The following is a 57,671-nucleotide window of genomic DNA, read 5'->3' as shown; positions in this document are numbered from 1 at the left end:
CGCAAGCCAGCTTGCCATTCCACTGACCAAGAAAGTTGTGTGCATGTTCGCTCGCACTGCCTGGGGTGAAGTTGTAACCCACCGTTTTGAATGCCCAATAACGAGTGATGACACGCGGGGCCGACCTCTACGCAGAGTGGAACATCATAAGCATTTCATGCTGATGCCGCGGGTCGGGCTATACAAACCTGAACACAGTACCGAGAGTGGCGATACACAGTGGGAGCTCCCGGGTTCAAGATCTGCAGGTGCAAAGCTTTCAAATTCCATGGCGTTATTTCCGCACCATCCGTCTCCCCCGTGACACTGCGTACGCCGGTCTCTGTTTGCCAGGCAGTGATAAGCACCGCCTGCAGACTGCTGCCGTACAGACGGGCAACCGATATTTTTGCTGCGCAAGGCGGGATACAAAGCGCTACTGAAGGCACGCGGCATCCCCCAGTAAAATAGCGATGCCCATAGTAATGGCTGATGCGGTTTTCACTCAAATTGTTCTTTTTATGTGTGCTCGCCAAGCTGGCATTGGTCCCGTTCGCATCAAGACATGTTGTGCCAATTCCGGCTAACGCTAGCATTCCAGGCTACGTAGGATAGATCTATCGGACTTCGACTTCTGAGTTCATTTCAGAAGGAAACAATGGATATAGGACAAAGGCACTGTCAACGGGACTGCGCGCTGACTTTAAAATGGCCAGTCATCGTGATCCCGTCATTGAAGCCAATAAAACCGATAAATCTTAGTAGTGCTCCTGATTTGGAGTCGCTGCACGCGGAGAATGCGATGAAAGTTGAAAACAGAAGTATTCTGGACAGCTTGGGAACCAGCCTCCCAGCAGAGGAAGCCGATACGCTCCGCCCGAGCCTAGGTACATTGCGTCTTATTTTTCTGATCATCGCTGCAGCGGCACCGATGGCGGCGGTACTGGGTGTCGTTCCCATCGCCTTTGCTTTTGGTAATGGACTGGGGGTACCACTCACTTTCGCGGGAGTCGCCGTCATTCTGGGCTTTTTTACGGTCGGCTATAACGCGATGAGCAAGGAGGTGGTGAATGTTGGTGCATTCTACGCTTATGTAGCCCGTGGCTTCGGTAGTGTATTGGGGCTTGGCTCAGCCTTCCTGGCGATACTCTCCTACACGGTTTTCGTGTGTGGGGTCGTTGGTTATGTGGCTTTCTTTACACAGGTTGCGTTAAGCGATCTATTCGGTATCAACGTGCACTGGATAGTGCCGGCAATAGTTGCTGTGGTACTCGCGGCGATCCTTGGCTATCGGCAGATCGATTTCAGCTCGCGCATGCTCGCCATTCTGCTGGTGATCGAATTCGCCGTGCTGATTGCACTGAACATTAGCATTATCTGGAGCAAAGGGGCAGACGCATTTCCCGTCAGTGTTTTCAGTTTGAGCGCGGTTTTCAGCGGGGCACCGGGCATCGCCATCATGTTGGCGTTTACCTGTTTCATCGGCGTGGAATCTGCAGCACTGTATTCCGAAGAGACCCATTCACCTTCGCGCAGTATCGGGCTGGCAACCTTCGGGGCTGTTTTTCTCACGGCGTTGTTCTATTTCGTGACCACGTGGATCACCATTGGTGCCGTGGGCAGCGATGTCCAGAATGTCGCGACGAGTCAGTTGGCAACGCTCTACTTCAATCTCGGGGACCAATACCTCAATAAGCTTGCCACCCATACCATGGAACTGTTTCTTTCGACGAGCATGTTCGCAACCTTGCTTGCGATTCATAATGTGGCCAGTCGCTATATCTTTGCCCTTGGCCGACAGGGCTGTCTCCCAGCATTTTTAGGGCGAGTACATCCGACGCATGCCTCACCTCACAATGCGAGTGCGCTTATTACCCTGATCACTGTTACCGTTGTCGCCATCACCTTTGAATTTGGCCTTGATCCTCTACTAGGCTTGGGGGCAGTCGGAATCGGATTCGGTACGGTTGGTATCATCGCGCTTCAGGCGCTTACCAGCCTTGCCATCATCGCTTACTTCCTTCGCAAGGGCCGCACTCATTGGTGGCGCACTCTAACCGCACCCATCGTAAGCTTCATCGGTCTTGCATTGGCAGTGTCGCTTGCCGTAAGAAATTTCGATCTCCTTACCGGAAGTAAGAGCCCAGTAGTAATTCTTCTGCCCTACCTGCTTGTCCTGGCGTTTATCATTGGTGGCTTGTATGCCATTCGCCTTAAGAAGTCTCATCCGGACGTATACTCCGCAATCGCTCAGAACGTTAACTCGGAGGGCTAACATCTATCCAGTTTGCTGACTGGGCTCGTACCAGTCAGCCAATCTTGGTCCTGGTCGACACCTCGCAAAAGGTAGTCGACCGAATCGAAGTGCACGCGAGCATTTCCGGCGCCAGCGGATACATGATTAATCCCTTGATCAGTCCCGGCACATCTAAAATTTGTGTAACTAATCATCCACGAATTACAGAAGCGCGGCCTCTACAGAACCCAGCCGCAAAGTGGTACCTTCAGGCCCAGGCTGTCGGAGGATGGCGGCAGTCATTTACCCGATTCGGCTTATGGAGACTCGCTCCGCCTCGGTAACAACCTATAGCCCGAAGGCGACTGCTTATGAGTTATCAAAATGTGCCGAGCGATCGACAATAACATCATGGACCATGGGTAGCCCCATCGCTTCCGTATAAAACTATACAGCGAGCGCGCAAGAAAAGCCCGGAACGTTGGTCAGGCCAGACGCGGAACTGGGAGCCGATAGGAGCGGTGATGCTGAATCCGGATCGGGAGCAGCAGGACGAGAAAAGAGCGGCATAGTTGAACGGTTGACGCGACAATTACCTTGAAAAACGCCGGTCATAGGGTCAATGGAGTGTTCCGCTTAAGCCTAGCTTTTAAGTGTTGTCACGTCCCAGTGGCTCAGTTTTTAAAGTGTGATTTGAGTGGAGGCTGTTTTGTAATTAGATAATAGACTGATTGCAAATCCCGTTTTCATCTTTGTTTATTCTCGGTCGCAAGTTAATGAAGTATGGCTTGTGAAAGAATCGCGGGTCTTACATCCGCATCTATAAAAGCTCAAAGAGCTATGAAGGAGCGAAAATGACACGCATTACGCCAAAGCGTTTGACCGCCACTCACTGGGGCAATTACTTCGTTCATAGTGATGAAAACGGCGCGATCATCGTTGACCCAGTTCCCAATGATTCTGAACCCTCTCCAATCGGCCAGTCTCTGGCCTCTACCCAGGATTCAAACTGCCGTATCTCGCAACCTATGGTACGTAAGGGGTATTACGAAAATCGAAGAGCCAGCGACACTCAGCAACGGGGGAAAGAACCGTTTATTGCTGTGAGTTGGGATGAGGCGCTAAGCCTGGTAGCTGAAGCTATACAAGCTGCAAAGGACGCGAAGGGTAATAATTCCATCTATGGTGGATCCTACGGTTGGGCAAGCGCCGGCCGATTCCATCATGCGCAGAGCCAGGTCCACCGTTTTCTCCGATGCTGTGGCGGTTACACAGATTCTGTTGACAGCTATTCGTACGCGGCAGCTGAGGTTCTCATACCTCATATTCTTGGCTTGAACGCTTTCCAAGCAGGCATGGAGGTCTCCACTACTGAGGAAGTAGCTGCACACTGCAAACGCATTGTGTATTTCGGCGGTGCTGCGTCCCGTAATATGCAGGTGAATCCAGGAGGTACCGGCCAACATGACGCACGCTCACACTTCAATGCTATTGCCGAAGCAGGCATTGACGTCGTAAACGTTAGCCCTATCAGAGACGACGTTGCCGGCAACCTGAACTCTCGCTGGATTCAGTGCCGTCCTAACAGTGACGTAGCCATCATGCTCGGCCTGACACACACACTGATCCAAGAAGGCCTGGTCGATCAGGCGTTCGTGGACAAATACTGCGTGGGCTTCGACATTTTCTCTAACTATGTGATGGGTGTAGGTGACGGTCAGCCCAAGGACGCAGAGTGGGCCCAAGGCAAGTCAGAAATTGACGCGGAAGAGATACGCAAATTGGCACGCCTGATGGCGGCAGAGCGCTGCATGATCGGTCTTTCATTTTCCGTCCAGCGGGCCGAGCACGGCGAGCAAACTTATTGGGCTGGGATCGCGCTAGCGTCAGCGCTCGGATACATCGGCCTACTTGGCGGCGGTGTTGTCATGGGAGCGGGCGTGAGCAAAATGAGCACCATGCAGCGCCGTATTATTCCTTTCTCTGTAGGGTCGCTTCCACAGGGGAAAAATGCTGTGTCGGATTACATCCCCGTGGCACGTGTAACTGACATGCTTGAGAATCCGGGCGGTGCATTTACGTATAACGGGTTGAATCTCACCTACCCGGATATTGATTTGGTTTACTGGGTTGGAGGTAATCCGTTCCACCATCACCAAGATATCAACCGTCTCCGCAAAGCTTGGACCTACCCCAAAACCATCGTCACCCATGAAATCAATTGGACCACTACGGCTCGCTTGGCTGACATCGTTCTCCCATCTACGTCACATCTGGAAAGAGAAGACTTCGCTGGCGGTAGCATGGACAACTGGCTCACACCGATGCGCCAGTCGCTTAAGCCTTACCTTGATGCTCGTAATGACTACGATATTTTCTCAGGCATCGCGGAAAAATTAGGCATCAAAGAACAGTTCACAGAAGGTCGCGACGCAGCTCAATGGGTCAAACATTTGTACGGCGTCACTCAGCAGAATGCCAAAGCTGTCGGCATCACATTGCCTAGCTTCGAAGAGTTCAATGACGGCCCACCGATAGATCTGCGCCCGATGTTCTCGGATAGCAAACAGACTCTTGAGCGCTTTCGCGATGACCCGGTAGGCAATCCACTGAATACGCCGTCAGGGAAAATTGAGATATTCTCAGAAACTATTGCGGGCTTCGGTTACGAGGACTGCGTTGGGCATCCGGCGTGGTACGAAAAAGTCGAATATCTCGGAAGCCCTTTAGCAAAAACGTTCCCTTACCATCTGTTATCAAACCAACCTGCTACGCGACTCCACAGTCAGTTTGACCATGGCATCACGAGCCAACTTTCGAAAATCCAAGACCGTGAACCAATTCGCTTAAATCCGGAAGACGCGAAAGAAATTGGAGTCGTAGATGGCGATATCGTGCGCGTCTTCAATAATCGTGGATCCTTCCTCGCAGGCGTGATCTTGTCCGACGCGTTAAGACGAAACGTTTTGCAGATCGCTACGGGGGCTTGGTACGACATGCTGGATGTCCACGATCCTATGAGTCTTGAAATTCACGGTAATCCTAATGCCGTTACCAATGACGTAGGGACGTCATCGTTAGCTCAAGGGCCATCAGCAAACAGCTGCCTTGTGGACATAGAAAAATACACAGGGGAGCTGCCTCCGCTGACTGTGTTTACGCCCCCTGAGATCCAATACAAATAATTGGCGAAAGCTCAGGGTTGTAAGCAAAGGGTGATGAGTGCAGGTGTGGTGAGCCTGCACTCAGCTCCCACCAAAACTAAGAATATGTGCGACTTCGGTCTAGAGCGTTATCGGTGGGTACGGTGAAGGGCATCGAGTGATGGTGATGCTTTCGGGTTCCTATCAGTTTGCTGAGTTGCTTGTCCTTCATTCCCGAAGGGCTCATGCGGAGGGCGTTTAGACCGGAGCCTGAAGCTTGGCTGATCTTAAAAATATGCTCACACATTCCTCTCTTATTCCCACGGTCGACCTCCTTCGGAGGCCGTTGATCACCAGCGTTTCTACAACAGGTCTGCTTGCTGACCAGTTTGCACGAGAGCTGCGGGACCTTCGAATTTCGGTAACGGACCGGTGTAATTTTAGATGTGTTTACTGCATGCCCAAAAAAGCCTTCGGTAGGGATCACGCATTTCTAAAACAAAGCTCTCTCCTATCTTTTGAGGAAATTGAGCGAGTGGCTCGGGTGTTCGTGAGGCTCGGCGTGGAGAAAATTCGACTTACTGGAGGGGAGCCTTTGCTCAGGAAAAACCTTGAGTATTTGATTGAGCGTTTAGCCTCCTTAACCACTCCCAAAGGTGAGCAACTCGACATTACCCTCACCACCAATGGTTCCCTTCTCGCGCCGAAAGCGCGGGCTTTAAAAGACGCAGGATTATCAAGAGTCACCGTAAGCCTCGACGCCCTAAATGATTCACTTTTTAAGAAGATGAACGACGTCGGCTTTTCTGTGACGGATGTCTTGAAAGGGATTGATGCAGCTCACGCAGTTGGGCTGTCACCAATAAAAATCAACATGGTGGTAAAGCGCGGGACCAATGATAAGGAAATCCTACCGATGGCTACGCATTTCAAAGGATCAGGGATAGTGCTGCGCTTCATCGAATACATGGATGTGGGTACATCGAATCAATGGAAGATGGATGAAGTGATGCCCTCAGACGATGTCGTCCAGGTCATCAGCGCTCAGTTCCCACTACGCCAACTCGATTCGGAACGCAGCGGTGATACCTCCCAACGTTGGGGCTATCTCGATGGCAGCGGTGAGATTGGAGTCATCTCCAGCGTGACTCATGCATTTTGTGGCGAGTGTAACCGCGCTCGTTTATCAGCCGAGGGTCGACTCTACTCCTGCCTGTTTTCTGGGCACGGCCACGACCTTCGAACGCTGATTAGGAACGGGTGGAGTGATGACAGCATCTACACGACAGTCGCGAGTATCTGGGAAGGGCGTACCGATCGGTATTCAGAGCTAAGAGGCAACGTTGATCAAATTGCAGGCGGCGCCGGTGTGGCGAAAGTAGAAATGTCATACATCGGCGGATGAGATAACAGGATTCGCGGCTTATCTGCGCTGGACTGCAATGGGGTCAATACCAGTAGAAAACACCTTGGAGGGATTTCTCTGTTAGCCCTAACAAGATGCAAATCGCAAAGGGACGACGCGATCTACCTTCAATTCGCATTAGGTGGAGTTCGGTCCATGAATGAGATTGTCCAGACCATTCGAAAGCCTTACGAAGGCCCAAAAAAAGACTCCGCCCTGGGTAACCGTCCGGCCAACACACCTTCCTGACATCGTCGCTTGAGGCGATAGGTGTCCACCTAAATTAAGTGGACACCATTTCTAGCCTTTTTAAGCGGACGCCCATGCCACAAGAACGCCGTTCCTATTCCAAGTGCTTCAAGGCCCAGGTCATTGCCGAGTGCGCCCAGCCTGATACCTCAATTGCCAATGTCGCTTTGACCCACAACCTCAATGCAAACCTTGTCCATAAATGGATTCGGCTGCATGCACAGAAAAACCTGGCACTGCAAACTGCCTTTATTCCGGTCAAGGCATTGTCTTCGACAGTGGCACCTCAAGTTCTTCCGGCCACGATTCGAATCGAAGTGCCTCATTCAAAAGGCCTAGTCGTTGTGAGTTGGCCGGCAGAAAATGCTGCGGCGTGTTCTGCTTTCCTGCGAGACCTGCTGCGATGATCCGCATCGACTCCATCTGGCTCGCCACCGAGCCCATGGACATGCGCGCCGGCACTGAAACCGCGCTGGCGCGGGTCGTGGCCGTGTTCGGTGCGGCGAAGCCGCACTGTGCTTATCTGTTCGCCAACCGCCGTGCCAATCGCATGAAAGTGTTGGTGTATGACGGTGTAGGGATTTGGCTTGCCGCCCGGCGCTTGAATCAAGGGCGGTTCTTTTGGCCGGGCGAAATATCAATCCAGTGAGCTACCTTCGACTGCTCAGGCTGAATGGTGCTCGCCGTGATCTGATAAATGCAGGTGATCGGACGGTGCAAGTAAAAGATGTTGTAGCTAGTTGGGGATTCTGGCACTTGAGTCGTTTCAGTTCTGAATATAAAAATAGATTCAATGAGTTGCCGTCGGAAACGCTAAGTCGTGTAAGGTGGGAAGAAAAAGCTGTGTAGCAGTTGTCGCGAAACAGTTCTTGTTGTTTCTATGTTCCAAGTTGGCAAGGTTTTGAGTTGTACCGGGACTGGCATAGGGATGGCCAGCGTTACGGTAAATTGCTGCCCCGTAATCCTGTGTTTGAGCCAAATTTCCATGCGGGTTCTAAGGCTTTGGATGCTTCTCGGGAAGGCTCTTGATAGTTCTCTGTGTGTGAGTAATTACCTTAATTGTGGGGTGGATTGGGAAAGCTTAATGATTGGAATGTTGACATTGGATAGTAATCGGGCTGATCAACAAAAATAAAGCGTCATTGTGCAAGTCGTTGCTTTTCACAAATCACCTGTCTAGGTGGGTTGTTCAGGTCGGGCTGTTATTCGGTAGGTGATCTCGGTTGATTATGTCTCAATGCAATTGCCAGGCGCCATCGAGATGTTTTCAAGTGGCCAAATAGTGTTCTTTCATAGCAGGAAAGGAGGCGCAAAAAGTTCGAGCGCAACTATTTCTGTTGCAACATATTCATCACCATAGAACTCTTGGTTGTGTAAGTTTCGTCTATGAAGCTTTTGGAGCCCGGATCTTTAAGAGTTCGGCGATTGCGAATTGGACTACGAGAGGGCGCCTTCGGGAAGAAGGCGCTCATCTTTGCGAACGGTTCGGCAACACACTTGGGGTTCTGACTGGCTATCATGGCGACCAATTTATATTCAATATTATGTAGCTGCTCCTTGGGGATTATGGGTGTCATTCTCTGATTTTTGTTCACGAGAGGTCATTGGCCTGTTCGAGTGATTACCCTTTGAGTAATAGGTGTTCGACAGACACAATGACAGTGTTTGGTTTATGTGGGTGTATGTGGGTGGTGCCGAGACGCTGGTACAAGTCCTGTCGCCTGAATTTGCAGGCTCGTTGTCCAAAGGCTCAGAAGCTTTGCGAGACGCGCACGGCGAAGGTGTAACCTTCAGGTCGGTTTCGCGCATCGAACTCCTTGTATATGTGCGCCGATATAGGTGGAAGTCCTGGCTTGAAATAGGCCACTGCGGGACCAATGGCAAGAGCTCTCGATCGGTTTCCGATTGTTAGATTGGGAGCGTTATCGTCGCTGACTTGACGGTAATAAAAGCCTCCCAATCCGACGGTCCATGGGCCGATATGCTGTCCTGCGGCGAACTCGTGTCGATACTCGATACCGTTCTTGTAGTCGGTGGCTTTATTGCGGGTGCTGAAATCGACTTGAAAGCTTGATGAAACCTCGAAGCCGCTATCGGTGATGTAGGTGGCATTGAAGGCGGGCGAGTAGGTCCAGTGGTTAAGGCCGGGTGAGACCAAACGATTCTTATCGTAATCGCCGGTTGGGGCTGTGATGGCCAGGGATGTGTTTACGAACAAGTTGGGCGATAAGTTCCATTGAAGTATTAATGGAATGAAGACCGCATCAGACATTCGAAACGGATCGGCTTCGAGCTTCATTGGGCCGGCCGGAGTCTGCACGTTGAGTTCAGCGTCCATCTTGAACAATGGAAGCACGACACCGAATCCGTAGTTGGCACCCAACAGGGTGTGCTCGGTCATCCGCAAATAAGAGGCGGAGATGCTGAGTATGTCGAGAGAGAAATCGTTGTCAGAACGGTTGCCATGGCTGTCCTTTAGAGTCCTGGCGGAATAGTAACCGGTTCGTACTCCTACGGTTCCATTTGCGGTGGGCGGAGGGGTCATGCCTGCCCCGAAATCATAAACACCGAAGGTAGTGGTTGGGCTTCCATTCTCGGTTGCCTCTGCCGACGTCCATGCGCCCAGTAGGCTGACTGTGAGTGCCACGAAGTGTTTTGTGCAGTTATTAGTCTTGTTGTTCATGGGATGTCCTCATGCGGGTCGGCGAAGTGAGGGCATCATGTTGTGCGGCTATGTTTTTTTATATCCAATTTCAGCACAGATTAACGTCTTAACGTTTGAGAGGGGCGTTCGCCGAACATAGTATGATAATCGACGGAGAAGCGGCCAATATGCCAGAAGCCCCAACGCTCCGCGACCGTCTGTATTACCTGTGTCGTGCCGCTTTCTCGAAGCTCACGACGCACTGAATTGAGGCGTAGTGCTCGAAGATAAGCGACGGCGTTGGTGCCTAACGCCTCCTGAAAGCAATACTGCAATTTCCGTCGGCTTGCACCAATGCTGTTGCAAAGATCAAGGATTGAGAAGGGTTCGTCCAGGTGGCTCATTGCGTACTCACAGGCTCTGTCAACCGTGCGTTTACGCGCTGTCGGTTTGAGTGAAAGTGTTTCGTCGCTGGTGACCAAGTCGATCAGGTGCATGATCACTGTATCGCTGATGTCGCTGCGAATCGTCTTCTGCTGAAGTTCATTGCCGCTTGGTGATGCCCTTGCCAGTTCAGTAACCAACCATTTTAGCTCGTGCCACGCGAGCGAATCGCCGATCGGGTAACACTTGGGGAAATCGGTAATACGAAAGCTGCTACCTTGACGCTCAAGTGTATGTTGTAGCGATCCCTGATCGATGGCGACCAAGAGGATGTCGACGATCTCCGGGACCTTGAGTTCAGGCATATTATCGCTATGCGCCACCATCACGCAGGGCTCGGTGATCTGGTGTCCGGAGCAGTACACGTCATCGTGGTTCTTCAGCGTGACGCAGAAGGCAATCGTACCTTCAGCCCCCGCGCCTTTCTTCGTCATGGCCTGATTAGAGCGGTCGCGGATCATCTGAATCTTGTCCGAACGAAACTCGTCGAGTTCACCTTCGAAGCGGCCATGACTCAATTGATCGTAACTAAGGCGCCAGCCACTCAGGTGACGAGCGTGCTCGTCGGGGTCGTGGGTCTGTATGCGGCTCAGGTAAGGTGGCTGTGCACTCGGCGGTTGGGCCAGGAAATTGTTGTTCATGTTTGCAGCGCCATTGGATGATCACTAAATGTGAAGGCAAGTTCTATTCCTCTCCTAGGCGTCTCTCTGAAATTGTGCCGGAAATGGATAGAGCGCCGGGTTGGCGTTCAATCAGCTTCGAGGAGCTGGCCTAGCGTAAGGCCTTCACTGAGTCGTGCCTGTGGATTGTTTGGTCGCTGTCAATATCCGATTAGCGGAAGGGAGATAGCTGTGTAGCTCTGAAAAACAATGCTTGGCGAGGAGGCGTCGATGTATCGCTATCGGTACCTAGAGTGGTATCCGCGGTACGCGTTTGTCGCAGCTGGAGTGGCCAGCTCGCAGGGGGGGGCTTGGTCAAGGGCGCACCCTCGGTCGTTTCAATCCAGATGCCCAGAAATATCTCGTGTACCGTCCGGCAATACGCCCAGGGCTAAGCAAATGGCCTTTGTTGCGAACCACCCCTTCGTCACGGATCTTGACCCGCAGAGCATCGAAGAAAATGACTGGGTACATGGGTTCAAGGGGGCGTTGCTGCCAGGTACTGACTTCTTCCAGAACAGCATCGGTGACGGAGCTGATGAAGTCATGGGAGACGTCCGTCCCGTATTGCTCCGAGAGAAATGCACGAATCTCGCGAACACTCATGCCGCGGGCATACATCGCAATGATCTTGTCATCGAATCCGGTAAAACGGCGTTCGTGCTTGGGGATCAGGATCGGAGCAAAGCTACCATCACGGTCTCTGGGGATGTCCAGGCGCAGCGGGCCGTCATCGGTCAGTACGGTCTTGCCGCTTTTACCGTTGCGCTGGTTGCTCGAATCCTCAGGACGCTCCGCGCCCTGAGGATAGCCAAGGTGGTGCCCCAACCTCGCTCGATGAGTGCCTTTTTGAACGCCATCGAAGCGTCCTGAATGGCTTCGGCACTCATCGGACCGTTTACGAACTGGTCGATCAGCTCTTTTGGAATGGATGGAAGGTCACGCTGGGCCTCGCGGGCCGGTTTCTTTTTGGTCGGCATACATGCACCTCTTCAACATGTTATGCCCGAACACAAAATTTATGACAGTCCCTTAAGGAGAGATATCCACGCGAGAATCGTCCAATCGGGAGGACATCTACCTGTTCGGCGACAGTCCTGCCCAGAGCAGCGACGGACTCAATTTCGCTGGTGCGCGTTACGACTTTACCCCTGCGCTCAACGCCACCTATTACTTCGGTCAACTGCAAGACATCTACCAGCAACATTACCTCGGGCTCGCGTACACCTTGAATTTTGGGGACGGTTATAGCCTCAAGAACGATGTCCGTTACAACAATCGCGAGGAGGGGAAAGCAGCTGTCGGGTAACCTCGATAGCCGATCGCTGGGCCTTATGACGGCGCTGAGAAAAGGAGGAAACACCTACACGCTCGGCTATCAACGCATGTTCGGCGACGACGCCTTCCCGCTACTCAATTGGTTATGCGCCGCAGCCTTATCTTGTGAACTGGTCGACCGTCGCTTTCTACAAAGCCAGCGAGCGCTCCTGGCAAGCGCGTTATGACTATGATTTCGCCGCGTTGGGTGTTCCGGCCTCAAGTTCATGACCCGTTATCTACGCGGCGTCGAAATCAACTGTGGAGCGAACCTTGCGGATAACGTCGAGAGCGAACGCAACTTCGTCATGTCCTATGTGGTGCAGAGCGGTCCGCTTCAAGGGCTGGGTTTCGAGGGGCGCAACATCAAGGTGAAGACACGCTACGGTGCCGACTTCGATGAGAACCGGCTGATCACGACTTACAGATGGAAGTTCTGGTAGGCATAACAGCGTTGGTGATCGAGAGGCGAGTAGTTGTCCGCAACAGAAAGAAAGGGATTACCTCATGAGAGAGATAATCCCTTGCAGGTTGCGGTTTTACTCCTCGCGCTTCACCACCAAGGTCAAAATGTCATAACTGGCAACCAGTTCTCCCAACTGATTGGTGACTTCTACATCCCATGCCACCACCCCTTGAGGTATGCCTTGCGGGCTCTTTTTGCCCTGATCGATTTTGCGTTTGCAGGTCAGGCGCGCCTGAATCGTGTCGCCGATGCCCACTGGAGTGATAAAGCGCAAAGTATCCAGACCGTAATTGGCCAGAACCGGGCCGGGTGCTGGCGACACGAACAGGCCCGCCGCCGCCGACAGCACGAAGTAACCGTGGGCGATGCGTTTACCGAATTGCGATTCCTTGGCGGCGATGTCATCGACGTGCATGTAGAAATGGTCGCCAGAGAGGCAACCGAAGTTCACCAGATCCGCTTCGGTCACGGTGCGACGGTGCGTCAGCAGCGATTCGCCGATCTGCAAATCCTGGAAGAACCGACGGAACGGATGTACTTCGGTTTCGATGACCTTGGCGCCCCGTACGTATTCGCCGGTGACCGCCGCCAGCATGGTCGGCGAGCCTTGCACCGCCGCGCGTTGCAGGTAGTGTTTCACCGCGCGCAAACCGCCGAGTTCTTCACCGCCGCCGGCACGCCCCGGGCCGCCGTGTTTGAGTTGCGGCAGTGGCGAACCGTGGCCGGTGGATTCGGCGGCGGATTCGCGGTCGAGCACCAGCAAACGGCCGTGCCAGGCAGCGGCGACCGGGATCGCTTTGGCGGCGATCAGCGGGTCCTTGGTGATCAGACTCGCCACCAGGCTGCCTTTGCCGCGTGCAGCCAGGGCGAGGGCTTCGTCCAGGTCGTCGTAGGCCATCAGCGTGCTGACCGGGCCGAACGCTTCGATATCGTGAGCACCCCCTTCGGCGTGCGGATCGCGCGATTGCAGCAACGTCGGCGCAAAGAACGCACCCTGGTTGACGTTTTCACCGCGCGGTTCGAAACCGTCGCGGGCGCCGAACAGCATGTCGCTGCTCTGCAGCAGGCTTTCCAGACGCTCGGCGACGTCCTTTTGCTGATCATGAGAGGCCAGTGCGCCCATGCGCACGCCTTCCACCGACGGGTCGCCAACCACGACTTTTTTCAGTCGGTCACGCAGGCGGGTGGCGACGGCATCGATGTGCTTGGCCGGAACGATGGCGCGGCGAATGGCGGTGCATTTCTGCCCGGCCTTGGTGGTCATCTCACGGGCGACTTCCTTGATGAACAGTTCGAATTCTTCGTCGTCCGGGGTGACGTCCGGGGCGAGGATCGCGCAGTTCAGCGAGTCGGCTTCGGCGTTGAACGGCACCGAGTTGCGGATCAGGTTCGGGTTGACCCGCAGTTTGGCCGCGGTGTCGGCCGAACCGGTGAAGGTCACCACGTCCTGGCCTTGCAGGCGGTCGAGCAAGTCACCGGTGCTGCCGATGATCAATTGCAGGCTACCCGCCGGCAACAAACCGGATTCGTCCATCAGCCGAACCACGGCTTCAGTCAGGTAGCTGGTGGCGCTGGCCGGTTTGACGATGCATGGCATGCCGGCGAGGAAGCTCGGGGCAAATTTTTCCAGCATGCCCCAGATCGGGAAGTTGAACGCATTGATGTGCACCGCGAGCCCGCCACGGGGCACCAGGATATGCGTGCCGGCGAAGGTGCCGAGTTTACTCAGTTGCATCGCCGGGCCTTCGTGGACGATGTTGCCCGATGGCAGTTCGCGCGAGCCGAGGCTGGCGTAGGTGAACAGCGTGCTGTTGCCGCCCTCGATGTCGATCCAGCTGTCGGCACGGGTCGCGCCGCTGTGGTGCGAAATGGCGTAGAGCTGTTCCTTGCGTTCGCTCAGGTACAAGGCCAGGGCCTTGAGACGTTGCGCCCGTTGCTGGAAGTCCAGCGCCATCAGGCCGCTGACGCCTTGGCGACGACCGTGCTCGACGGCTTCGGCGAAGTCCGGACGCTCTTCATGGGTGCGTGCAATTTCATGGCCATCGATGGCGCTGCGCAGCACCTGAGCGCCGTGTTGGCCGATCCAGCGACCGGCGATGAAACTTTGCAGGGTAGGGGCGTGAGGCATCACGATTCCTCCAGGTTATGAAAGGTGTTGACGCGGCCGCGACCGCGCCATTCAGGGGTTACCAAAGCGCCAGGGTGTAACCGACAATCAGCCGGTTCTCATCGAGGGCGGTATTCAAGCCATTGCCGGAACGGAAGGTCACGTTGCGCCAGCGCAGGCTGACGTCCTTGAACACGCCGCTCTGGATGACGTAACTGATGTCGGTGTCGCGTTCCCGCTCGCGGCCGTTGTCGACGCTGCCGGCCTTGACGTGGCGACCGTCGGTGTAGCGCGTCATGAAGGTCAGGCCGGGAATGCCTTGCGCCGCGAAGTCATAGTCGTAACGCAGCTGCCAGGAGTCCTCGTCGGCGCGGGTGTAGGTGTTGTAGGTCACCAGGTTGACCACGTACGGGTCGCCGCCGTTGAGGAACGGAAAGGCGCTGTCGCCGGACAACTGCTGGTAGCTGGCGCTGACTTTGTGGGCGCCGTGGGCCAGGGTGAACATGCCATTGAGGTTGCGGTTGTCGATCCGTCCGGCACGCTCGGCACCGTCGCCGCGGCTGTCGAAGTAACGCAGGTCGCTGCGCAGGCTGAAACCGTTGCCCAGCGGCTGGGTGTGCACCAGGCCGGCGAACTGCTGGCGATAGACCTGCTCGAGTTTGCCGTAGTAGTAGCTGAGGCTCAGCTGCGGGCTGAAGGCGTAACTGCCACCAGCGAAGTCAAAGCCATCACTGCTGGCGGCGCCGTAGCCGATGTCGTCACGGCTGGAGGAGTCGCGCAGGTTGGCCTTGCTCAGGCGCCCGGCGTTCACTGTCAGGCCACTGATTTCCTGGCTGGTCAACAAACCGCCCTGAAAAGTCGAACTGAGCAGGCGGGTGTCGTTGTAGACCACCACCGGGAGCAACGGTTGTAGGGTGCCGAGCTTCAATACGCTTTTCGAGACCCGCAGCTTGCCGGTCAACCCCAATTCGCTGAACTCGTCAGCCGGCTCATGGCTTTGGGGGCCAAAGGGCAGCAGGCCGGTGCCGCGGCGGTCGGAGCTGGAGTCAAGTTTCAGGCCCAGTTCGCCCAGGGCGTCGAGACCGAAACCAAACATGCCGTCGGTGTAACCGGATTCGATGCGCGCGGTGAAGCCCTGAGCCCATTCTTCGGCCTTGGATTGCGCGGCGTTGTCCTGACGGAAATCGCGGTTCAGGTAATGGTTGCGCATTTCAATTCGGGCCTTGCTGTCGCTGATGAAGTTGGCCATGGCGCTGGGCGCCACCATCGGCAGGCTTAACACCGCCATTAACGACAGCAGCGATTTCTGTGGTGCGATACGAGCGGGGTTCATTGTTTTTATTCCCTGGCATCAGATCAATCGTTGCTTAGTGTTTGCTGGCGCCGGAGGCACCAATCCCGGTCATCGAACGGATGAACTGCGCCAGATAACGGCCACGTTCAAGTGCTGCACGAGGCGAAGTGTCGGTGACGGAAAATACCCAGGCGCTGAAGAACGCCAGGCTCATGGAGAACAGCGCCGGGTTGGAGTAGGGGAACAGTGCCTTGTCGTGATGCAGCACGTTGACCCACACCGCGGGACTGAGGATCAGCAACACAATCGCCGAGGTCAGCCCAGCCAGGCTGCCGGTGACCGCGCCACGGGTGGTCAGGCCTTTCCAGTACATCGAGAGGAACAGCACCGGGAAATTCACCGACGCGGCGATGGCCAGCACCAGTCCGGACAGGAACGCGATGTTCTGCGACTCAAACAACAGGCCGAGAATGATCGCCAGGACACCGATGCACAGCGTGGCAATCCGCGAGACGCGAATCTCCTGTTGTTCGCTGGCCTGGCCTTTGCGCATTACGCAGGCATACAAATCGTGGGATACCGCCGAGGCGCCGGACAGCGCCAGTCCGGCCACCACCGCCAGAATGGTGGCGAAGGCGACCGCCGAGATGAAACCGAGGAACAGGTTGCCGCCCACGGCCTGGGCCAGGTGCACGGCGATCATGTTGCCGCCGCCGATGATCGCGCCGTTGGCATCACGGAACGCTGGATCGGTGCCGACCATGACGATCGCACCGAAGCCGACAATGATCAGTAGCAAGTAGAAATAGCCGATAAAACCGGTGGCGTAGAACACGCTTTTACGCGCTTCCTTGGCATCGCTGACGGTGAAGAAACGCATCAGGATATGCGGCAGGCCGGCGGTGCCGAACATCATGCCCAGACCCAGCGAGATTGCATCGATCGGGTTCGACAGCAAACCGCCGGGCGCCATGATCGCGTTACCCTTGGCGTGCACGGCAGTGGCCCCGGCGAACATCGCTTCGGTGCTGAAACCGAAATGCTTGAGCACCATGAACGCCATGAACGTGGTGCCGAACAGCAGCATCACGGCCTTGATGATCTGCACCCAGGTGGTGGCGAGCATGCCGCCGAAGGTCACGTAGAACACCATCAACACGCCGACCAGCATGACCGCGTAGAGGTAGTCGATGCCGAACAGCAACTCGATCAATTTGCCGGCGCCGACCATCTGCGCCACCAGGTACATCAGCGCCACGGTCAGGGTGCCGAAGGCCGAGGTCAGGCGCACCGGGGTTTGTTCAAGTCGATAGGAAACCACGTCGGCGAAGGTGTATTTGCCGAGGTTGCGCAGGCGTTCGGCGATCAGGAACAGAATGATCGGCCAGCCCGCCAACACTCCCAGGGCGTAGAGCAAGCCGTCATAGCCATTGAGGAACATCATCGCCGAGATGCCCAGAAAGGACGCCGCGGAGATCATGTCGCCGGCAATCGCCAGACCGTTCTGAAAACCGGTCATGCCACCGCCCGCGGTGTAGAAATCGCTGGCGGAGCGAGTACGCAGCGCAGCCCAACGCGTCACACCGAGGGTGAACAGCACGAACACCAGGAACATGCCGATGGCGTTCCAGTTCAATGGGCGGGACGCGCCGTCGGCCGCTGCCGCAAAGTCAGTGACAAAGGCCAGAGGTAGCAGGAATAACGCCAGAAGCCGGCTCATCGGGCGCACTCCTGTTTGAGCTTTTCGTTGAGCGGATCGATCACGTTGTTAGCGCGATAGACGTAGAAACCGGTCAATGCGAACGCCAGTGCCACGATCACCACACCCACCAACATGCCCACGGTGGTCACGCCACCGCTCAGGGATTGGCCGAGGGTGGCGGGGGAGAACGCCACCAGTAAGACGAAGCCGAAATAGATCACCAGCATGATCAGCGACAGCGACCAATACAGGTTCTGTTTACGGCGTACCAGCTGAATGAAGTCGGGGTGCTGGCGGATGAGTTCTACGTCTTTGGGTGTCATGGCGCGCTCTCTGTTGTTGTTTTTGTTGTGGGGTGAAGCGGGTTTACGGTTGCAAGCTGAATGAAGGTCCTGCGGCCCTTATCGCGGGCAAGCCACGCTCCCACAGGTACAGCGCAGATCCTGCAGGCGTGGGTTGATCAGAGCTGGTCGAAATCCAGCACCACTTTGTCGCTCACCGGAAACGCCTGGCACGACAGCACATAGCCGGCGGCCACTTCGTAGTCTTCCAGGGCGTGGTTGCTGTCCATTTCCACTTCGCCTTCGATGACCTTGCATTTGCAGGTCGAGCACACGCCGGCCTTGCACGAGTAGGGCAGTTCGGCGCCTAGGGCGTTGCCGGCATCGAGAATGCTCTGGCTGTTGCGCGGCAGGTCGAAGGCCAGGGCACGGCCGTCGCTGATGACGGTGATCTGGCTGACCGCGGCATCCACCTGGCGAGCCGCCTCCCGCGCTTGGCGTTTTTGTTGGCTGCCAGCGGCGGCGAACAGTTCGAAGTGGATACGCTCGGGCGCCATGCCCTTGGCCTTGAGGCTGTCGTGCACGGTTTCGGTCATTTCCTGCGGGCCGCAGATGAAGGCCGCGTCGAGGGCTTTGACGTCGAGCCAGCGGGAGAACAGTTGCTCGCATTTCTCGGCGTTGATCCGGCCGTTGTACAGGTCGACATCCTGCTGTTCGCGACTGAACACGAAGATCAGATTCAAGCGTTGCAAGTAGCGGTTTTTCAGGTCTTCGAGTTGTTCGCGAAACAACGCGCCGGAACTTGAGCGGTTGCCGTACAGCAGCGTGACGCGGCTGTGCGGCTCGGTTTGCAGAGTGGTCTTGATGATCGACAGGATCGGCGTGATGCCGCTGCCCGCCGCGACCGCCAGATAGTTGCCATGGCGGGTCGGGTCGAGCTCGACATGAAAGTGCCCGGCCGGCGGCATCACTTCCAGGCTGTGCCCGGCCTTCAACTGCTCATTGGCAAATGCCGAGAAACGCCCGCCCGCCACGCGCTTGATGGCGATGCGCAGTTCACCGTCGTTGACCCCGGTGCAAATCGAATAGGAACGGCGCACTTCTTCGCCGTCCATCTGGGTGCGCATCACCAGGTGTTGGCCTTGGGTGAAGTGAAAACTGTCTTGCAAGTGCTGCGGAATCTCGAAGGCGATGGACACCGCGTCACGGGTCTCTGCGCGCACATCCTTGATGGTCAGGCTGTGAAATTTACTCATTTTTATTCTCCAGCTGGGACGGCCGATTGCCGCTCAGATGCACTTGAAATAGTCGAACGGTTCCCGACAGTCGCAGCAGCGGTACAGTGCCTTGCACGCGGTGGAGCCAAACTCGCTGAGCACTTCGGTATGTGCGCTGCCGCATTGCGGACAGACGATCACCGGGCTTTCGCCGAGCAGGCTGCGCTTGCTGGTGCTGCCGTTTGGCGGCGCAATACCGTAGGCGCGCAGACGTTCGCGACCGCTGTCAGTGATCCAGTCGGTGGTCCAGGCCGGGGTCAATTTGCGTTCCAGTTGCGGCGCTTTGAACCCGGCGAGTTCCAGCGCCTCGCGGATATCGCTTTCGATCACTTCGGTGGCGGGGCAACCGGAGTAAGTCGGTGTGACCACCACGTGCAGATGTCCGGCCTGCCAGTCGAGATCGCGAACGATGCCGAGGTCGACCACGCTGACCACCGGCACTTCCGGGTCCATGACCTCCGCCAAAATCGCCCACGCGGCGGCCAGGTCGGTCGGTTGAGCCGGCCGGGCGCCGAGGTCGCTGGCGATCAGCTCACCAGGTTGCATCGGGGTACGCTCGTGGCAGGAATTGCATTTCGGCCAGCAGGATGCCCAGGTGTTCGGTGTGCAGGCCCTTGCGCGCATTCAGGTAGAAATAGCTGGGTGCGACCGGCACGGGCAGGGTGGCGCTGGCAAAAATCTCGTTGACCTTGGCTTGCCAGGCGGCAGCGACTTGCGCGGCGTCCGGGGTGATGCCGGCTGCATGCAAACGTTGTTCGCTGTCATCGGCACTGGTCAGTTCAATGGTGAAGCGCCAGACCTCGGGGATCGCCGCGAGCATGCGCTTGTGGCTCTCCTCGGTGCCGTCACCCAGACGCTCGACCCACTCGCCGGAGCGGCGCAGGTGATAGGTCACTTCCTTCACCGCTTTGGCGGCGATCCCGGCGATGCGTTCATCGCTGGACTGGCTCAGGCCCTGCAACACCGGCAGGTGCCAGGCGTCATAGAGGAACTGCTTGAGGATGGTCGCCGCGTAATCGCCGTTGGGTTGTTCCACCAGCAGCAGGTTGCGGTAGGCGCGCTCGTCGCGGCGGAAGGCCAGATGATCGGCATCGCGGCCGTCGTCCAGCAGTTCGGCGGCATACTCCAGCCAGTTGCGCGCCTGGCCCACCAGGTCGAGGCCGACGTTCATCAGCGCCAGTTCTTCTTCCAGTGCCGGTGCCTTGCCGCACCACTGGCACAGGCGCTGGCCCTGGATCAGGGCGCTGTCGCCGAGGCGCAGCAGGTGTTCGATCAGATCAGTCTTGTTGTCCATGGTCGACCTCACATGTGCCCGACTTCGGCCGGCAGCTCGTAGAAGCTGGCATGGCGGTAAACCTTGTCGTCCGACGGGTCGAACAGCGGGTCTTTCTCATCCGGCGACGAAGCGGTGATTAGCGCCGAGGGCACCACCCACAGGCTTACGCCTTCACTGCGGCGGGTGTACAGTTCGCGGGCGTTTTCGATCGCCATCGTGGTGTCGGCGGCATGCACGCTGCCGACATGCTTGTGGTTGAGGCCGTGCTTGCTGCGCACGAAGACTTCAAAAAGGGTCCATTCAGACATTTCAGTGACTCCACATCAGGGGGCCGATCAGGCGGCGTTCTTGTTCTGTTTTTTACGAGCGTGGGCGACCGCGGCTTCGCGGACCCAAGTACCGTCTTCAATGGCTTTGCGGCGGGTGGCGACGCGTTCCTGGTTGCACGGGCCGTTGCCCTTGAGCACTTCGTAGAACTCGCTCCACTGGATTTCGCCGAAGTCGTAGTGGCCGCGCTCGGCGTTCCACTTCAGGTCCGGATCGGGGCAGGTGCAACCCAGCAGTTCCAGCTGCGGGATGGTCTGGTCGATGAAGCGCTGGCGCAGTTCGTCGTTGCTCTGGCGCTTGATTTTCCAGGCCATGGACTGGGCGCTGTTTGGCGAGTGTTCGTCGCTTGGACCGAACATCATCAGCGACGGCCACCACAGGCGATTGATCGCGTCCTGGACCATGTCTTTTTGCGCCTGATTGCCGTGGCGCATCATGGTCAGGAGGATTTCGTAACCCTGGCGCTGGTGAAAACTTTCTTCCTTGCAGATCCGCACCATGGCCCGGGAGTAGGGGCCGTAGGAGGTGCGCTGCAACACGACCTGATTGACGATCGCGGCGCCGTCCACCAACCAGCCCACGGCGCCCATGTCGGCCCAGTTCAAGGTTGGGTAGTTGAAGATGCTGGAGTACTTGGCCTTGCCGCTGTGCAGTTTGGCGATTTCTTCATCGCGGTCGGCGCCCAAGGTTTCCATGGCGCTGTAGAGGTATAGGCCGTGGCCGGCTTCGTCCTGAATCTTCGCCATCAATTGCAGTTTGCGTTTGAGCGATGGCGCGCGGGTGACCCAGTTGCCTTCGGGCAGCATGCCGACGATTTCGGAGTGGGCGTGCTGGGAGATCTGCCGGATGAGGGTTTGGCGATAGGCATCGGGCATCCAGTTTTTGGCTTCGATCTTGATTTCTGAATCGATTTTTTCCTGGAAAGCGCGTTCCTGGTCGGACATCTCCGCCAGGTCTTTTATGCGCTTGACGCCGGTTTCAACGAGCTGTGCGTACATGGGGGGGCTCCCGCCGTGAATCTGTTTGATGGCATAGAGAACTTTATAAGCGATACGGAAATTAATATCAAACACAAAATATAGTGTCGCATGTGTTTTTGTATCGCTTTGGGATGAGTGGTTGTTTTTGGGGTGGGGTTATGTATGCGTATCCGTTTCTTCGGTAACGGCGGCCCTACGCCGCCGTCACCTAAGAAATGGATATACACCCAATACAAAATCCAAAAAAAAACCCCGCCGAAGCGGGGCCATAAAGGGTGCAGCAGTCATCCTTTGGGACGCTTATCCATCACATGACAAGCCTTACCCTCAGACCGCTTGATCGAATGCATAGGCTGCAAAACAATCCGCGAACTGATCCCGATATACGTCTTGATATGCCGGCTCAACTCCGCACACACAGCCTTCTGCTGGTCATCCCCTAAATGCTGATGTTCAGCCTTAAGCTCCACATGCACATCAACGCTGTCCAGGTTGCCATTGCGATACAGATGAATCTCATAACACTCCGCAAGCTGTTTGGTTTTCAGCACCTGCTCCTCAATCTGCGTCGGAAACACGTTAACCCCGCGAATGATCAACATGTCATCACTGCGTCCAGTGATCTTGTCGATACGTCGCATCGGCCGCGCAGTGCCCGGCAACAGGCGAGTCAAGTCGCGGGTGCGATAGCGGATCATCGGCAGCGCTTCTTTACTCAGCGACGTAAACACCAGCTCGCCCATCTGCCCGTCCGGCAGCACTTCACCCGTGACCGGATCGATGATTTCCGGGTAGAAGTGGTCTTCCCAGATCGTCGGCCCGTCCTTGGTTTCGGCGCATTCCATGGCGACGCCTGGCCCCATGATTTCCGATAGGCCGTAGATGTCCAGGGCGGTAATGCCCAGGCGATTTTCGATGGCGCTGCGCAGCTCGGCGGTCCAGGGTTCGGCACCGAAGATGCCCAGGCGCAGCGCCAGTTTGTGCGGGTCGATGCCCTGACGCTCGATTTCATCGGCGATGTTGAGCATGTAGGACGGCGTGACCATGATGATGTCTGGCTGGAAATCCTTGATCAGCTGCACTTGCTTTTCAGTCTGCCCGCCGGACATCGGAATCACCGTGCAACCCAGGCGTTCGGCACCGTAGTGGGCGCCGAGACCGCCGGTGAACAGGCCGTAACCATAGGAAATATGCACTTTGTCGCCACGTCGGCCACCCGCCGCGCGGATCGAGCGGGCGACCACGTTGGCCCAGGTGTCGATGTCGTTCTGGGTGTAGCCAACGACGGTCGGTTTGCCGGTGGTGCCGCTGGAAGCATGCAGGCGCACTACGTCATGCATCGGCACGGCGAACATGCCGTAGGGGTAGTTGTCGCGCAGGTCGGATTTGGTGGTGAAAGGAAACTTCGCCAAGTCTTCCAGCGACTGGATGTCATCCGGGTGCACACCCAGCGCATCGAAGCGTTGACGGTACAGCGGCACGTTCTGATACGCGTGTTTAAGGCTCCAGCGCAGACGCTCCAGTTGGAGCTGGCGGAGTTCGTCGATGCTGGCGGTTTCAATCGGGTCCAGCACTGGATCTAGCACGGCTTTGGCAATTGGTATGTTCATAACTTCACTCGAATTATTTTTGTGTTTCAGCCCTTTCGCACAAGGGCTTAGAGTGCATGCCCCAAGGATACCTCTCGGTTCCCCGGGAATCGCGTTTCTTTAGTCGGACAGGCGCTCGATGATCAGCGCGATGCCCTGGCCAACGCCGATGCACATGGTGCACAAGGCGTAGCGACCCTGACGTTCTTCCAATTCATGCAGGGCGGTGGTCACCAGCCGTGCGCCGCTCATGCCCAGCGGATGACCGAGGGCAATGGCACCGCCGTTGGGATTGACCCGCGGGTCGGTGTCGCTCAGGCCGAGTTCGCGCAACACCGCTAGGCCCTGGGCGGCAAAGGCTTCGTTGAGTTCGATCACGTCCATGTCCGCCAGACTTAAGTTCGCCAGTTCCAGTACCTTGCGCGTCGCCGGCAGCGGGCCGATGCCCATGATCCGTGGTTCGACGCCTGCGGTGGCCATGGCGACGACCCGGCCGCGAGCCTTCAGGCCGTGGCGTTTGGCGACTTCCGGGCTGGCCAGCAACAGCGCGCAAGCGCCGTCGTTGACCCCGGACGCATTGCCGGCGGTGATGCTGCCACCTTCGCGAAACGGCGTGCCGAGCTTCTGCAACTGCTCAAGCGTGGTATCGCCGCGCGGGTGTTCGTCATGCTCGACGACTTTGCCCGGGCCTTTGCGCTGGGGGATTTCTACCGCGACGATTTCCTTGGCCAGGCGGCCGCTGGCCTGAGCCGCGCCGGCACGTTGCTGGCTGCGCAGGGCGAAGGCGTCCTGATCGGCGCGGGAGATGTTGAACTGCTCGGCGACGTTCTCGGCGGTCTCCGGCATGGAGTCGATGCCGTAGGCTTTTTTCATCAGTGGATTGACGAAACGCCAGCCGATGGTGGTGTCGTAGATGTGCGCATCGCGGGAAAACGCTTGCTCGGCCTTGCCCATCACCAGCGGTGCACGGGACATCGATTCGACACCGCCGACCAGCATCAACCCGGCCTCGCCACAGCGAATCGCCCGGGCGGCGGTGCCGATGGCATCCAGTCCGGAACCGCATAGACGGTTGAGCGTGGTGCCGGGCACGCTGACCGGCAATCCGGCCAGCAGCGCCGACATGCGCGCGACGTTGCGATTGTCTTCGCCGGCCTGGTTGGCGCAGCCGTAGATCACGTCATCAACGGCATTCCAGTCGACTTGCGGGTGGCGGCGCAGCAATTCGCGCAGCGGCACCGCGCCGAGGTCGTCGGCGCGCACGCTGCTCAAGGCTCCGGCATAGCGGCCAATCGGGGTCCGCACCGCGTCGATGATCAAGGCGTCATTCATTCGGGTTCTCCTGCGTCAGCACAGCGCCGCGCACTTTGTAGGATTTGCCATGGAACAGCGCGATGAGCTGGCCCAGTTGGTTTTCAATGCGTACGTCATAGTTGCCGGTGCGACCGCAACGGCTTTGCTCGATGCAGTCGGCATTCAAGGTGTCGCCCAGGCGCGCCGGGGCGATGTAGTCGATGCTGCAGCCGATAGCGACCGTGGCCTCGTTGTAGCTGTTGCAGGCAAAGGCAAACGCCGAGTCGGCGAGGGCAAACAGGTAACCGCCGTGGCAGGTGCCGTGGCCCTGAATCATGTCGGCGCGCACGCTCATGCCCACGCGGGCTGCACCTGGCGCCACCGAGAGCAGGCGCATGCCCATGGCCTGACTGGCGGCGTCGCGCTTGAACATTGTTTGCGCGCAGGTGCTGGCCAGGTTCATCGCTTCGTGGTTAGTCATGAAAATTTCTCCCTTCGGCGACCCGGCGGCGCAATAGCAGCGACGGCCGATAGCGTTCTTCGCCATAACTGGCTTGCAGGTTTTCCAACACCTTAAGGACATGCGAAAGCCCGATGGCATCGGCCCAGGCAAGGGGACCTTGGGGGTAATTGACGCCGGCGCGCATCGCCAGGTCGATGTCGCTGGCTGAGGCGACGTCTTGTAACAAGGCGTCGGCGGCTTCGTTGGCGAGCATGACCACGGTGCGAAGTACGGCAAGGGCAGGGCTGTCGCTGAGTTGGCTGACTTTCAGGCCGGCCCGCTGCAGCAGAGCGACACCCTGTTGAAGGGCGATGTCATCAATGTTCTCGCAATAGCTGATAGCGATTCGACTGGACTGTGCGTAGTCGAACACCAGGTCCAAAAGGATCAGGTTGTGCAGGCCTTCTTCTTTGGCGCGTTGGCAGGCCATGCGCCCGTCGCTCAGTGCCAGTACGGCGTCACCGACCCGCAGCAATCCGCGGCCATCGCGCTGGATAACTTCAACACCTTGCTCGCGCAAGCGTGAAATCAGAGGTTGTGCTATGCCCAGGTTGCCTTCCGCGACACACGTTTCAACGGGCCGCTTGCTAATGATTGACGCGGGATCGGGGCGTTCGGCAGCTTCGCCGTAGCTGTAAAAGCCTTGGCCGCTTTTTCGTCCCAGGCGCCCGGCGTCCACCAGTTCTTTTTGAATAAGCGAGGGCTGAAAGCGGTTATCACCGTAATAGGCATCAAACACCGAGCAGGTCACGGCATAGTTGACGTCATGGCCAATCAAGTCAGTCAATTCGAACGCGCCCATGGCGAAGCCGCCGGCATCGCGCATCAGCGCATCCAGTGTCGGATGATCGGCGGCACCCTCCTGAAGCAAGCGCAGGCTCTCGGCATAGAATGGTCGGGCCACGCGGTTGACGATAAAGCCTGGCGTCGAGCGGGTATGCACCGGTTTTTTGCCCCAGGCCCTGGCGGTGTCGTACAGGCAGGCCGCCAGGGCTGGATCGCTGGCCAGGCCCGAGACGATTTCCACCAGCGCCATAACGGGTGCCGGGTTGAAGAAGTGCAGGCCTAGCAGGCGTTGCGGATGGCGCAGTTGCGCGGCGATGCTGGTAATCGACAGTGACGAGGTGTTGCTGGCCAGGATGCAGTGCTCGCCGCAAATGTCTTCCAGCTGCCGGAACAGGGCACGTTTGACCTCAAGGTTCTCGACGATAGCTTCGATAATCAGTGCGCAATCGGCCAGGGCTTCGATGTCTTGCACGGCTTGCAGGCGAGCAAGGGTCGCGCTGCGGGATTCGTCGGACAGCTTGCCGTTCTCGACGCGTTTACCCAACTGTCGGTCGATGCCATCGATGGCCTGGGCGGCGGCGCCCGGACGATTGTCCAGCAACAGAACCGAATGGCCGGCCTGTGCCGCGACCTGGGCAATGCCGGCGCCCATGGCCCCGGCGCCGATCACCGCGATGCGTGTGTTGGTATCCAGTACAGTCATGATTCAGCGCCCCTTGAAATTTGGGCTGCGTTTTTCCATGAAGGCGCTGACCCCTTCACGGTAATCCTCGCTGCGCCCGGCCAGGCGTTGCAGGTCTTTTTCCAGTTCCAGCTGTTCATCAAATGTGTTGCTCAAGCTGGCATTGAGGCTGCGTTTGATCAGCGCCAGACCGTAGGTCGGTTGCGTGGCCAGGTGGCGGGCGAGCGTCAGGGCTTCGTTGCGCAGTTCGGCATCGTCGACGACCCGGTAGATCAAGCCCCATTGCTCGGCCTGCTCCGCCGTCAGGCGATTACCGAGCAAGGCAAGCGCCTTGGCGCGGGCCATGCCGACCAGGCGCGGCAGCGTCCAGGTGCCGCCGGAGTCGGGAATCAGGCCGATTTTGCAGAAGGCTTGAATGAAACTCGCCGAGCGTGCGGCCAGGACCAGGTCGCAGGCCAGGGGAATGTTGGCGCCCGCGCCGGCCGCCACGCCGTTGACCGCGCAGATCACCGGCAGCGGCAGGTCGCGAAGTTGGCGGATCAGCGGGTTATAGAACTTCTCAATGGACTCGCCAAGATCCGGCACAGCACTGTCCGGCGCGACATTGCGGTCGCTGAGGTCTTGCCCGGCGCAAAAGCCGCGCCCTTCACCGGTCAGCAACAGGACGCGCACGTCCGGGTTCTGTCGGGCCTGTTTCAACGCTTCCTTCACTTCGCCATGCATTTGCGCATTGAAGCTGTTGAGCTGGTCCGGTCGATTGAGGCTGAGCAGGGCGACGCCGGCCTCGACGGAAAACAGGATGTGTTCGTAGTTCATGGTCATGGCGCTCTCTGAGAGGTCGTTCGAATCAGTGACTGATGGCCGGGTTACTGGCCGGTGAAGGTCGGCGTGCGCTTTTCCTGAAAGGCCCGGATGCCTTCATCACGGTCGCGGGTGCCGGCCAGCACGGTGAACGCGTGGCGTTCGAAACGCAGGCCGCTGGCCAGGTCGGTGTCCATCGCCTTGAGCAATGATTCCTTGGCCAGACGCACGGCCAGCGGTGCTTTGCCGGCAATGGTGCGGGCGATCTGCAAGGCTCTTTCGACGGTGAATTCCGGTTGGGTCACTTCACTGACCAGGCCGGCACGTTGGGCCTGGCGGGCATCGATCGGCTCGCCGGTCAGCACCATTTGCATGGCCATGGATTTGCCGACGGCGCGCAGCAGGCGTTGGGTGCCACCGGCGCCGGGCATGATCCCGAGGTTGATTTCCGGCTGACCGAAACGGGCGTCCTCGCCCGCAATGATGATGTCCGCATGCATCGCCAGTTCGCAGCCACCGCCGAGGGCGAAGCCGTTGACGGCGGCGATCAGTGGTTTGTTGAAGCGGGTGATGGTCTGCCACGACGCTTGGCGCGGGTCATCGAGAATGCCGACCAGATTGCGTTCGGCCATTTCCTTGATGTCGGCGCCGGCCGCGAAGGCTTTGCGGCTGCCGGTCAGGACCACGGCGCGGGTATCGGGATCGGTTTGTGCGGCGTTTAGTTCATCCGCCAGTTCGCCGAGCAATTCGGTGGTCAGGGCATTCAGCGCTTGCGGGCGCTGCAGGGTAATCAGGCGGACGCCCGGCTCGATGAACTCGACAGCAAGGTTTAGAGGCATGGCGGATGCCCTCACGGTGCACGCTCGGCTGTAATGCCGGCTCATTATTGGATCGGCTCGGTGGGCCGGTTTTGCCTGAGTATACCTATAACGTGATACGTAAATACAATAGTAAAACTGATTTAATGTGTCTTATTGATGGCTGGTGTGCGTTTTTATGGCGGTCTTATGAGGAGGGTGATGACCAGATAATCTCCAGTTTTATTGGTTTCAATGGCTTAGGTAGACGCATTGCTGGGCCTTCTTCAAGCGCCGGGATTAAGTGATACGGTTTTTTGTCTTTGTGCTGGTAAAAGCGATGTGATACAAAGTGACTCCATATCGGCATCGCTTTGTAAATAGACCCGGCATTGCGCTTAAAGGAACGTCCCATGACTTGCTACAGCCTCGATGGCTTGACCCCGGTGGTTGATCCCACTGCTTACGTTCATCCGTCGGCCGTCCTGATCGGTGACGTGATTGTCGGCCCCCATTGCTACGTCGGGCCGCTGGCCAGTCTGCGCGGGGACTTTGGGCGGATCGTGCTGGAAGAGGGCGCCAATCTGCAGGACACCTGCGTGATGCACGGCTTTCCAGACAGCGACACCGTGGTCGAGCGCAACGGCCATATTGGTCATGGTGCGGTGTTGCACGGTTGCCGGATCGGCGCCGATGCGCTGGTGGGCATGAATGCGGTGGTGATGGATAACGCGCGCATTGGCCCTCGCTCATTTGTTTCGGCAGCGGCCTTCGTCAAGGCCGGATTCGAATGCCCCGAGCAGTCACTGGTGATGGGCGCGCCGGCCAGCGTCAAGCGCAGCCTCAGTGATGAGGAGGTGTCGTGGAAGCAGGCGGGCACCCGCGAATATCAGCAACTGGCCAAGCGCTGCCTTGAGCAGATGCAGGTCTGCGAACCGCTGACCGAGCCGGAACCCGATCGCCCACGGATCAGCGATAGCGGTTTGCGGCCCAAGGGGGCGGTGGCGCTATGAGCATGCAGCGCAACAGCACGGTGGTCACGCGGGCCGGTCGCCGGGTATATTTCAGCCTTTTTTCCTGTCTGGTACGCCCATGTCGTCCCTTGCTCCGTTGAATTCTCTTATCACGCGCTTTCAGGAGCAGACGCCGATCCGCGCCAGCTCGTTGATCATCACTTTGTACGGGGATGCCATTGAACCCCACGGCGGTACAGTCTGGCTAGGCAGTCTGATCCAGTTGCTCGAGCCTATCGGTATCAACGAACGGCTGATCCGTACCTCGATCTTTCGCCTGACCAAGGAAGGCTGGCTGACCGCCGAGAAAGTCGGTCGCCGTAGCTACTACAGCCTGACCGGCGCTGGTCGGCGCCGCTTCGACAAGGCCTTCAAGCGGGTGTACAGCTCCACAGTGCCGGCCTGGGACGGTTCCTGGTGTCTGGTGATGCTCTCTCAGTTGACGCAGGAAAAGCGCAAGCAAGTGCGTGAAGAACTGGAGTGGCAAGGTTTTGGTGCAATTTCGCCGGTAGTACTGGCTTGCCCACGCAGCGACCGAGCTGACGTCAACGCGACCTTGCTCGACTTGGGGGCTCAGGAAGAGACCATCGTTTTTGAAACCACCGCCCAGGATGTGTTGGCGTCCAAAGCGCTGCGCATGCAGGTGCGCGAGAGTTGGAGCATTGAGGAACTGGCGGCCCACTACAGTGAGTTCATTCAGTTGTTTCGCCCGCTCTGGCAAGCTCTTCGCGAGCAAGAGAATTTGCAGCCTTCGGACTGCTTCCTGGCGCGAGTCCTGCTTATTCATGAATATCGAAAGTTGCTGCTGCGCGACCCGCAGTTACCCGATGAGCTATTACCCGGGGACTGGGAAGGGCGTGCGGCACGGCAGCTGTGCCGCAATATTTACCGGTTGATCTACACCAAGGCCGAAGAGTGGCTGAACAGTGCACTGGAAACGGCCGACGGCCCGCTGCCGGACGTCGGTGAAAGTTTTTATCGGCGTTTTGGCGGGCTCAAATAGCCTGCCATCGTTCAGGGAGTAATCGCTGTTCAGGAGATCCGAAGCGTCCCGATTTATCGTGGATTGGCGTAGAAAATAAAAATAAGCCTGCGTGAGGCCTGACATGATTTCTACAACTGCACAACGCCGTGATGGGTTTGATCAGTGGATCCATCAGATCAATCAGATCTGCGGCGCCTTCAACGCACAAACCCTCGGCGCTGAGTTTTCCGGCCAGATCCGGGAATACCAAAGCGGTGCGCTGAAGCTCAGTTTTGTCGATGCCTGCCAGGCTCGGCTGTACCGCACACCGCTGGAAGTCGCCGCTGGTGAAGGGGGGAAATACTTTGCGGTATTCCAGCTCGATGGCACTGCCGGTATGGCCCAGGGCGACAATCGGGTATCACTGTCAGCCGGTGATATCACGCTGATTGACGCTTCACGCCCCAGCGACTTCACCTACAGCGAGAACTCGCGGCAGTTGTCGCTGATTCTGCCGTACCCGTTGGTTGAGCAGACCCTGCGCTTCAATCAAGTCAAGTGCGGTCATCGGATTGCTGCGACTTCACCCATCGCGGTGCTTTCTCGCCACCTGATACTGGATGCCACTCGCCAGAAAAACCTGAGCCAGCAGGAAAGCGAAGCGACCTTGCTGGCCGTTGTCAGCCTGCTGCGCCCGGCTATCAGCTATACAGAAGACTGCAGTGATTTGCATGAACGGATCTTTCGCAAAACCCTCGACTACATTGATGATCATATCCGTTCGGAAGACCTCTGCCCTGAATGGCTGGCGCGGGAAGTCGGCATGTCGACCCGTGGGCTCTATCGGATGTTTGCCAAGAAGGGGCTGGTGGTCGCGCGCTACATCAAGAATCGCCGACTGGATTTGTGCGCTGAATCCCTGCGCCAGTCGGGCATGGAGCAGAAGTTGTCGGTACTGGGTTACTCGTGGGGGTTCTCCGATTCGAGCTACTTCTCCACGGCGTTCAAATCCCGCTTCGGGATTTCTCCTGGGGAATACCGCAAGCAACACGCTTGATTGCAGTGATGGTCGCTGAACGATTGCTGTGGCATTCGGGGGATGGGCTTTAAATACGTACGAAAAAGGAGGCTCCTCAGGAGCCCCCTTTTTAGTGCCTTGTTTATTTCGGTGCGTTCAAGTTCAAAGTGGGCGTTTCATCGAAGAAATTCCAGGGTTTCAACAGTACATGAACCCACTCGGTTGGCATGATTGGCCACTCTTCGGCCCGGGCGATGTGAGTAGTGCCGGTGGTCAGCCAGACAACATCATCGGTATTTTCGATGGACTGGTTATCGTGGGTGAACTGCCCTAACCCAGCGTCTTTGTCTGAACGATTAGGGTACTTACCTTCTGGGTACTTCTCTTCAGGATTGTAGCGAGTCACCCAGAGTTGCTTGTCCATGAAGCTCAGGCGGTGATAGAGCCATTCGTCCTTGCCAAAGTTGGCGCCTTTGGCTACCGGGTGCGTACCGCCGGCATAAGGAATCAGTTGGTAGGAAACCGGGTTGCCGACTTTGTTTTCCTTGCTGAAGTTGGTCAGCAGGCGGACGGTCGAGGGGTCGAATTTCTGTGCAGCCTGCTGTTCGGTGCCGACCACGTTGTGCTCGGTCTGCATCGTACTGGTCCGCGGCCCGCCACGGTCGTTCGCGGCAACCACCGGGTTCACTTCAACCAGTGAGTTGTTTTCACCGTCAACATCCATATCCAGACGGAAGTTGTAGATGTGCTGGTGGGTGGTGCCGACGATGTTGTGGTCCAGCAGGGTGCCGTAGCGGGTGTCTTCCTTGGCCGTGGCCTCATGCATGGTTTTGGATTTCACACCCTTGACCGCTTCGATCCCGGTGGCACCGGCATCGATGCCAATGGTGCCGTTTTGCTGGAAGACCCAGTCGAAGATGTAGTCGTAGTTGCCGACGGTGCTGATCCAGCGCACCACCAGTTCACGACGTTCGGTGCTGAGGTTGGGCTGGCCCATCTCCTGGTGTTTGTACTCCGGGCCGGCGTAGCGCTCGAACACCGCCATCGCGCGCGGGATCGAAGTCGGTGCGCCGGTGTAGTCGGCAATCGTCGCGTCCAGCAGCACGGCGTTTTCCGGAGCGTCCTTGCCGCGCGCGATTGGCGAGGTCAAGGTGCCCATGCCGTAATCGCCCGAGTCGAGATAGGCCTTGAAGTACCAGCCGCCATCGGGGTCGCCGTAAGGCACGATCATGCCGCCCAGCGAGCCCTCGTACATAATCTTGCGTTTCTTGCCCTTGTCGTCATAGGTGACTGTGGACAGGATCGGGCCGACCCGCGAATCGAGGCGAACATGAAAGTCCCAGTTCTGCCAATGAATACTGTTGCCGGTAATGGTGTAGTTTTTCCCCTCGGGCTCAATGATTTCCAGCGGCTTGACCTGCGTGCCTTTGCGGCCACGCCCGTCATAGGGTGTTGGTTTCATCGGGACCGGGATGATCGCCTCGTCTTCGATCTTGATCAGTTTCTTTTGCTCCAGGTCGACAATCGCGACCAGGCCCTCGATCGGATGCGCCCAGTAGTTGCCGTCATCGGTGTTGAGGTAACTGACGATTTTCAGCAGTCGTTTGTCCTGCGCCAGGCCGTCCTTGCCATCGAAGTAACCGACGGTCAATGGGGTGGCCACGACCTTTTTGACGTCGGTGATGCCGCGCTTGACCAGTGCTTGCGCGTATTCCTGGCTCGATTCAATGGCAGACTGCACAGTAGCGAAGTCATCCAGCAAGACCATGCCGTGAGCGCCTTCGACGGGTTTCCAGGACTTGAGTGTCTTGCTGTCGAGATCGACCAGACCCTCGATCACATGCTTGCCATCGAGCACCACGATATTGGCCTGGCGAGGTTGGGTTACGTTCTGGCCGGTGTAGACGAAATTCCAGACCTGATCCTTGGGTGGCTCATTGACGGAAACTTCGGTGAAACGAAAGCCGGGCTTGTAGTTGGCGGAATTCTTGACGACATCCACCGCCGCCTTGATTTCGTCGGCGCTCAGCGGGTTGAGCGGGTTAGGGCGGGTCTCGACGACAAAGGTCTTGTCCAGGCCGGACTGGAATACCTGGTTGATGAAGTCCTTGGACATGAACGCGGTCTTGTCTTTGAACACCACCGGTACCGACAGCTCCAGCCGCTTGCCGTTAAACATGGCCACCTTGCTGTCCGGTTTGACCTTGAGGTAGACACCGTCCTTGGCAATGACAAACAGGTTGGCATAGTTGTCCCATTTGACCGTGGCGCCAAACTCCTCAAGGGTCGATTGTAGAGGTACCATTTCGGCAGCTGCCCCGTGGGCATTGGCATTGGATATCCAGCAAGGCAACCCGAGCGTGCCCAAGGTAATGGCCAGCGCGAGTCGGGCAAGCGGTTTTGTTTTTAGCAACGCAACGGACGTGAACATTTCTGAATTCCTTGAGACGAGCCGGGGACAGGCACACCTGCACTTTGCTACAGCTGGTGGATAGCTTCTTTTTGATTCTTGCCAGAAACCTTTTGCTCTGTGCCTAAATCAATTTTTCCCGACTGGCGAATCATCGAACGTGTGAGTAGTCGGGACTGGAGGGAAGGTAAAGTAAAAGTCACTGACCCACTCATAGCCAGCGAGCCATCTGAATTCAAATTGGCAGGGATAGAAACCGGTCTGGCACAGATGAAAAGTCAAACGGGCAATGGCTGAATTAGTCTCTAGCTGAGAGCGCTGTTACTCATATCGTGTCGTTGGTGAGTATTACAGTGGGCCGTTATTTCCTATCATCAGCGCGAGGCAAGGATCATGAATAATAGTAATAAGGTCGCGACCCTGGACAGGGTCAACGCCTTTTTGAAGCAACGCCGTGGCTTGTACATCGATGGCGGTTGGGTAAGCGCGCAGTCCACCAGCACCTTGCCGGTCTACGATCCTTCAACGGGCCTTCAGATTGCCTCCACCGCCGACGCCAATGAGTTCGATGTAGAACTTGCTGTGAAGTCGGCCCATGAAGCTTTTCTTTCTGGCGTATGGTCTCGCCGTCTACCCGCAGAGCGCGAACGTATTTTGCTGCGCTATGCCGACTTACTCGAACAGCATGCGGAAGAACTGGCTCAGTTGGAAACCCTGGAGCAAGGCAAATCGATTGCTGTTTCGCGGGCCTTTGAGGTGGGCTGCACCTTGAACTGGATGCGCTATACAGCAGGGCTGACCACCAAAATCTCGGGGCGTACGCTGGACCTGTCGATCCCTGTTCCCGCAGGGGCTCGATATACCGCGTACACGCGCAAAGAACCCATTGGAGTGGTAGCCGGAATTATTCCCTGGAATTTCCCGCTAATGATTGGCATGTGGAAGGTGATGCCAGCGCTGGCGGCCGGCTGCTCGATCGTGATCAAACCCTCAGAAATCACTCCCTTAACGTTGATGCGCATGGCCGAACTAGCCACAGAAGCGGGTGTTCCTCCGGGGGTATTTAATCTGGTGACAGGCAGCGGCAGTGTGTGCGGTAAAATCCTGACCACCCACCCATTGATCAGCAAAATTAGTTTTACCGGCTCGACCGCCACAGGTAAGGGTATTGCCCGCAGCGCCGTGGACCGGCTGACCCGAATTACTCTTGAGCTGGGTGGCAAGAATCCGGCCATCGTACTCAAGGACGCCGACCCGAAGCAGGTGGTAGAAGGGTTAATGATGGCCAGTTTTCTGAATCAGGGTCAGGTATGTGCCGCAAGTTCACGCATTTACATAGAAGCCCCTCTTTTCGACCAGTTGGTGGGCGATTTCGAGCTGGCGGTCAAAGGGCTTTCGATTGGGGCGGGCATGGATCCAACCTCTCAAATCAACCCGGTCGCCTCTAAAGCACATCAACTGAAAATCGAGTCCTACCTGGCAGAGGCTCGCACCCACAATGCTGAGCTGATCAGCGGCGCAATGGTGCCGAACAATGAAGGCTTTTATGTCTCGCCTACATTGGTCATCAATCCCGATGATAGGCTGTCGCTGACCCGCGACGAAGTGTTTGGTCCTGTAGTAACCCTGACGCGGGTTGCTAATGTTGAAGAAGCGCTAAGCAAGGCCAACGATACCGAATACGGGCTCACGGCCAGTTTATGGACCAGTAGTTTGTCGGCCGCCATGGACCTGACACCACGTATTGAGGCCGGTACGGTATGGGTCAACAGCCACACGCTTATTGATGCGAACATGCCTTTCGGTGGTTTCAAGCAGTCTGGTAATGGACGAGATTTCGGTGTCGATTGGCTCGATGCTTTTACTGAAACCAAATCTATTTGCATACGGCATTAAGCCTTCATGACTAACGGTGGTTCACAATCTGATCGTTGTGAACCATTGGTCGTCGTTTCCCTGGCTTGGGTGTTCTTGGGTATTGGGAAGATATTGCCCCAGGCAGAGTATATGTTGGGGATTGGTCTCAATCCGACGTCGACTTGCAAAACGATTACAAGATTCAAGAATTCTCAAATGCATTTTTCAATGCCGGGCGGTATCACGTTGTCGCAGACCTTTGTCATGGATAAATACGTCATAGCAGCAAAGCTTCCCGCTCTGCCTCGTCATCCGGCAGTCCGGAAACCCACCTGATTAATCGATTGGGACGACACCTCTGTGTCGTGCCGAGTCGATTACTAACGCTGTCACTGCAAGAGATGACGGCGTTCAAGGTTATCGGTTAAACCTTTTTTACATTCGGATCATGAGTGCTGCCTCGATCGCATCACTTTTACATTCGTGAGAGGAGCTTGCTCGTTAAGGTCAGAGGTTCGATCGCTATCAGCAAATGTCGAAGTTGACGCTGCCATGCAGCTTGTCACTATCCATTTCCGGCACAATCTTCAGGCGGTTGCTGGCGCGGAATGAAACTTGCTGAGCCTCAACCTGTAAGCCTTGAGTGCGGACAGGATTTTCCAATGAACAATAATAATGTCTTGGTACAAGCAACCTCCGGATTCTCGACGGGACCGGCCTCTCATCTTCATCGAGTGCAAACCAGCGACATTGATGAACATGCCCACAATTTGAGTGGTTGGCGGATAGAGTACGACCAGTTGAGTCCCGGTCGCTTCCAGGGCGAGTTAATCGAGTTTCGTTCTGACTGGTTGCAACTCGTCCGCGACCGCTCTAATCAGGCCATGACCAAAAAAGGTGCGGCCAGGGAGGGCACGGTTACCTTCAGTGTGCCTTTGAGTCGTCAGGGGGATGTCCATTGTTCCGGGCATCTGATTCGTGAGCCAAGTGTGCTTGTGGCACACGGCGACAACCTGCCTGAGATACGTATTCCACAGATCATGGATGTGCTGATTGTGGCTATCGAGGAGCGGGCTCTTGAGCATGTGCTGGGGTGCCAGGGGAGTCGTTTTCGGATTACTGATTTTCCCACCTGTTACCGGCTCGGTGACTCCACAGTGGATGGCGAACTTAAAGTATTACTCGATGAGCTACAGGAGGGCGGCCAGAGTGGGGATTTCCTGTTGGGAGATGAGTCGATTCGCCGTGGTATTCGCGATACGGTGATGTTGCATTTACTTGACGTTGTTGAGCTTGATCAAACGCCACCGCTCAACCCCACTGCGCGTAAACGGATGGTTGACCGGGCTCGTGAGTTTGCCCTGAGCCACCTTGACGAGCCGTTCTCGATCCTTGATCTATGCAACGGCATAGGAGCCAGCCGACGCAAGCTTCAGTATTGTTTTCAGGAAACCCTGGGGATTAATCCTGTGGCCTATTTACGGGCTCTGCGCCTTAATGCAGCGCGCCGTGAATTGCGAGATAGCACGTCTTCGGTCTCTGTGCAGAAGGTCGCTGCACGTTGGGGGTTCTGGCATTTGAGTCGGTTTTCCGCTGATTATCGGGCTATGTTCGGCGAGCTGCCTTCGCAGACCCAACATCGCTGAAATCTTTGCCAATATCGGATAACTCTCGCTCGCCCCCGCTCTCTAGGATGCCCCTACACCAATATCTGCGAGCCAACCTCCTATGACGACTTCTCAAAATACTGATGGGGATCTAATTTTTTTCAATGGCGCCATCTACACGATGAACGCTGATTACCCATGGGCCGACGCGCTGGCAATACGTGACGGTCGCCTGATTGCCGTGGGAAGCGAGGCCGCTGTTCGTGCAACCGCGTCGTCCCGGGCACGAGTCATCGATCTCCAGGGGCGGATGGTCATGCCCGGTATCATCGACGTGCATAACCATTTTCTGTTTGCCGGACGCGCAGAACTATATGAAACGGGTTTTCCTCCCAACCTCTCACTTCAACAGGTGCTCGAGCAGGTTCGTCAGGCCGCTATGAAGCAGCCGCCCGATGGCTGGGTAGTCGGCGGTATCTGGGGCAGCGGCCTGCTCGGCGAGTTGACGTTGGAGGCCCGTCAAGCCTTGGATGAGGCTGCTGGCGGCCGGCCGGTAATGCTTAGGGACGACTCGCACCACAATCGCTGGGCCAGTTCCGCTGCCTTGCGTCTCGCCGGCATCGATGCCGCCACGCCGAATCCGCTCAACGGTGAGATTGTTCGCGATCCTGCTACTGGCGAGCCGACGGGCCTGCTGCTGGAGTCGGCCTCATCGCTGGTCGAGGCCGCCGTGGGCAATGCTCTCGCATCATCGCCGCAACTTGACATTGATGCCGGCGCGCATGCATTGCGTCGACTCAATGCTTGCGGCATTACAGGGTTTCAGGAAGCACTCACATCGCGTCCGGTGATGGATGCCATCAAGGCGCTTGCCGATTCAGAGCAGTTGACGGCGTGGGTCGTAGGTTCACTGCCCGTCGTAGAGGCGGCACTCGCGCCGGGAGAATGGGGCGAAACCTTGTTCGCGCTACGTGATAGCTATCGCAGCCGTCATTTTCGCCCCGATGCCGGCAAGATCTTCCTTGACGGTGTGCCGACCACGCGTACCTCGGCAATGCTGGAACCCTATCTACCCGATGCCCTTCACGCTTGCTGCTTTCGCGGCGCGACCCTGCTGAGTGTGCCGCAGTTGGCGCGTGCGTTATCCGACTGCGAGGGGCAGGGTATCGCTGTGAAAATCCACTGCACAGGGGATGGCGCTGTACGGGCTGCACTTGACGCCATTGAGGTTGTGCGCAGCTTCAACGGGCTCGGGTTGATGCATCAGATTGCCCACGCGAGTTTTATACATCCGGACGATATACCGCGCTTCGCCGAGCTCAACGTGGCCGCAGATTTGTCGCCCATGATTTGGTTTCCGGGCATCTTCATTGAAGCGATTCGTGCGACCGTGCCGCTGGAGAGGGTAGAGCACTATTGGCCAAATCGGGACCTTCACGAGTCGGGTGCGCTGATTGCTGGTGGCTCGGACTGGCCGGTGACACCGGATCCGAGTCCCTGGACCGGGATTCAGGGCATGGTCACCCGACGCGATCCCAGCGGGCGGTTTCCTGGGGCGCTTTGGCCCGAACAGGCGCTTGATCTGGCCACGGTGTTGCGCGCCTACACGCTTAACCCGGCGCGAGCGATGAGCATCGCAGACGAGACGGGCTCAATCGAGGTTGGCAAATCCGCTGACTTGATCATTCTCGACCGTCATTTGTTCAACATCCCGGTCGACGAGCTGGCTGCGACTCGCGTTCTGGCGACCTGGTTCGAAGGCCGTATTGTGTATGAGCAGACGCCATGAAGGACATTGTCGATTCACGCATACCTGTGACGTTGTTGACCGGTTTTCTCGGTAGCGGGAAAACCACCGTGCTCAATCACCTGCTGCAGCTTCCCGAGTTGGGGAACACGGCGGTCATCATCAATGAGTTCGGAGAGATAGGGATCGATCACCTGCTAGTCGAAGAGGTGAGTGAAAATTTGCGAGTACTAAACAGCGGTTGCCTGTGCTGCACGGTACGCGGTGACTTGGTCGATACACTCCTGGAGCTCAACGCCAGGCGTGAGCGAAAGGAAATCACCGGGTTCACTCGGGTCGTCATCGAAACCACTGGTCTGGCCGATCCAGCGCCAGTGCTGCACACCCTAATGGTCGACCCTGACATCATCAGCCGATATCGTCTTCACTGCGTTGTGACTACCGTAGATGCTGTCAACGGCATGGGCACTCTTGATCGTCATACCGAAGCGGTGAAGCAGGCTGCGGTGGCTGATTGTCTTCTGCTGACCAAGACTGACCTGGTTGCTGGCGAGGTAGTCGATACCCTGAGTGCGCGTTTGCGGGCCCTCAATCCAACTGCCCCGATGCGATATGTGGTCGATGGAAATGTCAGTCCGGACGATGTGCTGGGAGCCGAAGAGTACGACCCATTACGCAAATCGGCTGACGTCAGCGCTTGGCTGTCGAATGAGAAATTCAGTGATGGTCATAACCATCACGGGCATCATCATGACGTGAACCGTCATGGTGATCGTATAAGGGCTCATTGTATTGTGCTGGATGAGCCGGTAGAGGAGGTGGCCTTTTTCCATTGGCTGGACCTGATGGCATCCATGCGCGGCGAATCTATGCTACGTGTGAAAGGTCTTGTGCATCTGGTTGAGTATCCTGAAGAACCGTTGGTCATACACGGAGTGCAGCACATATTTCATTCACCGCAGAAATTGCCATCATGGCCTTCGGCTGACCGGCGCACGCGTATCGTCTTCATCACGGAAGACATCGACTATGCCGATATCGTTCGCACCTTTCAAAAGTTCGTAGGTGTGCACCCGATCATTCCTCAGCATCTCTGATTTCCTGGAACGCAACTCCCTGGCTGTTGCATTCTTGCCAGGGAATTGGTCGAGAAGTAAAGGGCTTTCACGCGTCCATGCGATGCGACAGTGGCGTGGCAGGCAGATGAAGGAACACGACCCCCAAGCGAAGAGACCAGGCCATAATCGAGACTGTCGATTCAAGCGCCCACGAGCAGCGGCAGGCCGGTGGTCAGAGCGGCGGCGAAGGGCATCTGCCAACGCCTGCCACTAGGGGGTGATAGTTAACAACAGGCGTAGCTGTTCTCCCAGTAGACGCCATCCCCTGGGGCTAGCGGCGATTGAAAGATGCTCAGGCTCGCGGTTCTCACCAATGCTCAGTATTCAACGTCCGCTCAGGACCAACGACCTCTCACTACCAGCCCCAGCAATTCTCGATGTCCGCTGACTCCCACCTTTCGATAGAGCCGTTTGATGTAGGTAGCGGCGCTTGAGCGCTGGATGCCCATCAGGGGCGCGATATCTTCAGCCCCAAGACCACAAAGTAAATACTTAAGTAGTTCACGGTCCCGACGAGTCAGTTCAGGATAGAGCAACTCGACGCGTTGACTTAGCAAGGACGGCATCTGATTGGCTTCGATAAAAGCGCGATAGTGCAATCGCGTGACTTGAATCAGTAACGGCGCAACCGATTCGATAAATTCAATTTCGCGCTGATTGAAGTTGCCGTGCTCGCGACCTCGATAGAAGTTGATCGACAGCCAGGCCCCGCCCTCTTCCTGATGATTGAGCAAGGCCATGCGCTGGGAGATTTGCGGTTGTTCGTAGCAGATCCGCCGATAGTCGCGATGGGTGATGTCTTCAGCTGACTGAAGCTGAGCCAGGATTCGCGCGCCGCCGTATTTTGCCCGGTGACCGAGCATCGCTTGGCGGTTGCCGTCCAGGCTGTGAAAACGCTCGACGTAGTCCCGGGAGATACGCGATATCTGCACTAGTCTTGCCTGATCGGAACACGACAACACCTGCGGCTCCTGGCCTTCCGGATAAGCGAAAATCGTACATTGAGCCAGCGGCATTTCACCCCGCACCAGGGTCAGTAACTCTGCCGCCAACCAGGTTCGGCAATCCTCGCCGACCCGAGCCAATAGATGAGCAATTTCCCCCGTCGTTAATGGGCTCTGATGGTAAACGTTGGTAAGCAGCCAGTGGTTCATTCAGGGATCAGTTCACGTGATGAAGGTTGGCGTTCGTGGGGTAGCGTGCGTACCAGCATTGCAGCCACCAGTAACAGCAGCGCGGCGTACAGACAACCGGCCGTATAGGTATGGGTAAGGTCTTTCAGCCAGCCGACCACTAAGGGATTAAGGGCAGACCCCAGATTACCCACTGCATTGATCACCGCGATGCCCACCGCCCTGGCTTGAACACTTAATGAGCGATCCGGTAGGGTCCAGAAAATCGACATGGCCGTATAGGAACCCATCGCCGCCATGCAGACCCCGGCCAGTTGCACGATCGGCTCACTCGACAGGGCCGTGCAAAACCAGCCTGTTGCAGCCAGCAGCATTGGAAGCGCCAGGTGCCAACGCCGCTCTTGGGTCAGGTCCGAGTGTCGGCCCCAGAGGATCATTCCAATGATGGTGCATATTTGCGGAATTGCCGACAACAATCCGATCAAAGTATTGCTCTGGCCAGTGCTGAAGCTCTTGACGATCAATGGCGTCCAGACTGCGATCATCGCCAAGGTGTTGACCAGGCAAAAGTACACCAGACAGAACAGAATCACCGATGGTGACAGCAACTCACGTCCCCAGTGAGAGTGAGGGGAAGGTGCCTGACGGTCACGCTCGATCAGCTCGGCCAACTGCAGCTTCTCACTGTCACTCAACCAGTGTGCCTTGCGCGGCTGATCATCCAGATAACCGTACACCGCCAGACCGAGTATGACGCTGGGTAGTCCTTCGAGCAGAAACAACCATTGCCAGCCTGCCAGGCCCCAGTGGCCATCCAGGCCCAAAATGGCGCCGGACAAAATCGAGCCAAAGCCCGCGGTAAACGGCATGGCTATCATGAACAGCGCATTGGCACGCGCCCGGTACGCCGCTGGAAACCAGAACGTCATGTACAACAGCACACCGGGCAGAAATCCTGCCTCGGTGATACCTACCAACGCACGCAGCCAATAAAGACTGGCCGCGTCATGCGCAAATAAGGTGGCTGTCGACGCCAAGCCCCAGGCAATCATCAGACTGCCAATCCAGCGCCGTGCACCCAGCTTCGCCAGGGCGATGTTGCTGGGGATGCCGCAGGCGATGTAGGCCAGGTAAAAAATCGTCGTTGCCATGCCAAACTGGGTACTGCTCAAACCCAGATCGTCCATCATCGTCAGCCCGGCGAAGCCGATGTTGATACGGTCCAGAAATGAAAAAACGAAGCAGATGAAAAGAAACCACAGCAGGCGTTTCGAGACTTTGGCAATGACCGCCGGATGGGGGCCGGCCTGCCCGCCAGGGTTCACAGCAGGACGGGATAACATAGGGTGATCCTGTTTTTGTAATTATTGGCTGATGCAAGGTTTTACAGATCCTGCACGGCGCACTCGATCAGTGCGTCGAAGCGCTCGGCATCGTTCAGTGCCTCGGCCGCCAGTAGAGCCAGCTTGACCAGAAACAACTCGCTGTCGTTACCCGTACGATCAATCGCCTCGGCGAGTCGGTCATAAGCGTGTTCGAGGTCTGTTACGTTCATTGACTGGCTCATGGGTGGTCACTCCCGTTATGGCCAAGGGCCTGGTTCAATCCATGGCGCAAATGCTCGCCATCCAAATGCAACCAGCGCGCGCAGACATGCTGGTCTGGGCGCGCCAGATAGGCGGCGCCTGCGTGCTGTACGCCGTAACGCGTGCTGAATAGATTGTCGCAATCGGCCAAAGTCAGGTCGGCATGTTGCACCTGAAGGACGCCATTCATGGCGATCGCGATCACTTGTATCGGTACTCCCTGGCGGCGCAGAGCCTGGACATGTGCAACGACTTCGACATCGAGTGCCACCTCGTCAGTGAAGCAAATCAAATGATAAGCGGGCGCCAACTCATCGAAAAAATAGTGCTGCTCTGCCAGACGGACATTTAGCAACGGTGCACCGTTGCGCGGCCCGCCGGTAAACAATAGATTGTCGTCGTTCACCGCATTGAGTTGCGAGTCGGCATAATCGTGAGCCCTTGAAGTACGCCAGTGATATAGCGGGCGAACGAACTCCCGGGTCAACGACAGCGATAGCACCGCATCGCGCAACAGTCGATAACCGCGGCTGGGCGGCGCCATGAACCGCGTGCTCTTGCCGGCCTCTTCAATGATTTCACGAGCAGCCTTGACCCGTTCGTCACTGTAAGAAGCCAGCAGTCCGGCACCGGCAAGGCCTTTGATGTGCAGCGCCAGTTTCCAGCCAAGATCATGGCAATCCTGGAATCCGGTATTGGCGCCGCGCACGCCGAAGATCGGCAACAGATGCGCCGCGTCTCCGGCAAAAATCACTCGCTCATTGATGTACTGCTTCAAGGTCAGCGCCCGGGCCGAATACACCGAACTCCAATCCAGCTCCCATTCAGGGTTCTCGACATTGAGCATCGCCAGTTGCGCATTGATGCGCTCGCGCAAGGAGTCGGGGTGTAATGCCTGCTCGGGTGTTTCGTCCGCGGGCAACTGGTAGTCGATGCGCCAGATATCCCCGGGCTCTCGGTGCATCAATACGGTATTGCCGGGGTTCCAGGAGGGATCGAAAAATGCGAGGCGTTCGGTCGGCAAATCGAGCTTGATACGGATGTCGGCAATCACGAACCGTCCTTCATAAGACGCCCCTTCAAGCTTGAGGCCCAACATCGAACGCAATCCGGAGCGGGCGCCATCAGCGGCCACCACCCAATCGGCCTTCAGGGTATAGGCATCACCCGGGGTATCGACTTGCAACCTTGCGTGGTCAGTGTGCTGCTCGATATCGATAACATTATTGCCCCAACGCAATTCGATCAGTGGCTGTGCCTGGGCTGCCTCCACCAGATGTTGCTCGAGGTACTGCTGTTGCAAATTGGTCATCGGCGCAAAACGATCATGCTCGTCGACCGGTGCTTCCATGCGAAAAACCCGCTGGCTGCGGTAATACGAATTGCCGAAGCGCCAGGGCAGGCCCTGCTCGGTTACCGCCTCGGATACCCCTACTTGCTGGAAAATCTCCATGGAGCGGCGGGTGAAAACAATAGCGCGGCTACCTTCACAGACTTGCTGCTGAGCGGACAGAACTGTGCTTCTGATACCGTAGCGCGCCAGTTCGAGCGCCAGCGTCAGACCAATAGGTCCGGCACCCACAATCGCCACGGGCGAGCTGTTGAGGATGCTTGGGGACGGCACGAAAGCAGGATAAACCTGATAGGGAAAATACAGAGATTGATGGGGTACGATTGGAGGCTGATGCATGGTCCGTGAACGAGCCCCATGAAAGACAGGACACCGTTTCCCCCTTACGATAAGGGATAGGCAAACGGTTATGTTTATGACTAACAGCAACGATAAGAGTGGGGAGCTTTTGGGCCAGGAGCGGCGGCGCCGCTGGAGTCCAGAGCAAAAACTGGCCATGGTTCGCGAGAGTCTTGAGCCAGGGCAAAGCGTTTCGGTGGTGGCTCGGCGTAACGGCATCAATGCCAACCAGCTGTTCCTGTGGCGCAAGCTGTATCAGGACGGCAGCCTGTCGGCGGTCAGTGCTGGCGAAGCCGTGGTGCCGGCCTCGGAACTGAGCGACGCGCTCAAGCAGATCCGTGAACTGCAACGGATGCTGGGCAAAAAAACGATGGAAGCAGAAATCCTCAAAGAGGCCGTGGAGATCGCCCGGTCGCGAAAATGGATTGCGCACTCACCCTTGTTGCCGGGGGACGACCAGTGAAGCTGGTCAGCGAATGTCTCGGTGTGGCGCGCTCGCAATTAACGGTTCGAATCAAACAATCGGTATCGCCCCAGGCACGGCGAAGCAGACCTGTGGACGATGCTGATCTGGTGGTCGAAATCCAACAGCAGGTCAGCGAGTTGCCCAGCTATGGCTACCGTCGTGTCTGGGGATTACTGCGTCGGGAACGTGAAACCCAGTCGCTGCCCGCGATCAACGTGAAGCGGGTTTACCGGGTCATGCGTGATCACAACTTGCTGCTGGAGCGTCGTATCAAACAACCCGGCGTGCCGCGTCGGCACGAAGGCCGTATTGCGGTGCAAACCAGCGATACACGCTGGTGCTCGGACGGCTTTGAGTTCCGCTGCGAGGACGGCGCCAAACTGAGCGTAACCTTCGCCCTGGACTGCTGTGATCGCGAAGCCATCGGCTGGGTCGCCAGCCCGACCGGGTACAGCGGCGATGACATCCGCGACTTGATGCTGGAGAGTGTGGAAAAGCGCTTCGGTGATCAACTGCCTGCAACGCCAGTGCAGTGGCTAAGCGACAACGGCTCGGCGTACACCGCCGAACAGACGCGTCTGTTTGCTCGACAGATCGGTTTGCAACCGGTGACCACCCCAGTGCGCAGCCCACAGAGTAACGGCATGGCCGAGAGCTTTGTGAAGACGATCAAGCGTGATTACGTGGCGCATATGCCCAAGCCGGATCGAGAAACGGCGTTGCGCAACCTGGCAATTGCCTTCGAACATTACAACGAGCAGCATCCGCACAGCGCCTTGAACTATCGCTCACCGAGGGAGTTCAGACGCTTGGCGGCAGCATCAATTTAACAGGGAGTTGGTGTCCGGTTTTGCAGGGGCAAGCCCAGTCCGGCGGCTCCCGGTTTATTGTTATCGGGGACAGTTTTTGTCTTCGAGCCACTCTAAACCCAAGCGCTAAGGTAGATGTCCCCTGGAGGGGACATGTTTGTAAGGTGCGCGCAATGTTTGACTGCTAAAGAGCGCCAATCGGTGGTGCGCTCAAACTACGGTGGAATAATCGACGGCGGAAACCGGATCTACGGCTCCTCGCGGGTGGGGGGCGGCTGATTGTTCGAACAAGCAGCGGTCTCCGCGAGCATTTCAGCAATCTGGACATGCTCGGCTGCGTCGACACATAGGAAGTTGGCAACGACGAATAGCCACTCTGCATCCGGCACCCTTGGCAACGGCGTTCGCGAGACCGAAGTTGGCACAGGATAGGTCACGATCAGATCGAACGGGCCGGCCTTCGAAGCATCCATATTGTCGACCAGTTGGCCTATGAGATCAGTACTTATGCTTTGAGAGGTCATGGTTGACCACCAGGGATGAGCATGCGGCGTCTCGGTTGGTCGGCACGGAAGCGTCTTGAGGTCGCCCAGGCGTGTGACGAATTCAGATGGCATTGCAGTCCATATGCTGACTTTTCAGTCAGTTATGGCCAGTTAAAAATCCATGTCTAGAGTTTTTTTTCAGGGCGCGGAGCGTGGTGACGATCCGCGCATTTTGCCTAGCCCGCTCGATAGGGTGCTCAACAGCACTGATGAGCTTGAGGGCTCGTTTACTGGTGTATTTCAGTGACCGACATGGTGAAGACCAGCCTGGACCTACCTGCATTGGCGTAGGAGTGCGGAACGTCTGTTTTCGCCACCGCAGAGCTACCTGCCGGGATGACTAATTCTGTTTCCCCGACAACACATTTCAGCGTCCCTTTCTCCACATGGAACAATTCAAGCGTGCCCTGAGGATGCCCTTGTGACGAAAAGGATTCACCGGGAAACATTTCCCAGCGCCACAGTTCGATCATGTTGGGGCCTGTCGTTCCTGCAAGAAGCCGGGCTGTCCCACCCAGATCCCCGGTCCAGAGAGTAGGGATCTCCTGACTGTCGATAATGTGGGCAGCAGGGGCGTCCGTCACATTGACGATGTCTGCAACAGAAAGCCCCAACGCTGCGGCGATTTTGCAAAGGATGCCAATGCTCGGGTTAGCCGTACATTTCTCAATTTCGACGACCATTCCTTTACTCACGCCTGAGCGACGGGATAGCTCATCCAACGTGATTTTCTGATTCTTTCGTGCTTGTTTGAGCGTGCGCGCAACTGCCAGGCTCACAGTCTGAGCATCGGCGCCAGGCGCAGTCGATATACCGGTATTTATGGTCATTGTTGATGATCATGAGAAAAAGTTGAAAGGGATTCTCGACGCTTGCCGCTAGTGTCGTCAATCTGCTCGGTAGTTATGTCTGATCAGTAAGGTCGATATATTGACTTTTTTGGTCGCCGGTGGCTAGCATGAAACGACATGTGGATCACTGGAGATTTTTGATGCTGTCCGTACTGCCGTTAATTGACCAAACCGTTGCAGAGCTGGCACCGGGCTTCAGGGCGCTGAGCATCGTAGTGCGGGCTGCGCCCCTCACGAACCCTGGCGTTGCTCAAGAGGCCTTGGATCGCGCTTGCCAGTCAGTGTTGTCAGATGGACCCGGCTGGGGAGAAGCCCATCTGGCAGCATGGGCAGAGACCTTTCGAAAATTCGGGGCTAAGCCGCAACGTACGCCTTGCTCAGCCGAAGCGTTGCGCAAGCGGGTTTTACGTGACGGCAGCTTGCCGAGCCTGGATCCCATCGTTGATCTCTACAATGCCATCAGTATCGAGTACGCGATTCCGGTAGGTGGGGAAAACATAGACGCCTATGTGGGCTCGCCGCAGCTGGTGGTCGCAGATGGCACTGAGCCTTTTGACACCATGAAAGAAGGTGCTCCAGCTCACGAGTATCCGGACGCAGGCGAAGTGGTATGGCGTGACGATAAAGGCGTGACATGCCGTCGTTGGAATTGGCGGCAAGGTGTCAGAACACGGCTGAGTGCTGATGCGAAACACATGTGGTTCATTCTGGAAAGTTTGCCGGCAATGCCTCTCGAAGCGCTGACGGAAGCAGGTGACAAGCTTATCGAAGGCCTGCAACTGATGATGCCGGGCGTTCAGATTGAGAGCTCACTGATTGGTCCTGGAGCCAATCAGTCAATAGACGAAACCATGGAGTCATGAATGATGTTTACCGGCCTTAGTGCATTTCCTTTGACGCCTATGAATGAGCAAGGTGTGGATGAAAATGCCTTTACTCGTCTTGTTGAGCAACTGGCAGCAGCGAATGTCGACTCTATCGGTGCGCTCGGATCTACCGGTAGCTATGCGTATCTTTCTCGGGCTGAGCGCTCTCGAGTTGCGCAGTTGGCAGTAGAGGCGGCGGGCAATGTGCCTGTCATGGTCAGCATTGGATCGCTACGCACGCGTGACGTGCTATTGCTGGCCGAGGAGGCACAAAAGGTGGGGGTCAAAGCCTTGTTGCTACCACCTGTTTCCTATCAGAAGCTATCTGCGGAAGATGTCTTTTCGTTGTATGAAACGGTCACGGCCAATATCTCAGTTCCGCTATGTGTCTATGACAATCCCGGTACCACCCATTTCGAATTTACTGACGAGCTGCATGGGCGCATTGCCGAGTTGCCGAATGTGAGCTCAATCAAAATCCCTGGCGTTCCCGAGGCGCCATATCTTGCCAAGGCACGCGTGGATCGTCTTCGAGAGCTGGTTCCGAACCACGTTACGATCGGGGTGAGCGGTGATGTCTTTGCTGCTGTCGGCATGAATGCTGGCTGCGACGTCTGGTACTCCGTCATGGGAGGGCTGTTCCCCAAGACGGCGCTAGCGATTACGCGAGCAGCATTGTCAGGTGATGCCCATGAGGCCACGCGCCTTTCTGAATGCTTAAAGCCACTCTGGGCTTTGTTCAGGCAATTTGGAGGTAGCTTTCGTGTCGTGGCGACTGCCGCAGAGCTTCGTGGATTTACCCAGCATCCAAGCGTGCCCCTGCCGCTCCGAACGATAAGTGGTGAAGGGCGTAAGCAAATTGCCGCGGTGATCGACGAGCTCGAACTGAACTGAACCTGGCTTCTTACATAGAAGGAGGACGCCTGCCCATCATGTTCCATGAGGCAGGCGAACAGGTTTCTAGCGTTTCAAAAATGTCGTGAAGTGGTCCTTGTGATCCTGCAGGATCTCGCGTGGCAAGATAGTTCCGATACCCCCTCGATGTTGCAGACCATGGGAAAGCACATGCGCCAGGATTTGCTCCTTCGTCATGTTGCCTGGCTTCCCGTCCTTGAAAATAAACGCCACTGGATCAGACAACTCCATTGCGGTGACTGATTTGGTGTAGTCAACAAACCATTGATTCGCTATGGAGAATTGTTCTTCTAGCTGAGTCAGGTTCGGCGGTTGGTCAGTCACGACGGAGTCAAATTCGTCTGGGTTTCCTTGCAGTCTGGCGATGAACAGCTGATCAACAATGTTGATGTGGCTGAGCCAGTACGTCGCATTCGCCATTTCGTCTGGGTAGGATTTCGCCGCCGGGGCTTTCAAGCATTTGAATAGCTCCTCCTCAGACCATGCCTTGTACTGGTAAAGCGAATGCAGAAGGTTCTTGGCACACATGGTTTTCTCCCGGATTTCTAAACTGACAGATGTCTTGTGCTATTCGATGAGGTAGCGCCAAAGGCCTCATTTCGTATGGCTGAAAAGGACTATTGGACAAATGGAATAGTCACTATATTGACTTTTATAGTCAATGGAAGGAAGCTGGATGGCAAGCAATTTAAATCGTCGCGTTGGATTTCAGCAGAGCACCACCAGAGAGGCGGCTGGCTCAAAGATTGCGGGAGGGTGTCTCAGATTATGAAATACGTCAGCACGCGGACCCCTGGCAAAACATTCGAGTTCAGTGACGTGCTCATGGGCGCGTATGCACCAGATGGAGGATTATTCGTCCCTCTCAAGGTTCCTCGCTTCAAAAAGGAGGATCTCTCCAGGCTGGAATGGCTTCCTTTCCATGAACTGGCACGCCATGTGATTGAGCCGTTTATGGGTAGCTGGATCCCTCAAGATCAACTGTCTCAGATTCTTGAGGAGACGTTTGACTGCTTCAAAAGCAAAGCGGTTGCACCGCTTTACCAAACGGCGAGTAATGAGTGGATATTGGAATTGTTTCATGGGCCAGCAGGCGTCTATCAGGACTATGGTCTCCAATTGATGGCTCGCCTGGTTGAGCACGGTTTACTGAAATCTGGAAAGAAAGCGCTTGTTGTAGGTTGCACCGGTGGAGACACAGGCGCTGCTGCTATAAAAGCTTTCTCTGGTATGCAAGGTGTGACCGTAATTGTGCTGCATCCCTCCAGAGGAATAACGGAAGAGCATAGACGCCGCTTATTGAGTACGGGTGAAAAAAACATAGTTAATGTTGCTGTCGAAGGGGATTACTCTGATTGTCATCGCCTCTGCGAGCAGTTCTTCAAGCACAATAACGAAACGCAGCAGCTGATATCATTCAATTCCGTGAATTGGGTTCGAGTGCTTGCACATCTTTCCTTCTATTTTTACTCAGCGCTTCAACTAGGGGCGCCCAACAGAGAAGTTGCCTTCAGCGTACCCACCGGGAATTTTGGTGCGCTGTATGCGGGCTACATTGCCAAGGAAATGGGGTTGCCGATCCGGCAATTGATCGTGGCCACCAATGCCAATGCGGGGTTGCATAACTTTCTCCAAACTAATCTCTACAGTCGTAATGAAATTCGCATTACCAATACCCCTAGTATGAACGTTTCACTGGCCTCGAATTTTGAACGTTTGCAATGGAGCATTCTTAACCGGTGCGGAGAAAAAGTAGCCCGAAATATGGAGTTATTAGAGGGCGAGGGTTCGATTCAGTTAGAGCAAGATGAATGGTTGGCGGCGCGTAAACTTTTCGACTCTCTGGCCGTGGAGGATTCGGATGCTTTCAGGAGCATTCATGAGGTGTTTGCGCAGAGTGGTTATCTGGTCAGTCCCAACACCGCAATTGGCCTGCGAGCTGCTCGTGTAAGCAGGCGCAGCTTGCTAATTCCGATGATCTGTCTGGCGACAACACACCCATCGAAGAGTGCCGTAGTGACTGATGAATCAGACGCGCTGGGTGTCATCAAAGGGATCGGTGCTCCTCCTGGACCCGATTATAGATGCGTTTCAATTCCTAACGATGTTGGCGCACTTAAGCAGCTCATCGGGACGTTGTCCACAGACACGGAGTCTCGCTCGTTATAAGTTTGGAGTTAGAGATGAAACGTGTTTTAGATAAAGTTGATGAGAAAATATTGGAAGAGCTCACGCGTAACGCGCGGCTTGCTCATAATGATATTGCAATGAAAGTTAACTTGTCCCGGAATGCGGTCAGGCTGCGGATTGAAAGATTGGAGCGCGATGGATACGTCAGGGGCTATACGATCATTAAAGGTATGCCCTCCACGGATGCCGGGCCCATCAATGCGTTAATCTTCGTTTATCGTAAAGACAGGATGCGTGATGCTGAAGTTGTCCGTTCTGTTGTAGCAATGCCTGAAGTCATCTCATGCAATGTGATGAGTGGCGATCTTGATATTGTATTGACGGTCGAGGCTATGAGTTCAGATCGTATCCATAGGGTCTGGAGTGAAATCTCAGCGCTGCCAGGGGTTCTAAATACCGTGACCTCTTTCGTTTTATCCTGCACCAAGTAGCACGGACAAAGCAAAGTGCGCCGTTGCACGAGCATTTTGCTCGCAATAACGTTCTGTTTGCCATATTCGTGAAAGCACGTTGACGAATTACTATTTCAGCACCAAAACATAACAATGAGATCTTTGTCGTGACTGAATATAAAATTGCTCTGCTTGGCTTCGGTGGCGTCAATCGCGCCCTCACTCAGCTTATCGCCGATAAGAACTCGCGCTGGGCAAATGAATTGGGTTTCAAACTGAAGATTGTCGGTGTCAGCGACCTTTATCTTGGCTCAATTATCAACAAAGACGGTCTGGATGCACATGAATTGGCCGCGGTACCTGCCGCAAAAGGTGGTTTCAGAACCTTACCAGGCGGCAGTGCTGAGCCGGCTAACGAAACGGTCATCCGCTTCTCGGGTGCAGATATCGTTGCTGAGGCAACGTTCACAAACCCCGTGGATGGAGAGCCAGCCACTACGTTCTGCCGCTGGGCTTTGGAGAAGGGCGCCAGCGTTGTGACCACCAACAAAGGGCCGGTGGCATTGCATGCTGATAGTTTGAAAGCGCTTGCAGAAAGCACCGGCGCCCGCTTCGAATTCGAAGGCGCGGTGATGAGTGGAACGCCGGTTATCCGTTTGGCCAAGGAGTCCCTGGCAGGTTCGGAAATCAGCGGTTTCAAAGGGATCCTCAACGGTACGTCCAACTTCGTCCTTTCCAGCATGGAAACTGGTCTTGACTTCTCCGAGGCTGTCGCAAAGGCCCAGGAGTTGGGTTATGCCGAAGCTGATCCAACAGCGGATGTGGAGGGCCATGATGTACGTCTGAAGGTCGTCATTTTGGCGAATGAACTGCTGGGGGCAAAGCTCAAGCCTAGTGATGTCCTTTGCAAGGGTATTTCTGAAATTACCGCCCAGGATATTGCTGAGGCGACTAAAGCCAATGCCCGATGGAAGCTTATCGGCAGTGCAGAGAAACGGAGTGATGGCTCGATCTCGGCGTCTGTTAGTCCTCAGTTATTGCTATCCAATGACGCGCTCTGCGGTGTGAGTGGCGCGACCAACGCCATTACGTTTAATACCGCCATTCTCGGCCCTGTAACCGTGGTGGGCGCTGGTGCCGGTCGCTTTGAAACTGCCTTCGCCTTGCTCGCCGATATTGTGAGCATTCACAAGTACAAAACCCAGTCAGGTAAGTAATCATGAATAGCTTGAGTCTCTCACTCGCTGCTGATTATAAAGCCATTACGGTGCTTAGCCCGTTTGACGGTAGCAAGGTGGGTGAGGTGGCAGACATACCTGCTTCATCAGCCATCACGATAGTCGACACGGCTATTTCGGGTGCCTTGATCGCCAAGGATCTGCCGCGACATGAACGTGCACGCATATTGGAAAAAGCTGCGTTCTCGGTTGAACGTGATAAGGACGCCTTTGCCAAACTGATTGTGGCTGAGTCGGGCAAAACGCTGAAGCAGGCGAGAAAGGAGGTGTTGCGCTGCGTCAATACCTTGAAGTTGTCGGCTGAGGAAGCCAAGCGTAATGCCGGCGAAGTGATCCCTTTCGATGCTTATGTCGGATCTGAATCTCGCCAGGGATGGTTCACTCGTGAGCCCCTTGGTGTAATCGTCGCGATTACGCCTTACAACGATCCCCTCAATCTAGTCGCACATAAACTTGGGCCCGCAATTGCGGGTGGAAATGCGGTTGTACTCAAACCGTCTGAGCTCACACCGCTATCAGCGATCAAGTTGGTGGATTGTCTTATCGATGCAGGCCTACCTCCAGTCGTTGTGACAGTCGCCACAGGCGGTCCTGCGCTGGGCAAGGCCTTGGTCGCGCACCGAGCGGTACGTATGGTTTCGTTCACGGGCGGCTTCGTCACGGGTGAACAAATCTCGCGTACAGCCGGGCTCAAGAAACTGGCGATGGACCTGGGAGGAAATGCCCCAGTCATCGTGATGGCCGATTGTGATTTGAATGAAACAGTCGACTCGTGTGTGTCGGGTGCTTTTTGGGCTGCTGGCCAAAATTGTATTGGTACCCAGCGGATTCTAATTGAGGCCCCGCTCTACGAAGCATTCAAAACACGCTTCGTTGAAAAAACCAGCCAGTTGATCGTGGGTAATCCCGCAGATGAGCAGACGGATGTCGGCCCGATGATTACTGAGGCGTCAGCCAAGCACACCGAGGAGGTGGTGAATGACTCCATCGCGAAAGGCGCGACCTTGCTGTTTGGCAATGTACGCAACGGATCGCTGTATTCGCCCACTGTCCTGGAAAGCGTCGACCGGCACTGCAAGCTGTGGTGCGAAGAAGTGTTCAGCCCTGTCGTGATACTCCAGAGCGTAGGTTCCCTGGAGGAGGCCCTGACGCTCGCCAACGAACCAGACTACAGCCTGCATGCTGGGATTTTCACCAGTAATTTGAATGTTGCGCTGAAGGCAGCCAAGCGGCTTGAGGCTGGCGGCGTCATGATTAACGACTCCTCGGACTATCGATTCGACGCAATGCCTTTCGGTGGTTTCAAGTACGGGAGCATGGGCCGTGAAGGTGTGCGTTTCGCCTATGAAGATATGACGCAACCCAAGGTTATTTGCATTAACGGTGTAAGTGGAAGCTAAACAAATCGTTCGTATTTACAACGAATGACACAACAATAAAATCAGAGGAATCGACATGCGTCCCGATAAGCACAACCTATCAACATTATCTGCAGCGACGCTGGCAGTTCATGGCGGGAATGTCGCGGATGTCACCAGTGGTGCCGTCCGTACGCCATTGGTCATGGCTAACTCCTATCTCTTGCCCGAAGATCCGGCAACCATGGACTGGTCGAGTCCAGACGGCCTTGTGTATACGCGCAATCAAGGCCACAACCAGGTTTGTCTGGAGAAGAAACTCGCAGCCCTCGAGGGTTGTGAAGATGCTGTGGTATTCGCTACCGGTGTCGCCGCGTTGCATTCGGTGTTTTTTTCTTTCTTGAAAAGTGGCGACCACGTCATCGTCAGCGACATCACCTACCAAGCCGTTTGGCGACTCTTCGCGGAACTCCTGCCTGAACGTTATGGGATCGAAGCGACGTTTGTAGATGTCGGTGACCTGGAATCGGTTCGTCAAGCCATCCGGCCTAACACCAAGCTGATTCATACTGAAACGATTGCCAACCCGACCACCAAAGTTGCAGATATTGCAGCGTTGGCTGAAATTGCTCATGCGCACAGCGCACTGATTTCAGTAGATGCAACGTTCACCCCACCTCCATTTTTCCGCGCGAGTGAGCACGGTGTCGACTTCGTCATTCACTCATTGACCAAGTACATCAATGGTCATGGCGATGCGATGGGTGGCGTAGTGATCGGCTCCAACCAGTTGATCTACAAGATTAAAAATGATGCGTTGGTCGACCTCGGTGCGACCATTTCACCTTTCAATGCCTGGATGATCATGCGCGGGTCGGTCACGCTGCCGCTGCGTCTGAAACAACTGTTGAGCACGGCTGAAAAACTGGCACAGTTTCTTGATGCCGACGATCGTATCGCCTACGTCTACTACCCGGGTTTGCCTTCCCACCCGCAGCACGAGCTGGCGCGCCGGCAATTTGCAGGCAAGGGATACGGCGCAATGATGGCCTTCGCGGTGAAGGGCGATCCAGATATGCAGAATCGGTTTGTTTCGAATTTGCGCATCATCACTTCGGCCGTTTCATTAGGGCATGACGAATCGCTGATCGTGCATGTGGGGGCAGAGGGGCGGGGTGGCTTTGACAAGTATCCCGAAGAGTTCCGTCAGTACGGTCATTTGCGTTTTTCTGTTGGGCTGGAAGATCCAGATGACTTGATCAAGGATATTACGTTCGCTCTGGATGCAACATTCAAGTGATTTAAATACAGGCGTCACGCAGCCAGGGTTTGGTCAAGCCCGTCTTTACCCCCGTGCTCGCGGGGGTCTTCTTAAGAAAGTTAAAAAGGTTTGCCCTATTAAAGGCTAACTGTTCGTTCGCTGGCGTTTTAGGAGAAGCTCGTGGCTTGGGTAAGTTTGGTGATTGCAGGAATACTTGAAGTTGTCTGGGCGTTTTCGATGAAGCAGTCGGAAGGTTTTACGCGGTTCGTACCGACGGTTATTACACTTATAACAGTGATAGCCAGTTTTGCGCTGCTCTCGTTCTCTATGAAAAGCTTGCCGCTGGGCACTGCGTACACTATCTGGACCGGTATTGGCGCTGTGGGAGCATTCGCAGCGGGCATTTTTTTCCTGGACGAACCTGCCAGCCTGCTCCGCGTTGTGGCCGCCATCTTGATTGTCAGCGGCTTGCTGATGATGAAGTTGGTGTCCGCCTGAACGGCGAGCATTTTGCTCGTGATATCGATCAATTTGCCATATTCGTTAAGTCGCGGCACTCAGGTAGTGTTTAAGGCGAAGCGATGGCTTTAACCAATAACAATGAAAGTAACGTTTTACCGCTGTCAGATGTTTACTGCCCTTAAATCCAACTACAAAATCTAGGGATGTACTTATGATTTCGCTAAGAAAGCTGTATTTGATAATACTGTTTGCGCTGTGCACGAATGTGGTGTCGGCCAAAGAGTACACAACCTTGCGATTTGGCGTGGATGCTAACTACGCGCCGTTTGAGTCCAAAGCGGCTGATGGCAGTCTCAAGGGATTTGATATTGATTTGGGTAATGCCATTTGTGCCAAGCTTCAAGTTAAGTGCATCTGGGTTGAAAGCGATTTTGATGGTTTGATCCCTGGCCTGAGAGCTGGCAAGTTTGACGGGATTCTCTCGTCCATGACGGTCACTCCGACGCGTGAAAAAGCCATCGATTTTTCTAACGAGCTGTTTTCCGGGTTTACTTCCTATGTATTCAAGAAAGGTTCGGGACTGAGTGAAGATGTATCCTCGCTCAAAGGCAAAACGGTCGGTTACTTTCAGGGCAGCATTCAGGAAGCCTATGCAAAAGCCGTACTGGACAAAGCCGGCGTAAAGATTCAGTCCTATCAAAATCAGGATCAAGTGTATTACGACCTGGTAGCAGGGCGGCTGGATGCGTCTATCCAGGACACGCTGCAAGCCAAGCTTGGCTTTATAAATTCGCCGCAGGGCGCTGACTACGAAATCAGTTCGTCAGTTGACAGCCCTTTACTCCCCTCGAAAACAGCGATCGGCATTGCCAAGGGCAATGCTGAACTCAAGGCGCAGCTGGATAAAGCGATCCAGGCGCTACACAACGACGGCACCTACGATTCGATCCAGAAGCAGCATTTCGGCGATCTGAATCTTTACAGCGGCAAATAACCACCCGGCGCTCATCCGCTGGATGGGCGCTTATCGCTATAGGTTGCTGATCATGTTCGAAACACTATTAAGCGCACTGGGGCTCTCTGCATTCAGCTTGAAAGGGTTCGGCCCTTTGCTGCTCGAAGGCGCCTGGATGACCGTCAAGCTGTCTATTGCGTCATTGATGCTCAGCGTGTTGCTGGGTCTGGTCGGAGCCAGTGCCAAACTCTCCAGCGTCAAAGTGCTGCGTTTGTCTGCCCAGGTGTACACCACGCTGATTCGCGGTGTGCCGGACCTCGTGCTGATGCTGTTGATCTTCTACAGCCTGCAAACCTGGTTGACCCTCCTGACCACCTTGCTGGGATGGAGTTACGTCGAGATCAATCCATTTGTTGCTGGAATCACGACCCTTGGATTTATCTATGGCGCCTATTTCACCGAAACTTTCCGCGGCGCCATGCTGGCAGTGCCCCGCGGCCAGGTCGAAGCGGCCACGGCTTATGGGTTAAGTCGCACTCAGCGTTTTCGCTTCGTGATGTTCCCGCAAATGATGCGATTCGCCTTGCCGGGTCTTGGCAACAACTGGATGGTGATTCTCAAAGCCACTGCACTGGTGTCAATCATTGGCCTGGCTGACTTGGTGAAGGCCGCCCAGGATGCGGGAAAAAGCACCTACCAATTGTTCTTTTTCCTGGTGCTGGCTGCCTTGACGTATCTGGTCATCACCAGCCTCTCCAATCTCGTTCTGCGCTGCTTGGAGCGGCACTACGCAGTAGGCTCTAGGGAGGCGGCGCGATGATCGAACTTCTACAGGAGTACTGGAGGCCTTTCTTCTACAGCGATGGTCAGCAGATAACCGGGCTGGCCATGACGTTGTGGCTGCTCAGTGCCTCACTGTTCATCGGCTTTATTGTGTCGATTCCGCTGTCCATCGCTCGAGTGTCGCCCAGGTTTTATGTGCGC

The 57,671-nt window shown here is 56.0% G+C and carries 49 protein-coding genes and 5 pseudogenes (2 of these 54 cut by a window edge); 27 read left to right on the top strand and 27 right to left on the bottom strand.

Annotation, left to right across the window (positions count from 1 at the left end; translation table 11 throughout):
• Nucleotides 1-88, bottom strand: a pseudogene (locus tag ACA070_RS17105) (IS66 family transposase) (its annotated part extends 302 nt beyond the left edge of the window); the annotation flags it as partial.
• A 693-nt stretch (nt 89-781) separates the two neighbouring features.
• On the opposite strand from ACA070_RS17105, the gene ACA070_RS17100 reads away from it, so the two are divergent.
• The 7 genes and pseudogenes from ACA070_RS17100 to ACA070_RS17070 form a co-directional block, all read left to right on the top strand.
• Nucleotides 782-2,254 carry an APC family permease gene (locus tag ACA070_RS17100; protein ID WP_497447587.1) on the top strand — a complete coding sequence of 491 codons (1,473 nt, stop codon included), beginning with the start codon at nt 782-784 and terminating at the stop codon, nt 2,252-2,254.
• An 8-nt stretch (nt 2,255-2,262) separates the two neighbouring features.
• Nucleotides 2,263-2,569: pseudogene (locus tag ACA070_RS17095) on the top strand (LLM class flavin-dependent oxidoreductase); the annotation flags it as partial.
• A 500-nt stretch (nt 2,570-3,069) separates the two neighbouring features.
• A complete protein-coding gene (locus ACA070_RS17090) occupies nt 3,070-5,400 on the top strand; it encodes a molybdopterin-dependent oxidoreductase (RefSeq protein WP_497447586.1) in 2,331 nt (776 codons plus the stop codon).
• Between the two features lie 253 nt (nt 5,401-5,653).
• Complete coding sequence (gene moaA, locus ACA070_RS17085) at nt 5,654-6,763, top strand: GTP 3',8-cyclase MoaA (protein WP_497451969.1); 1,110 nt, start codon at nt 5,654-5,656, stop codon at nt 6,761-6,763.
• A gap of 323 nt (nt 6,764-7,086) precedes the next feature.
• The gene (gene tnpA / locus ACA070_RS17080) at nt 7,087-7,419 is read left to right on the top strand and encodes an IS66-like element accessory protein TnpA (RefSeq protein WP_497447585.1); all 333 of its coding nucleotides are present in this window, start codon (nt 7,087-7,089) and stop codon (nt 7,417-7,419) included.
• Nucleotides 7,416-7,661: an IS66 family insertion sequence element accessory protein TnpB gene (tnpB, locus tag ACA070_RS17075; protein ID WP_497447584.1), complete on the top strand. Its 246-nt coding sequence runs from the start codon at nt 7,416-7,418 to the stop codon at nt 7,659-7,661. Before tnpA ends, tnpB begins: the two co-directional genes overlap by 4 nt.
• A pseudogene (locus tag ACA070_RS17070) lies at nt 7,649-7,861 on the top strand (helix-turn-helix domain-containing protein); the annotation flags it as partial. The gene tnpB and the pseudogene ACA070_RS17070, both read left to right, overlap by 13 nt.
• Before the next feature lie 901 nt (nt 7,862-8,762).
• On the opposite strand, the gene ACA070_RS17065 reads toward ACA070_RS17070, so the two are convergent.
• The 3 genes and pseudogenes from ACA070_RS17065 to ACA070_RS17055 form a co-directional block, all read right to left on the bottom strand.
• Nucleotides 8,763-9,695: a SphA family protein gene (locus ACA070_RS17065; protein WP_497447583.1), complete on the bottom strand. Its 933-nt coding sequence runs from the start codon at nt 9,693-9,695 to the stop codon at nt 8,763-8,765.
• 80 nt (nt 9,696-9,775) lie between these two features.
• Nucleotides 9,776-10,741, bottom strand: a complete 966-nt coding sequence (locus ACA070_RS17060) for a helix-turn-helix domain-containing protein (RefSeq protein ID WP_497447582.1) — start codon at nt 10,739-10,741, stop codon at nt 9,776-9,778.
• Nucleotides 10,742-11,081: 340 nt separating this feature from the next.
• Nucleotides 11,082-11,739 (bottom strand): annotated as a pseudogene (locus ACA070_RS17055) (IS256 family transposase); the annotation flags it as partial.
• 59 nt (nt 11,740-11,798) lie between these two features.
• Between ACA070_RS17055 and ACA070_RS17050 the strand changes: the two are divergent.
• Nucleotides 11,799-12,519: pseudogene (locus tag ACA070_RS17050) on the top strand (OprD family outer membrane porin); the annotation flags it as partial.
• 96 nt (nt 12,520-12,615) lie between these two features.
• Here ACA070_RS17050 and paaZ read toward each other — a convergent pair.
• The 15 genes from paaZ to paaF form a co-directional block, all read right to left on the bottom strand.
• Entirely contained in the window at nt 12,616-14,670 is a 2,055-nt protein-coding gene (paaZ, locus tag ACA070_RS17045) for a phenylacetic acid degradation bifunctional protein PaaZ (RefSeq protein WP_497447581.1), read from the bottom strand.
• A gap of 58 nt (nt 14,671-14,728) precedes the next feature.
• The gene (locus ACA070_RS17040; protein ID WP_497447580.1) at nt 14,729-15,982 is read right to left on the bottom strand and encodes an OprD family porin; all 1,254 of its coding nucleotides are present in this window, start codon (nt 15,980-15,982) and stop codon (nt 14,729-14,731) included.
• 34 nt (nt 15,983-16,016) lie between these two features.
• The gene (locus ACA070_RS17035; protein WP_497447579.1) at nt 16,017-17,663 is read right to left on the bottom strand and encodes a cation acetate symporter; all 1,647 of its coding nucleotides are present in this window, start codon (nt 17,661-17,663) and stop codon (nt 16,017-16,019) included.
• Complete coding sequence (locus ACA070_RS17030; RefSeq protein WP_497447578.1) at nt 17,660-17,968, bottom strand: DUF485 domain-containing protein; 309 nt, start codon at nt 17,966-17,968, stop codon at nt 17,660-17,662. Before ACA070_RS17030 ends, ACA070_RS17035 begins: the two co-directional genes overlap by 4 nt.
• A 137-nt stretch (nt 17,969-18,105) precedes the next feature.
• Nucleotides 18,106-19,182: a 1,2-phenylacetyl-CoA epoxidase subunit PaaE gene (paaE, locus tag ACA070_RS17025; protein ID WP_497447577.1), complete on the bottom strand. Its 1,077-nt coding sequence runs from the start codon at nt 19,180-19,182 to the stop codon at nt 18,106-18,108.
• 33 nt (nt 19,183-19,215) lie between these two features.
• Entirely contained in the window at nt 19,216-19,749 is a 534-nt protein-coding gene (paaD, locus tag ACA070_RS17020; protein ID WP_426117210.1) for a 1,2-phenylacetyl-CoA epoxidase subunit PaaD, read from the bottom strand.
• Entirely contained in the window at nt 19,736-20,497 is a 762-nt protein-coding gene (gene paaC / locus ACA070_RS17015) for a 1,2-phenylacetyl-CoA epoxidase subunit PaaC (protein ID WP_497447576.1), read from the bottom strand. Before paaC ends, paaD begins: the two co-directional genes overlap by 14 nt.
• Before the next feature lie 8 nt (nt 20,498-20,505).
• Nucleotides 20,506-20,787, bottom strand: a complete 282-nt coding sequence (gene paaB / locus ACA070_RS17010; protein WP_007943393.1) for a 1,2-phenylacetyl-CoA epoxidase subunit PaaB — start codon at nt 20,785-20,787, stop codon at nt 20,506-20,508.
• Nucleotides 20,788-20,814: 27 nt separating this feature from the next.
• Nucleotides 20,815-21,804, bottom strand: a complete 990-nt coding sequence (gene paaA / locus ACA070_RS17005) for a 1,2-phenylacetyl-CoA epoxidase subunit PaaA (protein ID WP_426117205.1) — start codon at nt 21,802-21,804, stop codon at nt 20,815-20,817.
• 266 nt (nt 21,805-22,070) lie between these two features.
• Nucleotides 22,071-23,396 (bottom strand): phenylacetate--CoA ligase PaaK, encoded by a 1,326-nt coding sequence (paaK, locus tag ACA070_RS17000; RefSeq protein ID WP_497447575.1) that lies wholly within the window; start codon nt 23,394-23,396, stop codon nt 22,071-22,073.
• 99 nt (nt 23,397-23,495) lie between these two features.
• Entirely contained in the window at nt 23,496-24,707 is a 1,212-nt protein-coding gene (gene pcaF, locus ACA070_RS16995) for a 3-oxoadipyl-CoA thiolase (protein WP_497447574.1), read from the bottom strand.
• On the bottom strand, nt 24,700-25,149 hold the full coding sequence (gene paaI / locus ACA070_RS16990; protein WP_426117199.1) for a hydroxyphenylacetyl-CoA thioesterase PaaI: 450 nt from the start codon (nt 25,147-25,149) through the stop codon (nt 24,700-24,702). The genes pcaF and paaI overlap by 8 nt, the downstream gene beginning before the upstream one ends.
• On the bottom strand, nt 25,142-26,659 hold the full coding sequence (gene paaH / locus ACA070_RS16985; protein WP_497447573.1) for a 3-hydroxyacyl-CoA dehydrogenase PaaH: 1,518 nt from the start codon (nt 26,657-26,659) through the stop codon (nt 25,142-25,144). The genes paaI and paaH overlap by 8 nt, the downstream gene beginning before the upstream one ends.
• A gap of 3 nt (nt 26,660-26,662) precedes the next feature.
• Nucleotides 26,663-27,454, bottom strand: a complete 792-nt coding sequence (paaG, locus tag ACA070_RS16980) for a 2-(1,2-epoxy-1,2-dihydrophenyl)acetyl-CoA isomerase PaaG (RefSeq protein ID WP_497451968.1) — start codon at nt 27,452-27,454, stop codon at nt 26,663-26,665.
• A 50-nt stretch (nt 27,455-27,504) separates the two neighbouring features.
• Nucleotides 27,505-28,278: a 2,3-dehydroadipyl-CoA hydratase PaaF gene (gene paaF / locus ACA070_RS16975; RefSeq protein ID WP_497447572.1), complete on the bottom strand. Its 774-nt coding sequence runs from the start codon at nt 28,276-28,278 to the stop codon at nt 27,505-27,507.
• A gap of 371 nt (nt 28,279-28,649) precedes the next feature.
• Between paaF and paaY the strand changes: the two genes are divergently transcribed.
• The 3 genes from paaY (at nt 28,650) to feaR (ending at nt 31,270) form a co-directional block, all read left to right on the top strand.
• On the top strand, nt 28,650-29,249 hold the full coding sequence (paaY, locus tag ACA070_RS16970) for a phenylacetic acid degradation protein PaaY (protein WP_426117193.1): 600 nt from the start codon (nt 28,650-28,652) through the stop codon (nt 29,247-29,249).
• A 79-nt stretch (nt 29,250-29,328) separates the two neighbouring features.
• The gene (gene paaX / locus ACA070_RS16965; protein ID WP_497447571.1) at nt 29,329-30,252 is read left to right on the top strand and encodes a phenylacetic acid degradation operon negative regulatory protein PaaX; all 924 of its coding nucleotides are present in this window, start codon (nt 29,329-29,331) and stop codon (nt 30,250-30,252) included.
• A 103-nt stretch (nt 30,253-30,355) separates the two neighbouring features.
• The gene (feaR, locus tag ACA070_RS16960) at nt 30,356-31,270 is read left to right on the top strand and encodes a transcriptional regulator FeaR (RefSeq protein ID WP_497447570.1); all 915 of its coding nucleotides are present in this window, start codon (nt 30,356-30,358) and stop codon (nt 31,268-31,270) included.
• Between the two features lie 103 nt (nt 31,271-31,373).
• Here the strand turns inward: feaR and tynA are convergent, their stop codons facing one another.
• Nucleotides 31,374-33,662: a primary-amine oxidase gene (gene tynA / locus ACA070_RS16955; protein ID WP_497447569.1), complete on the bottom strand. Its 2,289-nt coding sequence runs from the start codon at nt 33,660-33,662 to the stop codon at nt 31,374-31,376.
• Nucleotides 33,663-34,034: 372 nt separating this feature from the next.
• On the opposite strand from tynA, the gene ACA070_RS16950 reads away from it, so the two are divergent.
• The 4 genes from ACA070_RS16950 to ACA070_RS16935 all read left to right on the top strand — a co-directional run bounded on the left by ACA070_RS16950 (nt 34,035) and on the right by ACA070_RS16935 (nt 39,949).
• A complete protein-coding gene (locus ACA070_RS16950) occupies nt 34,035-35,537 on the top strand; it encodes an aldehyde dehydrogenase family protein (protein WP_497447568.1) in 1,503 nt (500 codons plus the stop codon).
• Nucleotides 35,538-36,160: 623 nt separating this feature from the next.
• Nucleotides 36,161-37,144: a helix-turn-helix domain-containing protein gene (locus ACA070_RS16945; protein WP_497447567.1), complete on the top strand. Its 984-nt coding sequence runs from the start codon at nt 36,161-36,163 to the stop codon at nt 37,142-37,144.
• An 82-nt stretch (nt 37,145-37,226) separates the two neighbouring features.
• Entirely contained in the window at nt 37,227-38,894 is a 1,668-nt protein-coding gene (locus ACA070_RS16940) for an amidohydrolase (RefSeq protein WP_497447566.1), read from the top strand.
• Nucleotides 38,891-39,949: a CobW family GTP-binding protein gene (locus tag ACA070_RS16935; RefSeq protein ID WP_497447565.1), complete on the top strand. Its 1,059-nt coding sequence runs from the start codon at nt 38,891-38,893 to the stop codon at nt 39,947-39,949. Before ACA070_RS16940 ends, ACA070_RS16935 begins: the two co-directional genes overlap by 4 nt.
• A 356-nt stretch (nt 39,950-40,305) precedes the next feature.
• On the opposite strand, the gene ACA070_RS16930 is transcribed toward ACA070_RS16935, so the two are convergent.
• Genes ACA070_RS16930 through ACA070_RS16915 form a run of 4 tightly spaced genes read right to left on the bottom strand, consistent with a single transcriptional unit; the run spans nt 40,306 to nt 44,313 of the window.
• Nucleotides 40,306-41,124, bottom strand: a complete 819-nt coding sequence (locus tag ACA070_RS16930; RefSeq protein ID WP_497447564.1) for a helix-turn-helix transcriptional regulator — start codon at nt 41,122-41,124, stop codon at nt 40,306-40,308.
• The gene (locus ACA070_RS16925) at nt 41,121-42,446 is read right to left on the bottom strand and encodes an MFS transporter (protein ID WP_497447563.1); all 1,326 of its coding nucleotides are present in this window, start codon (nt 42,444-42,446) and stop codon (nt 41,121-41,123) included. The genes ACA070_RS16930 and ACA070_RS16925 overlap by 4 nt, the downstream gene beginning before the upstream one ends.
• Nucleotides 42,447-42,487: 41 nt before the next feature.
• Entirely contained in the window at nt 42,488-42,670 is a 183-nt protein-coding gene (locus tag ACA070_RS16920; protein ID WP_497447562.1) for a DUF2783 domain-containing protein, read from the bottom strand.
• Nucleotides 42,667-44,313 carry an FAD-dependent monooxygenase gene (locus tag ACA070_RS16915; protein WP_497447561.1) on the bottom strand — a complete coding sequence of 549 codons (1,647 nt, stop codon included), beginning with the start codon at nt 44,311-44,313 and terminating at the stop codon, nt 42,667-42,669. The genes ACA070_RS16920 and ACA070_RS16915 overlap by 4 nt, the downstream gene beginning before the upstream one ends.
• A 142-nt stretch (nt 44,314-44,455) precedes the next feature.
• On the opposite strand from ACA070_RS16915, the gene ACA070_RS16910 reads away from it, so the two are divergent.
• Nucleotides 44,456-45,675 (top strand): IS3 family transposase gene (locus ACA070_RS16910; RefSeq protein WP_497447560.1). Its coding sequence is split into 2 segments (ribosomal slippage): nt 44,456-44,801 and nt 44,801-45,675, totalling 1,221 coding nucleotides; the frame shifts between segments, so codons are not numbered across the junction.
• A 227-nt stretch (nt 45,676-45,902) separates the two neighbouring features.
• Here ACA070_RS16910 and ACA070_RS16905 read toward each other — a convergent pair.
• Entirely contained in the window at nt 45,903-46,178 is a 276-nt protein-coding gene (locus tag ACA070_RS16905) for a hypothetical protein (RefSeq protein WP_497447559.1), read from the bottom strand.
• Between the two features lie 248 nt (nt 46,179-46,426).
• Nucleotides 46,427-47,029 (bottom strand): XRE family transcriptional regulator, encoded by a 603-nt coding sequence (locus ACA070_RS16900; RefSeq protein ID WP_095129276.1) that lies wholly within the window; start codon nt 47,027-47,029, stop codon nt 46,427-46,429.
• Nucleotides 47,030-47,190: 161 nt separating this feature from the next.
• On the opposite strand from ACA070_RS16900, the gene ACA070_RS16895 reads away from it, so the two are divergent.
• Nucleotides 47,191-47,913 carry a B3/B4 domain-containing protein gene (locus ACA070_RS16895; protein ID WP_497451967.1) on the top strand — a complete coding sequence of 241 codons (723 nt, stop codon included), beginning with the start codon at nt 47,191-47,193 and terminating at the stop codon, nt 47,911-47,913.
• Complete coding sequence (locus tag ACA070_RS16890; protein ID WP_497434335.1) at nt 47,914-48,810, top strand: dihydrodipicolinate synthase family protein; 897 nt, start codon at nt 47,914-47,916, stop codon at nt 48,808-48,810. It abuts the gene before it with no gap.
• Between the two features lie 66 nt (nt 48,811-48,876).
• Here the strand turns inward: ACA070_RS16890 and ACA070_RS16885 are convergent, their stop codons facing one another.
• Nucleotides 48,877-49,359, bottom strand: a complete 483-nt coding sequence (locus tag ACA070_RS16885) for a DinB family protein (RefSeq protein ID WP_497434330.1) — start codon at nt 49,357-49,359, stop codon at nt 48,877-48,879.
• A 75-nt stretch (nt 49,360-49,434) separates the two neighbouring features.
• Here ACA070_RS16885 and thrC point away from each other — a divergent pair, with 75 nt between their 5' ends.
• The 9 genes from thrC to ACA070_RS16840 form a co-directional block, all read left to right on the top strand.
• Nucleotides 49,435-51,000, top strand: coding sequence for a threonine synthase (gene thrC / locus ACA070_RS16880; protein ID WP_497447558.1), 1,566 nt, complete (start codon nt 49,435-49,437; stop codon nt 50,998-51,000).
• A gap of 14 nt (nt 51,001-51,014) precedes the next feature.
• Nucleotides 51,015-51,452, top strand: a complete 438-nt coding sequence (locus ACA070_RS16875; protein ID WP_095129279.1) for an Lrp/AsnC family transcriptional regulator — start codon at nt 51,015-51,017, stop codon at nt 51,450-51,452.
• Between the two features lie 128 nt (nt 51,453-51,580).
• Nucleotides 51,581-52,630: a homoserine dehydrogenase gene (locus ACA070_RS16870; protein WP_497447557.1), complete on the top strand. Its 1,050-nt coding sequence runs from the start codon at nt 51,581-51,583 to the stop codon at nt 52,628-52,630.
• A 2-nt stretch (nt 52,631-52,632) separates the two neighbouring features.
• Nucleotides 52,633-54,051: an aldehyde dehydrogenase family protein gene (locus tag ACA070_RS16865; RefSeq protein ID WP_497447556.1), complete on the top strand. Its 1,419-nt coding sequence runs from the start codon at nt 52,633-52,635 to the stop codon at nt 54,049-54,051.
• A 55-nt stretch (nt 54,052-54,106) separates the two neighbouring features.
• The gene (locus tag ACA070_RS16860; protein ID WP_497447555.1) at nt 54,107-55,309 is read left to right on the top strand and encodes a trans-sulfuration enzyme family protein; all 1,203 of its coding nucleotides are present in this window, start codon (nt 54,107-54,109) and stop codon (nt 55,307-55,309) included.
• 141 nt (nt 55,310-55,450) lie between these two features.
• Nucleotides 55,451-55,768, top strand: a complete 318-nt coding sequence (locus ACA070_RS16855) for a DMT family transporter (protein ID WP_497447554.1) — start codon at nt 55,451-55,453, stop codon at nt 55,766-55,768.
• A 175-nt stretch (nt 55,769-55,943) separates the two neighbouring features.
• Nucleotides 55,944-56,726 (top strand): transporter substrate-binding domain-containing protein, encoded by a 783-nt coding sequence (locus ACA070_RS16850; RefSeq protein WP_497434313.1) that lies wholly within the window; start codon nt 55,944-55,946, stop codon nt 56,724-56,726.
• Between the two features lie 52 nt (nt 56,727-56,778).
• Nucleotides 56,779-57,507 carry an ABC transporter permease gene (locus tag ACA070_RS16845; RefSeq protein ID WP_497434309.1) on the top strand — a complete coding sequence of 243 codons (729 nt, stop codon included), beginning with the start codon at nt 56,779-56,781 and terminating at the stop codon, nt 57,505-57,507.
• Nucleotides 57,504-57,671 carry the 5' end (the start) of an ABC transporter permease gene (locus ACA070_RS16840; protein ID WP_429379194.1) on the top strand. 543 nt of this gene lie beyond the right edge of the window, so 168 of the gene's 711 nt are visible here — the first part of the coding sequence; the start codon lies at nt 57,504-57,506; its stop codon lies off the right edge, out of view. Before ACA070_RS16845 ends, ACA070_RS16840 begins: the two co-directional genes overlap by 4 nt.

Source organism: Pseudomonas sp. LBUM1678, assembly GCF_059695575.1.
Note: the sequence above shows the minus strand (reverse complement) of the source record. Positions and strands in the feature narration are given on the sequence as shown.

Coding starts and splice junctions, on each gene's coding strand:
- ACA070_RS17100 (WP_497447587.1), top strand. CDS start 782: ATGAAAGTTGAAAACAGAAGTATTCTGGACAGCTTGGGAACCAGCCTC.
- ACA070_RS17090 (WP_497447586.1), top strand. CDS start 3,070: ATGACACGCATTACGCCAAAGCGTTTGACCGCCACTCACTGGGGCAAT.
- moaA (WP_497451969.1), top strand. CDS start 5,654: ATGCTCACACATTCCTCTCTTATTCCCACGGTCGACCTCCTTCGGAGG.
- tnpA (WP_497447585.1), top strand. CDS start 7,087: ATGCCACAAGAACGCCGTTCCTATTCCAAGTGCTTCAAGGCCCAGGTC.
- tnpB (WP_497447584.1), top strand. CDS start 7,416: ATGATCCGCATCGACTCCATCTGGCTCGCCACCGAGCCCATGGACATG.
- ACA070_RS17065 (WP_497447583.1), bottom strand. CDS start 9,695: ATGAACAACAAGACTAATAACTGCACAAAACACTTCGTGGCACTCACA.
- ACA070_RS17060 (WP_497447582.1), bottom strand. CDS start 10,741: ATGAACAACAATTTCCTGGCCCAACCGCCGAGTGCACAGCCACCTTAC.
- paaZ (WP_497447581.1), bottom strand. CDS start 14,670: ATGCCTCACGCCCCTACCCTGCAAAGTTTCATCGCCGGTCGCTGGATC.
- ACA070_RS17040 (WP_497447580.1), bottom strand. CDS start 15,982: ATGAACCCCGCTCGTATCGCACCACAGAAATCGCTGCTGTCGTTAATG.
- ACA070_RS17035 (WP_497447579.1), bottom strand. CDS start 17,663: ATGAGCCGGCTTCTGGCGTTATTCCTGCTACCTCTGGCCTTTGTCACT.
- ACA070_RS17030 (WP_497447578.1), bottom strand. CDS start 17,968: ATGACACCCAAAGACGTAGAACTCATCCGCCAGCACCCCGACTTCATT.
- paaE (WP_497447577.1), bottom strand. CDS start 19,182: ATGAGTAAATTTCACAGCCTGACCATCAAGGATGTGCGCGCAGAGACC.
- paaD (WP_426117210.1), bottom strand. CDS start 19,749: ATGCAACCTGGTGAGCTGATCGCCAGCGACCTCGGCGCCCGGCCGGCT.
- paaC (WP_497447576.1), bottom strand. CDS start 20,497: ATGGACAACAAGACTGATCTGATCGAACACCTGCTGCGCCTCGGCGAC.
- paaB (WP_007943393.1), bottom strand. CDS start 20,787: ATGTCTGAATGGACCCTTTTTGAAGTCTTCGTGCGCAGCAAGCACGGC.
- paaA (WP_426117205.1), bottom strand. CDS start 21,804: ATGTACGCACAGCTCGTTGAAACCGGCGTCAAGCGCATAAAAGACCTG.
- paaK (WP_497447575.1), bottom strand. CDS start 23,396: ATGAACATACCAATTGCCAAAGCCGTGCTAGATCCAGTGCTGGACCCG.
- pcaF (WP_497447574.1), bottom strand. CDS start 24,707: ATGAATGACGCCTTGATCATCGACGCGGTGCGGACCCCGATTGGCCGC.
- paaI (WP_426117199.1), bottom strand. CDS start 25,149: ATGACTAACCACGAAGCGATGAACCTGGCCAGCACCTGCGCGCAAACA.
- paaH (WP_497447573.1), bottom strand. CDS start 26,659: ATGACTGTACTGGATACCAACACACGCATCGCGGTGATCGGCGCCGGG.
- paaG (WP_497451968.1), bottom strand. CDS start 27,454: ATGAACTACGAACACATCCTGTTTTCCGTCGAGGCCGGCGTCGCCCTG.
- paaF (WP_497447572.1), bottom strand. CDS start 28,278: ATGCCTCTAAACCTTGCTGTCGAGTTCATCGAGCCGGGCGTCCGCCTG.
- paaY (WP_426117193.1), top strand. CDS start 28,650: ATGACTTGCTACAGCCTCGATGGCTTGACCCCGGTGGTTGATCCCACT.
- paaX (WP_497447571.1), top strand. CDS start 29,329: ATGTCGTCCCTTGCTCCGTTGAATTCTCTTATCACGCGCTTTCAGGAG.
- feaR (WP_497447570.1), top strand. CDS start 30,356: ATGATTTCTACAACTGCACAACGCCGTGATGGGTTTGATCAGTGGATC.
- tynA (WP_497447569.1), bottom strand. CDS start 33,662: ATGTTCACGTCCGTTGCGTTGCTAAAAACAAAACCGCTTGCCCGACTC.
- ACA070_RS16950 (WP_497447568.1), top strand. CDS start 34,035: ATGAATAATAGTAATAAGGTCGCGACCCTGGACAGGGTCAACGCCTTT.
- ACA070_RS16945 (WP_497447567.1), top strand. CDS start 36,161: ATGAACAATAATAATGTCTTGGTACAAGCAACCTCCGGATTCTCGACG.
- ACA070_RS16940 (WP_497447566.1), top strand. CDS start 37,227: ATGACGACTTCTCAAAATACTGATGGGGATCTAATTTTTTTCAATGGC.
- ACA070_RS16935 (WP_497447565.1), top strand. CDS start 38,891: ATGAAGGACATTGTCGATTCACGCATACCTGTGACGTTGTTGACCGGT.
- ACA070_RS16930 (WP_497447564.1), bottom strand. CDS start 41,124: ATGAACCACTGGCTGCTTACCAACGTTTACCATCAGAGCCCATTAACG.
- ACA070_RS16925 (WP_497447563.1), bottom strand. CDS start 42,446: ATGTTATCCCGTCCTGCTGTGAACCCTGGCGGGCAGGCCGGCCCCCAT.
- ACA070_RS16920 (WP_497447562.1), bottom strand. CDS start 42,670: ATGAGCCAGTCAATGAACGTAACAGACCTCGAACACGCTTATGACCGA.
- ACA070_RS16905 (WP_497447559.1), bottom strand. CDS start 46,178: ATGACCTCTCAAAGCATAAGTACTGATCTCATAGGCCAACTGGTCGAC.
- ACA070_RS16900 (WP_095129276.1), bottom strand. CDS start 47,029: ATGACCATAAATACCGGTATATCGACTGCGCCTGGCGCCGATGCTCAG.
- ACA070_RS16895 (WP_497451967.1), top strand. CDS start 47,191: ATGCTGTCCGTACTGCCGTTAATTGACCAAACCGTTGCAGAGCTGGCA.
- ACA070_RS16890 (WP_497434335.1), top strand. CDS start 47,914: ATGATGTTTACCGGCCTTAGTGCATTTCCTTTGACGCCTATGAATGAG.
- ACA070_RS16885 (WP_497434330.1), bottom strand. CDS start 49,359: ATGTGTGCCAAGAACCTTCTGCATTCGCTTTACCAGTACAAGGCATGG.
- thrC (WP_497447558.1), top strand. CDS start 49,435: ATGGCTGAAAAGGACTATTGGACAAATGGAATAGTCACTATATTGACT.
- ACA070_RS16875 (WP_095129279.1), top strand. CDS start 51,015: ATGAAACGTGTTTTAGATAAAGTTGATGAGAAAATATTGGAAGAGCTC.
- ACA070_RS16865 (WP_497447556.1), top strand. CDS start 52,633: ATGAATAGCTTGAGTCTCTCACTCGCTGCTGATTATAAAGCCATTACG.
- ACA070_RS16860 (WP_497447555.1), top strand. CDS start 54,107: ATGCGTCCCGATAAGCACAACCTATCAACATTATCTGCAGCGACGCTG.
- ACA070_RS16850 (WP_497434313.1), top strand. CDS start 55,944: ATGATTTCGCTAAGAAAGCTGTATTTGATAATACTGTTTGCGCTGTGC.
- ACA070_RS16845 (WP_497434309.1), top strand. CDS start 56,779: ATGTTCGAAACACTATTAAGCGCACTGGGGCTCTCTGCATTCAGCTTG.